At 64.1% G+C, this 57,671-nt stretch carries 48 protein-coding genes (2 of these 48 only partly in view); 20 read left to right on the top strand and 28 right to left on the bottom strand.

The annotated features are described in order from the left end of the window. On the top strand, window positions 1-1,449 hold the 3' portion of the coding sequence (locus LZC95_24750) for a protein kinase (protein ID WXB00012.1). It extends 519 nt beyond the left edge of the window; 1,449 of the gene's 1,968 nt are visible here — the last part of the coding sequence; the start codon falls outside the window, past its left edge; it ends in the stop codon at window positions 1,447-1,449. Window positions 1,450-1,499: 50 nt separating this feature from the next. Next, the gene (locus tag LZC95_24755; protein WXB00013.1) at window positions 1,500-1,922 is read left to right on the top strand and encodes a hypothetical protein; all 423 of its coding nucleotides are present in this window, start codon (window positions 1,500-1,502) and stop codon (window positions 1,920-1,922) included. 7 nt (window positions 1,923-1,929) lie between these two features. On the opposite strand, the gene LZC95_24760 is transcribed toward LZC95_24755, so the two are convergent. Continuing rightward, the gene (locus LZC95_24760) at window positions 1,930-2,751 is read right to left on the bottom strand and encodes a hypothetical protein (GenBank protein ID WXB00014.1); all 822 of its coding nucleotides are present in this window, start codon (window positions 2,749-2,751) and stop codon (window positions 1,930-1,932) included. A gap of 368 nt (window positions 2,752-3,119) precedes the next feature. Between LZC95_24760 and LZC95_24765 the strand changes: the two genes are divergently transcribed. The 4 genes from LZC95_24765 (at window position 3,120) to ilvA (ending at window position 9,881) form a co-directional block, all read left to right on the top strand. Beyond that, on the top strand, window positions 3,120-4,103 hold the full coding sequence (locus LZC95_24765; protein WXB00015.1) for an outer membrane protein assembly factor BamD: 984 nt from the start codon (window positions 3,120-3,122) through the stop codon (window positions 4,101-4,103). Between the two features lie 8 nt (window positions 4,104-4,111). Then, the gene (locus tag LZC95_24770) at window positions 4,112-5,593 is read left to right on the top strand and encodes a protein kinase (protein ID WXB00016.1); all 1,482 of its coding nucleotides are present in this window, start codon (window positions 4,112-4,114) and stop codon (window positions 5,591-5,593) included. 43 nt (window positions 5,594-5,636) lie between these two features. Beyond that, on the top strand, window positions 5,637-8,117 hold the full coding sequence (locus tag LZC95_24775; protein WXB00017.1) for a GH92 family glycosyl hydrolase: 2,481 nt from the start codon (window positions 5,637-5,639) through the stop codon (window positions 8,115-8,117). 222 nt (window positions 8,118-8,339) lie between these two features. Beyond that, on the top strand, window positions 8,340-9,881 hold the full coding sequence (gene ilvA / locus LZC95_24780) for a threonine ammonia-lyase, biosynthetic (GenBank protein ID WXB00018.1): 1,542 nt from the start codon (window positions 8,340-8,342) through the stop codon (window positions 9,879-9,881). Window positions 9,882-9,914: 33 nt separating this feature from the next. Here the strand turns inward: ilvA and LZC95_24785 are convergent, their stop codons facing one another. The 12 genes from LZC95_24785 to LZC95_24840 form a co-directional block, all read right to left on the bottom strand. Next, on the bottom strand, window positions 9,915-10,703 hold the full coding sequence (locus tag LZC95_24785; GenBank protein WXB00019.1) for a hypothetical protein: 789 nt from the start codon (window positions 10,701-10,703) through the stop codon (window positions 9,915-9,917). Window positions 10,704-10,722: 19 nt separating this feature from the next. Next, entirely contained in the window at window positions 10,723-11,529 is an 807-nt protein-coding gene (locus LZC95_24790; GenBank protein WXB00020.1) for a hypothetical protein, read from the bottom strand. Continuing rightward, entirely contained in the window at window positions 11,526-12,326 is an 801-nt protein-coding gene (locus LZC95_24795; GenBank protein WXB00021.1) for a hypothetical protein, read from the bottom strand. Before LZC95_24795 ends, LZC95_24790 begins: the two co-directional genes overlap by 4 nt. 41 nt (window positions 12,327-12,367) lie before the next feature. After that, complete coding sequence (gene leuB / locus LZC95_24800; protein ID WXB00022.1) at window positions 12,368-13,444, bottom strand: 3-isopropylmalate dehydrogenase; 1,077 nt, start codon at window positions 13,442-13,444, stop codon at window positions 12,368-12,370. Window positions 13,445-13,456: 12 nt separating this feature from the next. Then, window positions 13,457-14,029 (bottom strand): 3-isopropylmalate dehydratase small subunit, encoded by a 573-nt coding sequence (gene leuD, locus LZC95_24805; GenBank protein ID WXB00023.1) that lies wholly within the window; start codon window positions 14,027-14,029, stop codon window positions 13,457-13,459. Beyond that, window positions 14,026-15,435 carry a 3-isopropylmalate dehydratase large subunit gene (leuC, locus tag LZC95_24810; GenBank protein WXB00024.1) on the bottom strand — a complete coding sequence of 470 codons (1,410 nt, stop codon included), beginning with the start codon at window positions 15,433-15,435 and terminating at the stop codon, window positions 14,026-14,028. Before leuC ends, leuD begins: the two co-directional genes overlap by 4 nt. Before the next feature lie 18 nt (window positions 15,436-15,453). Continuing rightward, window positions 15,454-17,127 carry a 2-isopropylmalate synthase gene (locus tag LZC95_24815; protein ID WXB00025.1) on the bottom strand — a complete coding sequence of 558 codons (1,674 nt, stop codon included), beginning with the start codon at window positions 17,125-17,127 and terminating at the stop codon, window positions 15,454-15,456. A gap of 18 nt (window positions 17,128-17,145) precedes the next feature. Beyond that, on the bottom strand, window positions 17,146-18,159 hold the full coding sequence (gene ilvC / locus LZC95_24820) for a ketol-acid reductoisomerase (GenBank protein WXB00026.1): 1,014 nt from the start codon (window positions 18,157-18,159) through the stop codon (window positions 17,146-17,148). 105 nt (window positions 18,160-18,264) lie between these two features. Next, window positions 18,265-18,816, bottom strand: coding sequence for an acetolactate synthase small subunit (ilvN, locus tag LZC95_24825; protein ID WXB00027.1), 552 nt, complete (start codon window positions 18,814-18,816; stop codon window positions 18,265-18,267). 68 nt (window positions 18,817-18,884) lie between these two features. Next, a complete protein-coding gene (gene ilvB, locus LZC95_24830; protein ID WXB00028.1) occupies window positions 18,885-20,624 on the bottom strand; it encodes a biosynthetic-type acetolactate synthase large subunit in 1,740 nt (579 codons plus the stop codon). Continuing rightward, a complete protein-coding gene (locus LZC95_24835) occupies window positions 20,621-21,427 on the bottom strand; it encodes a hypothetical protein (protein WXB00029.1) in 807 nt (268 codons plus the stop codon). The genes ilvB and LZC95_24835 overlap by 4 nt, the downstream gene beginning before the upstream one ends. Then, the gene (locus LZC95_24840) at window positions 21,424-21,876 is read right to left on the bottom strand and encodes a dihydroxy-acid dehydratase (GenBank protein ID WXB00030.1); all 453 of its coding nucleotides are present in this window, start codon (window positions 21,874-21,876) and stop codon (window positions 21,424-21,426) included. Before LZC95_24840 ends, LZC95_24835 begins: the two co-directional genes overlap by 4 nt. Window positions 21,877-22,508: 632 nt before the next feature. On the opposite strand from LZC95_24840, the gene LZC95_24845 reads away from it, so the two are divergent. Beyond that, on the top strand, window positions 22,509-23,369 hold the full coding sequence (locus LZC95_24845) for a hypothetical protein (protein WXB00031.1): 861 nt from the start codon (window positions 22,509-22,511) through the stop codon (window positions 23,367-23,369). On the opposite strand, the gene LZC95_24850 is transcribed toward LZC95_24845, so the two are convergent. From LZC95_24850 to LZC95_24860, 3 genes are all read right to left on the bottom strand, one after another. Continuing rightward, window positions 23,356-24,126: a phytanoyl-CoA dioxygenase family protein gene (locus LZC95_24850; protein ID WXB00032.1), complete on the bottom strand. Its 771-nt coding sequence runs from the start codon at window positions 24,124-24,126 to the stop codon at window positions 23,356-23,358. The two genes, LZC95_24845 and LZC95_24850, sit on opposite strands and share 14 nt — an antisense overlap. After that, complete coding sequence (locus tag LZC95_24855) at window positions 24,116-25,018, bottom strand: aldo/keto reductase (protein ID WXB00033.1); 903 nt, start codon at window positions 25,016-25,018, stop codon at window positions 24,116-24,118. Before LZC95_24855 ends, LZC95_24850 begins: the two co-directional genes overlap by 11 nt. Window positions 25,019-25,207: 189 nt before the next feature. Next, complete coding sequence (locus LZC95_24860; protein WXB00034.1) at window positions 25,208-26,152, bottom strand: dihydrodipicolinate synthase family protein; 945 nt, start codon at window positions 26,150-26,152, stop codon at window positions 25,208-25,210. A gap of 479 nt (window positions 26,153-26,631) precedes the next feature. On the opposite strand from LZC95_24860, the gene LZC95_24865 reads away from it, so the two are divergent. The 4 genes from LZC95_24865 to LZC95_24880 all read left to right on the top strand — a co-directional run bounded on the left by LZC95_24865 (window position 26,632) and on the right by LZC95_24880 (window position 31,172). Further along, the gene (locus tag LZC95_24865) at window positions 26,632-27,726 is read left to right on the top strand and encodes a M35 family metallo-endopeptidase (protein ID WXB00035.1); all 1,095 of its coding nucleotides are present in this window, start codon (window positions 26,632-26,634) and stop codon (window positions 27,724-27,726) included. A 268-nt stretch (window positions 27,727-27,994) separates the two neighbouring features. Further along, a complete protein-coding gene (locus LZC95_24870) occupies window positions 27,995-29,602 on the top strand; it encodes a right-handed parallel beta-helix repeat-containing protein (GenBank protein WXB00036.1) in 1,608 nt (535 codons plus the stop codon). A gap of 57 nt (window positions 29,603-29,659) precedes the next feature. After that, window positions 29,660-30,697: a right-handed parallel beta-helix repeat-containing protein gene (locus LZC95_24875; protein WXB00037.1), complete on the top strand. Its 1,038-nt coding sequence runs from the start codon at window positions 29,660-29,662 to the stop codon at window positions 30,695-30,697. Between the two features lie 100 nt (window positions 30,698-30,797). Further along, window positions 30,798-31,172 (top strand): hypothetical protein, encoded by a 375-nt coding sequence (locus LZC95_24880; protein ID WXB00038.1) that lies wholly within the window; start codon window positions 30,798-30,800, stop codon window positions 31,170-31,172. A 9-nt stretch (window positions 31,173-31,181) separates the two neighbouring features. Here LZC95_24880 and LZC95_24885 read toward each other — a convergent pair whose 3' ends face one another. Both LZC95_24885 and LZC95_24890 read right to left on the bottom strand, forming a co-directional pair. Further along, window positions 31,182-32,936, bottom strand: a complete 1,755-nt coding sequence (locus tag LZC95_24885) for a hypothetical protein (GenBank protein ID WXB00039.1) — start codon at window positions 32,934-32,936, stop codon at window positions 31,182-31,184. Between the two features lie 41 nt (window positions 32,937-32,977). Next, the gene (locus tag LZC95_24890) at window positions 32,978-33,469 is read right to left on the bottom strand and encodes a GreA/GreB family elongation factor (protein WXB00040.1); all 492 of its coding nucleotides are present in this window, start codon (window positions 33,467-33,469) and stop codon (window positions 32,978-32,980) included. Window positions 33,470-34,009: 540 nt separating this feature from the next. Here LZC95_24890 and LZC95_24895 point away from each other — a divergent pair. Continuing rightward, complete coding sequence (locus LZC95_24895) at window positions 34,010-34,498, top strand: hypothetical protein (GenBank protein WXB00041.1); 489 nt, start codon at window positions 34,010-34,012, stop codon at window positions 34,496-34,498. A 16-nt stretch (window positions 34,499-34,514) separates the two neighbouring features. Here LZC95_24895 and LZC95_24900 read toward each other — a convergent pair whose 3' ends face one another. Next, window positions 34,515-36,599, bottom strand: a complete 2,085-nt coding sequence (locus LZC95_24900; GenBank protein ID WXB00042.1) for a bifunctional serine/threonine-protein kinase/formylglycine-generating enzyme family protein — start codon at window positions 36,597-36,599, stop codon at window positions 34,515-34,517. Between the two features lie 182 nt (window positions 36,600-36,781). On the opposite strand from LZC95_24900, the gene LZC95_24905 reads away from it, so the two are divergent. From LZC95_24905 to LZC95_24920, 4 genes are all read left to right on the top strand, one after another. Beyond that, the gene (locus LZC95_24905; GenBank protein ID WXB00043.1) at window positions 36,782-39,337 is read left to right on the top strand and encodes an MFS transporter; all 2,556 of its coding nucleotides are present in this window, start codon (window positions 36,782-36,784) and stop codon (window positions 39,335-39,337) included. 9 nt (window positions 39,338-39,346) lie between these two features. Then, a complete protein-coding gene (locus LZC95_24910) occupies window positions 39,347-40,399 on the top strand; it encodes a hypothetical protein (GenBank protein ID WXB00044.1) in 1,053 nt (350 codons plus the stop codon). Between the two features lie 178 nt (window positions 40,400-40,577). Next, a complete protein-coding gene (locus LZC95_24915; GenBank protein ID WXB00045.1) occupies window positions 40,578-41,576 on the top strand; it encodes a hypothetical protein in 999 nt (332 codons plus the stop codon). Between the two features lie 39 nt (window positions 41,577-41,615). Next, complete coding sequence (locus LZC95_24920; GenBank protein WXB00046.1) at window positions 41,616-42,659, top strand: hypothetical protein; 1,044 nt, start codon at window positions 41,616-41,618, stop codon at window positions 42,657-42,659. Here the strand turns inward: LZC95_24920 and tmk are convergent, their stop codons facing one another. Together tmk and panC are read right to left on the bottom strand one after the other, a co-directional pair. Beyond that, window positions 42,660-43,325 carry a dTMP kinase gene (gene tmk, locus LZC95_24925; GenBank protein ID WXB00047.1) on the bottom strand — a complete coding sequence of 222 codons (666 nt, stop codon included), beginning with the start codon at window positions 43,323-43,325 and terminating at the stop codon, window positions 42,660-42,662. It abuts the gene before it with no gap. Continuing rightward, complete coding sequence (gene panC / locus LZC95_24930) at window positions 43,322-44,293, bottom strand: pantoate--beta-alanine ligase (GenBank protein ID WXB00048.1); 972 nt, start codon at window positions 44,291-44,293, stop codon at window positions 43,322-43,324. Before panC ends, tmk begins: the two co-directional genes overlap by 4 nt. A gap of 114 nt (window positions 44,294-44,407) precedes the next feature. On the opposite strand from panC, the gene LZC95_24935 reads away from it, so the two are divergent. Continuing rightward, window positions 44,408-45,466 (top strand): hypothetical protein, encoded by a 1,059-nt coding sequence (locus LZC95_24935; protein ID WXB00049.1) that lies wholly within the window; start codon window positions 44,408-44,410, stop codon window positions 45,464-45,466. 2 nt (window positions 45,467-45,468) lie between these two features. Next, entirely contained in the window at window positions 45,469-46,596 is a 1,128-nt protein-coding gene (locus LZC95_24940) for a hypothetical protein (protein ID WXB00050.1), read from the top strand. A 9-nt stretch (window positions 46,597-46,605) separates the two neighbouring features. Here LZC95_24940 and LZC95_24945 read toward each other — a convergent pair whose 3' ends face one another. The 3 genes from LZC95_24945 to ggt all read right to left on the bottom strand — a co-directional run bounded on the left by LZC95_24945 (window position 46,606) and on the right by ggt (window position 52,033). Next, window positions 46,606-48,111 carry a hypothetical protein gene (locus tag LZC95_24945; GenBank protein WXB00051.1) on the bottom strand — a complete coding sequence of 502 codons (1,506 nt, stop codon included), beginning with the start codon at window positions 48,109-48,111 and terminating at the stop codon, window positions 46,606-46,608. 197 nt (window positions 48,112-48,308) lie between these two features. Beyond that, on the bottom strand, window positions 48,309-50,168 hold the full coding sequence (locus LZC95_24950) for an OPT/YSL family transporter (protein ID WXB00052.1): 1,860 nt from the start codon (window positions 50,166-50,168) through the stop codon (window positions 48,309-48,311). Then, window positions 50,168-52,033, bottom strand: a complete 1,866-nt coding sequence (gene ggt / locus LZC95_24955; protein WXB00053.1) for a gamma-glutamyltransferase — start codon at window positions 52,031-52,033, stop codon at window positions 50,168-50,170. The genes LZC95_24950 and ggt overlap by 1 nt, the downstream gene beginning before the upstream one ends. A gap of 251 nt (window positions 52,034-52,284) precedes the next feature. Between ggt and LZC95_24960 the strand changes: the two genes are divergently transcribed. Next, window positions 52,285-52,812: a hypothetical protein gene (locus LZC95_24960; GenBank protein WXB00054.1), complete on the top strand. Its 528-nt coding sequence runs from the start codon at window positions 52,285-52,287 to the stop codon at window positions 52,810-52,812. Here the strand turns inward: LZC95_24960 and LZC95_24965 are convergent, their stop codons facing one another. Then, window positions 52,813-53,916, bottom strand: a complete 1,104-nt coding sequence (locus tag LZC95_24965; GenBank protein WXB00055.1) for a M15 family metallopeptidase — start codon at window positions 53,914-53,916, stop codon at window positions 52,813-52,815. It abuts the gene before it with no gap. Next, window positions 53,913-54,893 (bottom strand): hypothetical protein, encoded by a 981-nt coding sequence (locus LZC95_24970; GenBank protein ID WXB00056.1) that lies wholly within the window; start codon window positions 54,891-54,893, stop codon window positions 53,913-53,915. Before LZC95_24970 ends, LZC95_24965 begins: the two co-directional genes overlap by 4 nt. A 184-nt stretch (window positions 54,894-55,077) precedes the next feature. Here LZC95_24970 and LZC95_24975 point away from each other — a divergent pair, with 184 nt between their 5' ends. After that, complete coding sequence (locus LZC95_24975; GenBank protein WXB00057.1) at window positions 55,078-55,701, top strand: DUF4347 domain-containing protein; 624 nt, start codon at window positions 55,078-55,080, stop codon at window positions 55,699-55,701. A 3-nt stretch (window positions 55,702-55,704) separates the two neighbouring features. On the opposite strand, the gene LZC95_24980 is transcribed toward LZC95_24975, so the two are convergent. Together LZC95_24980 and LZC95_24985 are read right to left on the bottom strand one after the other, a co-directional pair. Continuing rightward, window positions 55,705-56,628: a hypothetical protein gene (locus LZC95_24980; protein WXB00058.1), complete on the bottom strand. Its 924-nt coding sequence runs from the start codon at window positions 56,626-56,628 to the stop codon at window positions 55,705-55,707. Between the two features lie 219 nt (window positions 56,629-56,847). After that, window positions 56,848-57,671: the 3' portion of a hypothetical protein gene (locus LZC95_24985; protein WXB00059.1), read on the bottom strand. The gene runs 811 nt beyond the window's last position; the window shows 824 of its 1,635 coding nt (coding positions 812-1,635); its start codon lies beyond the right edge, outside the window; its stop codon occupies window positions 56,848-56,850.

Below are 57,671 nucleotides of genomic sequence, written 5' to 3' on the forward strand. Positions count from 1 at the left end.
CGCACCCTGCAAGGCATCCCGCCCGACGCGGCCGAACGCCTGCCCGCGCTGCGCCTGCTCGTGCGCGCGCTCGAGCAGCTCGGACTCGAGCAGGCTGCCGCGGAGGCCAGACGCGAGCTCGCCGCGATGGGCGAAGTGCCCGCGCCCGAGGAGCCCGCGGCGCCGCTCCGTCCATCGCGCCCGCCCGCGACGCGGATCTACGGACGTTACGAAGTGGTGCGCGAGATCGCCTCGACGCCGAGCTCGCGCGTGCTCGAGTGCATCGACACGGTGCGAGGCGAGCGCGTGGCCATCAAGATTTACGCAGGCTACAGCGCACGCGGCGCAGGGCGCGACGTGCTCGCGCGCTTCGAGCGCGAGCAGCGCGTTCTGGCGTCGATCGATCATCCCAACGTGGTGCCGCTTCGCGACTACTTTCCCGATGGCCCCGCGCTGGTGCTCGACTGGATGCCCGGCGGCACCTTGGAGGAGATGCTCGCCCGCGGGCCCATTGCACCGGCCCGCGCCGTCGAAATCGCGTGCGCCCTTCTCGGCGCCCTCGAGGAAGCGCACCGCGTGGGCGTTTTGCACCGCGACATCAAGCCGTCGAACGTGCTCTTCGACGGCGCCGGAACCGCCCGCCTCGCCGACTTCGGCGCCGCACACTTGGGCGATCTCTCCGCCACGGCCACGGCGGGCGTCATCGGCACCCTTTCGTACATGAGCCCCGAGCAGCGCGCCGGCGAGCCCGCCTCCCTCGCGAGCGATCTGTACGGCGTCGGGGCGGTGCTCTTGGAAATGCTCACCGGTGAGCTCGGGGATATCGCCCGGCTGCCCAGCGCGAACCACCGCGATCTCGACGCGCGCCATGACACGGTGGTGCACGCACTCGTCGCGCTCGATCCCGCGCGCCGCCCGAGCGATGCACGCTCGGCACGACGTGCCCTGACTGCCCTGCCCTGGCCTAGCTGGTTCGGTGCCCCTGCGCCGCGACCGAGCGCGCCCTCCGAAGCATCGCGGCGCCGCTCGAACGAGATGGCGGAAGAATCCGCCCGCGTCCGAGTCGGTGTGGCGGGGCAGCCCGATGTGGACGCATGGCTCGAGAGGCCCATTCTTCGCGTGCCACTCGATCCGCCGACGCTCGCGCGCGCCTCCGCCTTCGCGCGCGCCGAGCATCCCGGGTTGCAAATCGTCTATCGCGTGGACCGCCGCGCCGGCGAAATTTGGCTCGATGCGAACGACCGCCCGCTCGATCGCTGGCTCACCGATGAGGATCGCACACGGCTCGCCAGCGCACTCGACGCGCTTCACCGTGCTGGCATCGTTCACGGCAACGTCCACCGCTCGCACGTTCGCCTGGATCCCTCCGGCGCCGTGCTCTTGCGGTTCGCACCGCCGGCGCCGGATGCACGAGGCTCACACGTCGCGACAGCCGACCACGATCGCGAAGCCTTGTTGCGGCTGGTCTAACATCCTCCCGAAATGGCCAATGCGCATGGTAGGGACGTTGGAAGCCCACAATGATGATCCGCGCACGCGAAGTCGGTCGCCTGGTCGAACTTCGCCACATTCCCCCGCCCGACGTGAGCGAACTCGATGAAGGAGCCGCGGCCAGCTTGATCGAGTTCCTCGACACCATCCCGAACGCCGTGATGTGCGTCGATCTTCGCCGCGCCACCGTACTGCCGCCCCACCTCGCCGATCGCCTCGTTGCCTTGATGGAGGGCATCCGCGGTCACTTCGAACGATGCGCCGACGTCATGTCCCCCGCGCAGGCCACGGCCCATATGCAGATCGAACGCATCTCGCGTGCATCCGCCGATCCGGCACGACGCGTCTTTACCGATCCCCATGCGGCCATCCGCTGGCTCGACGAAGTACTGAATCCCGAGGAGCGGGCGCGCCTGCGCATCTTCCTCCTCGGGCCGGGGCAAGTTTTCTAAATTCGTATCAAAGGGCCCACTTGAACATGACCTGCGCCAGGTTCTCGTTCACGCCCTTTTGCAAATAGCGGTTGAGCGCAATTTGGTATTCGATGCCCGCGTAGAAGTGCCGATCGGTGATGCGCGCCAGCTTGCCCACGTCGAGCAAAAACTGCGGCTGCGACGTCACGAAGGGCGCACCTTTTTGCTGCACATGAACGCACTTGTCGACACCGTCGTCGCAGAACTCGATGGCGCCGCTGCCCTCGCCGAACATGCCCCACTGCACGAAGCCCGCGAAGACGAAGTCGGTGATGTTCCCGAGCGGAATCGTCATTTGCCATGCGCCGCCGATCTGCAGGTCGACGCCCTTCAAGGACCAGTCGTCACGGATGACGGTCGTCGCGGCCACGAAGTCGAAGCCCGGGATCTTCAGGTCCCACTGAAGTCCGTAGTACATGAGCATGCCGAACTTCGACACGTGCTCCATCTCGTAGCGGAGCGACACGTCGCCGAGCGCACCCCAGTCCCACTTCTCGCCCGAGATCTTCTCGCCGATGCGCTTCGCCGAAAGTGTGAAGGATTGGCCGCCGAAGAACCCTCCCTTTTCGTTCGGCAGTACCTTCGAGTCGGGCGGCGTGAAAGGCCCGGTGATGTCGTAGTAAAGAAAGAACGTCCCGTATTGCCAGGGCTGGAACGTCTTCACGGTGTAGATGGTGCGTTCCTTCGCGCCGTTGAAGTCGTTGTTGTAGTTCCAGCCGTGAAGGATCTCCAGCGAGGTATCCGCGGCGGCCGCCGACGCCCACGAGGTACACAGAACGAACGCGGAGATAAAGAGTCTGCCCTTCATCGCATTGACACCCTGTCGTTGATGGGCCGTCACATGACGGACCCGGACGTGAGAGGAGGGACTTGCGCGCACGATGGGGGTCGCACGGCCAAGCCAAGGTTGAGCCTGAAAGGGAGGACCCTACCATCCCACGACGATCGCCGGGGTCAGCAATTGTGAGCGGTGTCAACTATTCTGCGTTTCCTCCGGGTTTCTGCAGCCATGGCGCCGCCATCGTTCCGCTGTGGATAAAAAGATCGCCAAGCACCGAAACTCAGGCCATTAGGGGACAAGAATGCGTCAACGTGTAAAATCCCTGGAGGAATCGGTGGCTTCGGGCGCGCTGGCGGCGGGCGGCTGATGCGACGGATTCGAGGAGCGCGAGCGGCGTGAGCAATCGACAACGTATCGTCTTGGCGGGGGCCTTTACCGTTCTCTTCGCGAGCGCGTGGACGGCTTCCGCTCGGGCGGACGATGCGTCCAAGCAAGCGCGAGCCGAGTACGACGCCGGCGCAGCCGCGTACGAAAAAAAGGACTACACGACGGCCGCGCAACACTTCGCGCGCGCCGACGAGCGGGTGCCCAACTCGCGCGCCTTGCAACTCGCGATGGCCGCATCGCTCTCCAGCACCGACGGCGTGCTGGCCATGGAGCTCGTCGAGCGCGCGGAGACTCGCGCGGTCGATGGCGCATTGGCGGAGTTGGCGCAAAGGCTGAAGAAGAAATTCGTCGGCTCGGCCGGAAAGATCCGCGTGGTGTGCCCGGTCGATGTGGCTTGCACCGCGACGGTGGACGACAACGCAGAGCGCACCATCGAAGGCGGCCGCGCCGTTTGGGTCGCGCCTGGAAAGCACATCGCGCACCTTCGCGCTCGAAATGGCAAGCCCGTGGATCGCGAGATCTCGGTGGCCGCAGGCGCGACGGCCGACGTGACGGCGTCGTCGTCGGAGCTCGCGCCGGCAGCGACGGGTGTGGCCGTGGCAGGCTCGCCGAAGACCGACGGGCACGAGGTGCAGCCTCCGCCGGAGATCCTCCCGGAGCGCCACACCTCGGGCATCGCACCGGTGTACTTCTGGACCGCGCTGGGCGTCACCGGAGCGGCCGTGGCGACGGCGACGGTCTTCACCGTGATGACGAAGAGCAAGCACGATGACTTCGTGTCGAACCCGTCGCAGCAAACCGCGGATGATGGCGAGTCGGCGCAAACACTCGCGCGCGTCGCATGGGGCGTCACGGGCGCCTTCGCTGCAACGACCATCGTGCTGGCCGCGCTGACCGATTTTCATCCTTCGAAGAACAGCGCCGCAGCCTCGAAGCCCGTGTCCGTTGCCGTGGGCCCCGGCTCGGTGCTCTTGGTCGGGCGATTCCAATGACGCCTCCAATGACAGCGACGCGCTACGAATCACTGGCGCGGCTGGGCACTGGGGGAATGGCCACCGTTTACGTGGGGCGCGTGCAGGGCGACGTCGGATTCTCGCACTTGGTCGCGCTCAAGCGGGCGCACGAGCACGTGCGGCTCGATCCGGATCTGGTCGATGGATTGAAACGGGAGGCACGCCTCGCGTCGCGCATTCACCACCCCAACGTGGTCGGCGTGATCGATGTCACGGAGGACGCGGGCGACGTCATCCTGGTCCTGGATTACATCGAGGGATGCACCCTCTCGGACTTGATGCGCCGGATCGATACGTCGCAGTGCCCGCGCGAGATGATGCGCATCCTGCTCGATACGGCCGCCGGCCTCGATGCCGCGCACCGCACCACCGACGACTCCGGGCAGCCGCTCCACCTCGTTCACCGCGACGTATCGCCGAGCAACGTGCTCATCGGCCGCGATGGCATGGCGCGCATCGCCGACTTTGGCGTGGCGAAGACGCTGGAGCGCACCGCCGAGGAGACGGCCACCGGTGTGCTCAAGGGCAAGCTCGCGTACATGGCCCCCGAGTACATCGAGCGGCACTACGTGGACGCGCGCAGCGATCTCTTTTCGCTGGGGATCATCGCCTGGGAGGTGATGACCGGCGAGCGGCTGTTCAAAGCCGCCACCGAGCTGGAGACGCTCAAGCGGGTCGCGGCGCAGAACATCCCGCCGCCCTCGGCGTACCACGCACATCTCGCGATGCTCGATCCGGCGATCTTGCGTGCGCTCGCGCGGCAGCCGGATTACCGCTTTCCCACGGCGGGTGACTTCGCGCGCGAGCTCGAGCTGCGGGCGCGCGCCTCGAATTTGGTTGGCTCGCACATCGAGGTGGCAAAGCTCGTGGAGAGCGCCTTCGGGGCGGAGCTCACCGAGCGCCGGCGTCGCTTCGTCAGCGAGAACTCGTCGCCGAAGCAGGAAACCGCGGTGCCGCCGGCAGCCATTTCGCAAGCGCATCCCGTCGTGGACGCGCCGAGCTTCACGCAGTCGGCCCCCGCCCAGAGCGTGACGCAGAGCGTCCTGCACACGGCACGCGCACGGTTTGGCACTGCGGTTCCGCTCTCGGTGCTCGCAGGCGTGCTTCTCGTGGCCACCGCCGTCTCCACGGGCGCGTGGATCGCACATCGCGTGAAGGGAAATGCGCGTACCGCCTCCAGCGTGCATACGGTGGCCTCGGCACCACCTACTCCGGCAACGGCACAACCTGCGGCGGAGATGTATCCGTCGACCGCTCAGGAGACAGAGTCCACCCTTGGCTCTACTTTCAAGGACGTGCCGACGACTCCAAGCGCGTCGGCTTCGGCCTCCCCCTCTGCAAAACCCGCAGCAAAGACAGCTCCGCCACGGCGCACGGGAAAAACGGAATCGGCTCCGCCTTCTCCACCTTCTCCTCCTACTCCACGCATCATCCCAGCAAAGCCGCCGCCCAATCCTTACGGCCCGTGAGTCGCTCTTGACGGCGTAGTCGCCGGCGCGTGACAGTCGCGGCATGAAAAAGCTCGCCATCGTGGCCTTGGCCGCGGTTCTCGGTGGTTCGACGCTCATGTGCAGCGAGACCGAGCTCGTATCGGACATCCCTCCCGATGCCGATGCGTCGCCCGATGGAAATGCCCGCCGCGACCGGGATGCCCGCACCGAGGGGCCCCGGTCCGAGCAGTGGCCTTCTTTCGCAACCGATCCCACGGCGTTGGTCGACACCTCGATTGGCAACAACGAAAGTGGCACCACCTTCCCCGGGGCAGCGATGCCATTCGGCATGGTGCAATTGAGTCCCGACACGGGCGTAAACCGATATGCCTCGTATCAATACAAGGATACGAAGATATGGGGTTTCAGTCATACGCACCTCTCGGGCGTCGGCTGTCAGACCATGGGCAATTTCCGTTTCATGCCCACCACGGGTCTGCTCTCATCCGATCCGACGCAGTACGCGACGACGTTCTCCCATTCGAACGAAAGCGCTTCCCCGGGTTCCTACGACGTCGCGCTCGGTGATACGGGACAAGGCGTGAAGGTGTCGCTCACGGCCACCGAGCGCACGGGATGGCACCGATACGTCTACCCCGATTCGGCCACGGGGATGAACGTGCTGGTGGAGGTCGGCGAAAGCAACGGCAATGTCTACGATGCCGATGTCTCCGTCGTGGGCAACGACACCATCGAGGGTTCGCTCACCGGCGGCAACTTTTGCGGCGAAACCGGCAAAGAGCGTTACCGCATCTTCTTCAGCGCGAAGTTCGATCGCGCGGCGAGGCTGTTCGGCACCTGGGTGGGAAGCACGTTCACACCCAACAGCCGCACGGCGAAGCGTACCAACGGGCGCATGGGCGCGTGGCTCTCCTTCGACCCGGCGGCGGGAAGGACCGTGAACGCCGTGGTGGGGCTCTCCTACGTCTCCGTGGAAGGGGCGCGCACCAATCGGAACAAGGAGAGCCAAGGGCAGTCGTTCGAATCCGTGCGCGCTCGCGCCCATGGCACCTGGCAGAGCGAGTTGCTGCGCATGCCGGTGGCGGGTGGCTCGCCTGCCGACCAGCGCACCTATTACAGCGCGCTTTACCGCTCCCTGCTTCACCCCTCCATCGGCTCCGACGTGGATGGGCAATACCGCGATTTCAAAAACGGCATCCACACGAGCGACCGGCCCTATTATCAAATGCTCTCACTCTGGGATACGTACCGCTCCCAGAATCAATTGGTGGCATTGCTCCACCCCGAGCGCGCCGCAGACATGGCCCGTTCGGTGCTGCGCATTTACAACGATGCCGGGTGGGTGCCGCGTTGGGCGCTGGGCAACGGCGAGACCAACGTGATGAGCGGCGATCCCATCACGCCGTGGATCGTGACGATTTACCGCCGCGGCCTCCTCGATCGAGATACGGCGAAAAAGCTATTCGATGCGCTCTGGCGCAACGTCAACGAGGTGCCGGCGGATACTTCGATATTCCGCGGGCGCGATGGGAATCCCACGTACAAGGCGCGTGGACACGTCGATTACAGCACCACCTCGGGCTACACCTACGGCGATCGCCGGCAGGCGGGTTCGGCGACGTTGGAGTACGCATTCGCGGATTGCGCGCTCGCGGTGATGGCCCGCGGCCTGGGCGAGAAGGAGAAAGCCAAACAACTCGATGCGCGGTGCCGCAACTTCGAAAAGCAGTGGGACGCGAACGCGCAGTCGAAGGGCTATACGGGCTTTCCGCGCGCACGCAACGCCGACGACACCAACGCGGAGCCCGACCCGTACGATCCCATGAAGGGGCACGGCTTCCACGAGGGCACGGCGTGGCAGTACCAATGGCTCGTGCAGCAGGATGCGCCTGCCCTCTTTGCCAAGATGGGCGGCGAGGCAGAGGCGGAGAAGCGCTTGGATACCTTCTTCGATATGCCCACCGTGCTCGCCGATCCGGCCAAGGCGGCCAAGGAGAAGTGGGTGCGCGGCGCGTACACGTATTACAACGCGTTTGCCTTCAATCCGAACAACGAGTCGGATCTGCACGCGCCCTGGATGTACGCGTGGACGGGCTCGCCGTGGAAGACGTCGGCCGTGCTCCGCGCAGCGCGCACGCTCTTCGTCGACCGTGAGGATGGCATGCCGGGCAATGACGACTTGGGCACCATCTCGTCGTGGCTGCTATTCGGCATGGTGGGCCTCTTCGAGGCCGCGCCCGGCTCGGGCGCCTACGTGCTGAGCGCCCCCATGTTCGAGGTCGTGGAGATCCGCCCGGAAAACGGCCAGACCGTGCGCATCGAGGCGCGGGGGGCGGATGCCTCGAAGCTCCAATACGTTGCGAGTGTTCGCGTGGGAGATCCCGAGCGCGGCTGGATTCGAAGCTGGATATCCCACGAGGATCTGCTGCGCGCCCAGACGATTCGCGTATGGCTCACCGACAATCCCAATTCGACCATTTGGGCCACGGCGCCCGAGGCTCGGCCGCCGCGCATGAGCGAGGTCACCGGCCCTTCGCCGTAGTCACGTTTTCTCATTGCACTGCTTGACACGTCGCGCCAAGCCGGTCATTGTAACTGCGATATGCGAATCGCCCGCCCCACCGGCCTGATTATTATTATCGGAGGCAAGGTGCGGGCTTAGACTCCCAGGAGTCCTGATACGAGCCCCGCACCTCCTTAGAGGTCGCGGGGCTTTTTCGTTCCCGCGGCAGAAGGAGGTTCGAGGCGTTCCCGGAGGCCGTGAATGACTCGAATGACAAGTCCACCTCGTGAATTGATGGAATCGATCCTCACCGCGCCCGTCTACGACGTCGCGATTGAGAGCCCGCTCGATCCCGCGCCGAATCTTTCACGCCGCCTCGGCCACCAGGTGCTCCTCAAGCGCGAGGACCTGCAGCCGGTCTTCTCCTTCAAGCTGCGCGGTGCCTACGCCAAGATGGCGCGCCTCTCGCGAGAGGAGCTCGACCGCGGCGTGGTGGCGGCGTCGGCGGGAAATCATGCGCAGGGCGTGGCGCTGGCCGCGCAGCGCTTGTCGTGCCGCGCGAGCATCGTGATGCCCGCGACCACGCCGGAGATCAAGGTGCGGGCGGTGGCCGATCGCGGGGCGAAGGTGGAGCTTTTCGGCGACTCGTACGGCGAGGCGTACGAGCGCGCGCACGAGCTTTCGCGCGAGCAGGGCCTGACCTTCGTGCACGCGTACGACGACATGGACGTCATCGCCGGCCAGGGCACCATCGGGATGGAGCTTCTGCGGCAGCGTCCGCGGGATCTGCACGCGGTGTTCGTGCCGGTCGGCGGAGGCGGGCTCATTGCGGGCATTGCGGCGTACATCAAATGGCTCAAGCCCGACGTCAAGGTCATCGGCGTCGAGCCCGTGGACGCCGATGCGATGTGGCGTTCGCTGCAAGCCGGCAAGCGCGTGGTCCTGAACGAGGTGGGATTGTTTGCCGACGGCGTGGCCGTGCGGCAGGTCGGCGAAAAGACGTTCGATCTCTGCCGAAACTACGTCGATGAGGTACTCCGCGTGGACGGCGATGCGATTTGCGCAGCCATCCAGGACGTCTTCGAGGACACGCGCTCCATTCTGGAGCCCGCGGGCGCGCTGGCCGTGGCCGGGTTGAAAGCGTGGGCGGATCGCGAGGGAGACTACGGTCGCAGCTTGGTGGCCGTGACCTCCGGCGCGAACATGAATTTCGACCGACTGCGCCACGTCGCCGAACGCGCCGCCTTGGGCGAAAAGCGAGAGGCGCTGCTGGCGGTGACCATCCCCGAGCGGCCGGGCAGCTTTCGTGAGTTCTGCGCGCTCATCGGCCGCCGCTCGGTGACGGAGTTCAACTACCGCTATGCCGACGCGAAGCGCGCGCACGTCTTCGTGGGCCTGGAGGTACGCAGCGCCAGCGAGGTCGATCTTCTGTTGGCCACGCTGGAAGACGCCGGTCTGCCGGCGCTCGACTTGAGCGGCAACGAGCTGGCCAAGCTTCACCTGCGGCACCTGGTCGGCGGCCACGCCCCCGCGAACCACGAGAAGCTTTACCGCTTCGAATTCCCGGAGCGCCCGGGTGCGCTGCTCAACTTCCTCGAGCGGCTGCGCAGCGATTGGAACATCAGCTTGTTCCACTACCGCAACCACGGCGCCGATTATGGTCGCGCCCTGGTGGGTTTTCAGGTGCCTCCGGACACGGAAGCGCAGCTGAATGCATTGCTCGACGACGTCGGCTACCGGCGCTGGCACGAGACGGACAATCCCGTTTATCGACTCTTTTTGGGGCCGTCCAACGGGAGTTGAGCCTCGAGGTCGGCGCGGCGAGATGCGGTAGCGTTAGGCAACGGGCGGAGCCGGCTTCAATCGCCGGTTCCGTGATCGCACGACGAGGAAGAGGCCGATGCTGAACGCCACGACGGCCCCGAAAGCTTCCGCCGCGTAAAGGGCCGCATCGGACTCGGCCACGTGCGACGAAGCCGCCCCGGGCGGCGCACGCAACGTGGCCATCGCGCGCTGCGCGAGCACGTTCACCGTGTTCACGTCCTCGGGCGATGCGAAGAAGCCAATGGAGTAGTTTCCCCTGCCGGTCGCCGCGAAATATTGAAGCTGGTAGCTCATGATCCGACGCGGATCGTCGGCGTTGAGGCGGGGCGCCAGCTCGTAGCGGATGACTTGCACGCCGTTGATGCGCATCTCGGTCGGGTCGACGTCGTCTTCCGCGGGGAACGCCGCTTCGCCGTAGGTGACCCGCCGCGCGGCGCGCCCGGAACGTGCCAGGGCGCGTGCCGCTTCCTTGCTGAACTCCTCGTGCGTCTTGCCATTGTGCATCACCAGCACGACGTAGAAGCTCTTGCCGGCGCGCACGACCATCGCAGAGACGGGCTTCAACTCGCCCGAGCCACCCTGGATGGTGCTCAACCGCGCATTCACCGATTCGACGTCGACCCCTGCGCAGGCTTTGGGATCTTGCTGCTCCTTGGGAAAGGAGACGCAGACTGTGGCGTCATCCGGCGCGAGCTCGAAGCCGAAGTCTTTGTCGGCGACTTGCACCGCCCCTGCGTGGGACGACCACGCCAGCCCAAACACGAGAGAAGCGACGCACCCGACGAACTTGACCCACGCCATCGAGCCTAGGATACCGCGATTAGGCCGCCGGTGGTGGCGGAGGTGGTGCGTTGTATCCGTAATACGTTTTGGGCGCCTGCGTGCGCCGCGTCAACGCGCGAACCAGGAAATAGAGCCCCACGACGAGGCCCACGAGGACACCGACGAGCAACACCGCCGCAAACACGATACCGCCCACCATGTTGTACGGTCGAGAGCCGGGCGTAGCGTGCAGCGTCGTAAGTGAGCGCTCCGCCAGGGCTCGCGCATGGGGGAGCCCTTCGGGCGACGACGCGAACGTCAGGGCGTATCGACCATGGCCCGTCACGGCTATCCAGTGAGCCATCGAACTTCCCACCCGACGCGCGTCATCCGGAGGAAGTGCCAACGCGATCTCATAGCCCGTGAGTTGCACGCCGTTGCTCCGCAACTTCATCGGCGTCGGCTCCCCCGCGGGCAGCGCGTTCGCCCCGTACTTCCGCCGCAATCCTTCGATCCCCTCCTTGACGAAGGCCTTCGTCGTGAGCTCGTCGTACTCCCACGGGATATTGTCGACGCGCCGAACGACCACGTATTCCTGGTGATCCTCTCCTCGTACAATCACCGACCCGATAATCGGCGGAGTGCCCGGATTGAGGGCTCGAAGCCGTTGATTGTAGTCGGCGACATCCAGCCCCTCGCATTCGATTGGGTCCGAGAACGTCTCGGGAATGGTCACACACTCGTGGTCTTCGTCGTTGGATACGATATCGACACGGAAGTCGCGATCTACGAATTGCACGGCCCACGCGGACCATGTCCCGAGAAAAAGGCTCGAGAAGATGCTGCACGCGAGGATGGCCCTCATGGCCGCGCCTCCGGCTCGTAATGGGATTTCGCCTTCGACTTATTCAATAGGACACGCACGAGAACGAACGCGAACAAGCCGAATACCGCGAGTACTCCGACGGCGCGCCCCAATTGGTATGCGAGGCTCGGGGCCTTTTGGGGCGGCGGGGGTGCAGGCTTTGCTCGCAAGGTGGCCAGCGACCGACTCGCCAATGCGGATACGGCGGCCGCGTTTTCGGGCGCGCCGGCGAAGAAAAACGCATAGACGCCCTGGTCCGTGGCTGCAGCGAAAACCAAGGTGTAGCTCCAGCCGCGGCGCGGATCGTCGGCGGCGAGCGCCGGCGTCACCTCGAAACTCGTGATCTGCACGCCTTGAATGCGAGCCTCCGTTGGATCGAGCTGGGAGTCGGGCGTGAGAGCGGCGACCTTCCATTCGACCGTACGAGCATTCTCGCGCATGACACGCGCAAGCTCACGTGCCGAGTCCTTGTCGAACTCGGGCTTCCGATCATGGTAATGCAGCACGAGCACGTGGTGACGGCTGTCGCCGTCCGACACGTGCATGAGAGCGACGGGTTGCGATCCTTGCCACGTCGCGAATTTCTTCCGCTCTCCGGCGACGTTGATGCCCGCACAATTCTCGGCATCGTAGCGCACGGCCGGCAGGACGACGCACACGCCGCTGCCGCCCGGATCGATATCGATCGACAGCCCGCCGCTGGTGATCCGCTCCGCCCGTACGAACGAAGGCCAGGTCACCAGTGCCGCGAGCACCAGACCTGGCCCTATCCACTTCGATATCCTGGCGCACTCCATGCGAGCCCCTCCAAAGGGAGCCAGGATAGATTTGGAACGTCTTATTTACGAATTGCAGCGATCACGCGTTGGCCGAAGGCGCTGGTGGAGAGAGCTTCCCCACCTGCACCTGCCATGTCGGCGGTGCGGGCACCCGAGTTGATCACGTCGTCCACCGCGCGTTCGACGGCCTCGGCTTCCGCCGTGAGCCCAAGCGAGTGACGCAGCAACATGGCGGCGCTCAGAATGGTGCCGGTGGGGTTCGCGATGTCTTTGCCGGCGATGTCCGGTGCGGAGCCGTGGATTGGCTCGTAGACACCGTTGGTCCCGTCACCGAGCGAGGCGCTGGGCAAAAGGCCGAGTGAGCCGGCGAGCACCGCGGCTTCGTCGGTGAGGATGTCGCCGAACATGTTCTCGGTGACGATGACGTCGAACGAGCGCGCCGCCGTAATGAGGCGCATCGCGCAGGAGTCGACCAATTGATGCTCCAGGGCGATGTCGGCGAATTCCTTGTGCACTTCCGTTGCCGTTTCACGCCACAAGCGCGACGACTCGAGCACGTTGGCCTTGTCGACCGACGTCACGCGCTTGCGCCGCGGCCCCGCAAGGCGGAATGCCAGGCGAACGACGCGGCGGACTTCCTCGTCCGTGTACTCGAGCGTGTCGACCGCGCGCACCTTGCCATCGCGCTGCTCGCGCAGACGCGGCTGGCCGAAGTACAAGCCGCCCGTGAGCTCGCGCACGAAGAGGATATCGACGCCCTCCACCTTGTCGGCCTTGAGGGGCGACGCCGAGGCGAGCTTCGGGTGCACGCGCACCGGACGCAGGTTCGCATAGAGCCCGAGCCCGCGGCGCAAGGCGAGAAGCCCCTGCTCCGGGCGCACCTTGCGCTTCGGATCGTCCCACTTGGGACCGCCCACGGCCCCGAGCAGCACCGCGTCCGCCGCTTGGCACGCATCCAAGGTGGACTTGGGCAGCGGGTCGTCGTGCGAATCGATGGCGGCCCCGCCGATGGCGTGCTCCGAGAACTCGAACGTGTGCCCGAACGTGCGCCCCACCTGCTCGAGCACGGCGCGCGATTCGCGAACCACTTCCGGCCCGACGCCGTCGCCGGGCAAAAGAACGATTTTCTTGGTCACGCCATCACTCCTTCAAAAGGACTTCTCTGCTTCATAGGCCGCAATGCGATCCGAAAGCGAGAGGATATATCCCAGTTCGTCCAATCCGTTTTCGAGGCAATGCTTCGAGAACGGCTCGATGACGAATGGGAACGACGCGCCATCCGGAAGGGAGACGCGGAGGTTCGGCAGGTCGACCGTGATGCGAAGCTTGGGATCCGCCGCGCTGGCCGCGACGACTCGAGCATGCGCATCGTCGCTCAGCGCCACCGGCACGAGGCCGTTCTTCAGCGAGTTCTGGCGGAAGATGTCCGCGAAGGAGCGCGCGATGACCGCGCGGATGCCCCAATCGGTGAGCGCCCACGGCGCGTGCTCGCGCGACGAGCCGCAGCCGAAGTTGTTGCCCGCCAGCAAAATCTCGGAGCCCTGCACCTCGGGGCGGTTCAAGACGAAGTCGGGACGCGTGCGCCAATCGGCAAACAGACTCGCCCCGAGTCCCTTCTTGTCCGTCACCTTGAGGAAGCGCGCGGGGATGATCTGGTCGGTGTCGACGTCGTCCGCCAAGAGCGGGACGACCGTGGAGGTTACGGTCTGGAAGGCTCTCACGATGCACCTCGCTCGTTCGACAGCAGCGTACGCACATCGGTGATGCACCCCGTGACCGCGGCCGCGGCCGCAGTGAGCGGCGACGCGAGGAAGGTGCGCGAGCCCGGTCCCTGACGGCCTTCGAAGTTGCGATTGCTCGTGCTCACGGCGTATTCGCCGCGTTCGAGTTGGTCGCCGTTCATGGCGATGCACATCGAGCAGCCGGCCTCGCGCCATTCGGCGCCCGCCTCACGGAAGACGCGATCGAGTCCCTCGGCCTCGGCCTCGCGCTTGATGGCCTTCGACCCGGGGACGATGAGCGCGCGCACGCCTTTGGCCACGTGCCGCCCGCGAAGCACCGATGCGGCCGCGCGTAGATCGCCGAGGCGCGAGTTGGTGCACGAGCCGACGAACACCGTGTTGATCTTCTTGCCCAGGAGCGGCGCCCCCGGCGCGATATCCATGTAGCGAAGCGCCTTCTCCAGCGCAGCGCGCGCCGTGGCATCGGGCGCGTCGTCCGGCGATGGAACCTTGCCCGTGATGGGCATACCCATGCCGGGGTTCGTCCCGTACGTGATCATCGGCTCGAGCGACGACGCATCGATGTCCACGTACCGATCGAACTTCGCGCCCTCGTCCGTATGGAGCGTGCGCCAACGCGTGAGTGCCGCTTCCCACGCCTCACCTTTGGGCGCGTGGTCGCGTCCCTTTAGGTAGGCGAACGTCACCTCGTCGGGGGCGACCATACCGGCGCGGGCTCCCGCCTCGATGGACATGTTGCAGACGGTCATCCGCCCCTCCATGTCCAACGCGCGAATCGCCTCGCCGCTGTACTCGATGACGTGGCCGGTCGCACCGCCCACGCCAATCTTCGCGCACATCGCCAAAATGATGTCCTTGGCCGACGTCCCCTCGCGCAGCTTCCCCGAGACGCGCACTTCGAGCGTCTTCGGCTTTCGCTGCAGGAGGCACTGCGTGGCCAGCACGTGCTCGACTTCGCTGGTGCCGATGCCGAAGGCGAGTGCGCCGAAAGCGCCGTGCGTCGAGGTGTGGCTATCGCCGCAAACGATGGTGCGGCCCGGCTGCGTGTGCCCCAGCTCCGGGCCGATGACGTGCACGATGCCCTGCTTGTCCGAATCGAGCCCGTGAAGCGCGATGCCGAACTCGGCGCAATTGTCTTCCAGCGTCTTCAATTGCGCCTGCGCCTGCGCGTCCACGATCGCAAGCGTGGGCGTCGAGTGGTCCATCGTCGCCACCGTGCGATCGGGCCGGCGCACGCGGATACCCCGCGCGCGCAAACCGGCAAAGGCTTGGGGCGAGGTCACCTCGTGGATCAGATGCAGGTCGATGTACACGAGCGCCGGGCGGCCTTCTTCTTCGGCCACCACGTGCGCATTCCAAATTTTCTCGAAGAGCGTTTGCGGCATCTTGTCTCTTACCTAGGGTCAGGAGGCGCGCGAGGACGCGACCGCCGCCTGGACGGCCTCGGAATGTACCACCACGTCACGCGAGGAGGGTGCATCCCATTCTCCGCCCGTCGCCTGGACGAGCTTGTTCTGCGCGCGCAGGTACGCCTTCACGCTGGCCACGATGATGTCCGTATCGGCACCGGTGCCGTGGAAAACGCGCTTCTCCGGCCCCTCGTGCTGAGCCCGCACGCCCTCGTGCACGTCGCGCTCTCGAATGCGCACCGCGACCTCACCGAGCGCATCGATGCCCTCCGTCACGGAGCGGATGGTGAACTCGAGAAGATCGGCGTTGGTCGAGACGATGGCGTCGACCGCCTTGTACGCCGCGTCCACCGGCCCCGTGCCGACGGCCGCGTGCACGCGCACTTTCCCGTCCGGGCAACGCAGACGCACCGTCGCGGTGGGCATGCCCATCGTGCCGCAACCCACGAGAAGCCCCTCGAGCTGGAAGGACTCCACATCCGGCTCCACCTCGTCGTGGATGAGCGCCTCGAGGTCGGCATCGTGCACTTGCTTGCGACGATCGGCGAGCGCCTTGAAGCGGGCGAACACGCGGTCGAGCGCCGGGCCATCGAACGAGTACCCCATCGAATTCAACCGCGCCGACAGCGCCGCGCGGCCCGAGTGCTTACCCAAAACGAGGTTCGTCTGGGTGACGCCCACCGATTCGGGGCGCATGATCTCGTACGTCGCCTCGTGCTTCAGCATTCCATCCTGGTGAATGCCCGACTCGTGCGCGAAGGCGTTGGCGCCGACGACGGCCTTGTTCGGCTGGACGACGATGCCCGTCGCCGTGCTCACCATGCGGCTGACGCGGGCGAGCTGCGTCGTATCGATGCCCGTCGTCAAATTGAACTTGGGCGCGCGCGTGGCGAGGGTCATCACCACTTCTTCGAGCGAGGTATTGCCCGCGCGCTCGCCGATACCATTGATGGTCACTTCCGCCTGCCGCGCACCGGCGCGGATGCCCGCCAAGGTGTTCGCCGTGGCCAGGCCCAGGTCGTTGTGGCAATGCACCGACACAATCACACTGTCGATGTTCGGCACGTTGGCGAAAATGCCCGAGATGATGCCGCCGAACTCGTCCGGCGTGGTGTATCCCACGGTGTCGGGAATGTTGAGCACCGTCGCACCGGCGCGGATGGCCGTGTCGAGAACCTGATAGAGGAACTCCGGATCCGTGCGGCCCGCATCCTCGGGGCTGAACTCGATTTCCTTGCAGAGCGACTTCGCGTAGGCCACCTGCTCCGCGATCTTCGCGAGGACCTGTTCGCGCGACATCCGCAATTTGTGCTTCATGTGCAAATCGGACGTCGAAAGGAAGGTGTGCAGGCACGGGTGCTTCGCCCGCTTGATGCCTTCCCACGCGGCGTCGATGTCGCCTTTGGTGGCGCGCGCCAGTCCGACGATCGAGGGCGGCTCGGAGGAAGGCCGGCCCTCGATCGATTCTCTACCCACGTGCTCGGCGATTGCGCGTACGGCCGCAAGATCGTCGGGCGACGCTGCGGGAAAGCCCGCCTCGATCACATCCACGCCGAGGCGTGAAAGCGCTTTGGCGATCTCGAGCTTCTCGCTCGATGTCATCGTCGCCCCAGGCGACTGTTCCCCATCACGCAGCGTCGTATCGAAAATGCGTACGTAGTTGCCCATCGCTAGTTCCCTCCTCCGTCAGTCGCCAGGTTTAATCGTTACCGGATCCAAAAACGGCATCATGCTGCGCAATTCAGCCCCCACCACTTCGAGCTTCTGATCGCGTTCCTTCTGTCGCGTGCCCTCGAAAGACTTGCGACCGGTCGCGTTCTCCTCGATCCAATTCTTGGCGAAGGTGCCATCTTGAATCTCGGCGAGAATCTTCTTCATCGTGGCGCGCGTCTCGGGATTGATGACACGCGGCCCTGACACGTAATCGCCATATTCGGCGGTGTCGCTCACGGAGTAGCGCATGTAATTGAGGCCGCCTCGGTACATCAGGTCGACGATCAACTTCAGCTCGTGCAAGCACTCGAAGTAGGCAATCTCCGGCTGGTAGCCCGCGTCGACCAAGGTCTGGAAGCCGGCCTTCACCAGTTCGCTCGCACCACCACACAACACCGCCTGCTCACCGAACAGGTCGGTCTCCGTCTCCTCCGCAAACGTCGTCTCGAGAACGCCCGCGCGGGTGGCTCCGAGTCCCGCCGCGTACGACAGGGCCAGCTCCTTGGCCTTGCCGCTCGCATTCTGGTGCACGGCAATCAGGGCCGGCACGCCGCCGTTCGCTTCGAACGTCTCGCGCACTCGGTGGCCGGGGCCTTTGGGGGCCACCATGCTCACGTCGACGTCGGCGCGCGGCTCGATCGTCTTGAATCGAATGTTGAAGCCGTGGGCGAACATCAGTGTCTTGCCCGCGGAGAGATTGCTGGCAATCGCCTCGTTGTAAATCTTCGCCTGCGACGTATCGGGGATGAGAACCATGATGACGTCGGCCCACGCGGAGGCCTCTGCGACGGGCGAAACCTCGAGACCGGCAGCCTTCGCCTTGGCGATGCTCTTGCTCGAGGAGTGCAGACCCACCCGCACGTCGACGCCGCTGTCTTTCAGGTTCAGCGCGTGCGCGTGACCCTGCGACCCGTAGCCGACGATGGCGACCTTCTTCTTGCGGATGATCCCGAGGTCTGCATCTTTATCGTAATAGATCTTAGCCATTTGTCTCTCCACTTTCGAAATCTTTTCTAGCCGTTCGTCTCGCCGACCTGTTCTAATTTCGGCGTTATTTTTTGCGATTGGCTAGCCCCTCGAGCCGACACTCCATTAGGCGGCATCACGCGGGAGTTCGTGTACGCCCGACGGATCCACGTCCGAATCCTCGAGTGCGTCGGCGCCGCGCATCATGGCGACTGCACCCGTTCTTACCATTTCGAGAATCCCAAAGGGGCGAAGCACTTCCACGAGACCGTCGATCTTGTCGCCCGTCCCGGTGATCTCACAGATCAAAGCGGACACACCCACGTCGATGACACGGGCGCGAAACACTTCGCAAACCTGCATGATGTGCGGCCGCGTCTCTTTGCCGGCGTGCACTTTGATCATGGCGAGCTCGCGGCTCACCGTCGCCGTGTGCGTGGTGTCCTCGACGCGGAGAACGTTGACGAGCTTGTAAAGATTCGCCTCGATGCGGCGGGCAGCGTCGTCGTCGGCCTCCATGACGATGGTCATGCGCGAAACGTGTTCCTTTTGCGTACGTCCTACCGTCAGCGACTCGATGTTGTAGCCACGGCGTCGAAACAGCGACGTCACGCGGTTCAACACGCCCGGCAGGTCTTCCACATATGCAATGAAGGTTCGCAAACTTGGTTTAGCCATGACTCTTCCCGTCCTCTCCCAAAGACTCTCCCCACTCAATCTTTTGCTGCTCGTGATGCTCGCGATGCTCATTCATCATCCGCCGTCTCTACGATCGGGCTCGGCCGGCGGATCATGTCGTGCAAATCCGCGCCTGCTGCGACCATCGGGTAGACGCTGTCTTCTTGCTCCACCCGAAAATCGATGAGAACGGTTCCGGGGGTCGACCGCGCCCGCGCCACCGTTTCCTCGACCTCTTCCCGCTTGGTCACCCGCAATCCCGTATGGCCGTGAGCTTCGGCAAGCTTCACGAAATCGGGGCTGCGCAGAGGCGTCGCGGAATATCGACCATCATAGAAAAATTCCTGCCATTGCCGCACCATCCCCAAATATCCATTGTTGATGATCGCAATGTTGATCTTGATTCCTTCCTGCGCGGCTGTCGACAGTTCGCAGGCGGTCATCTGGAATCCGCCGTCTCCGGCGATGACCCAAATTTCTTCTTCCTTCTTTGCGAACCGCGCGCCGATGGCGGCGGGAAGTGCAAAGCCCATCGTCCCCAGACCTCCGGAGGTGATGAGTTTCCGCGGGTGGTCGTGCTTGTAATATTGCGCTTCCCACATTTGGTGCTGGCCGACATCGGTCACCACGATGGCTTTGCCCTCGGTGATGCGCCAAAGATCGTGCATCACGTGCGCGGCGAACAAGCGACCGTCGTGCGGCATTTTTTGAATGTCGCGCACCGCCGAATCGCCTTTCATCGAGTTGATGCGTTCCATCCACGGCTTGCAGTTGCGCGACGAGAGCTTGGGAAGCAGCGCGCGCAAGGTGTCTTTCACATCGCCGACGAGGCGCAGATCGACGCGGACGTTTTTGTTTATCTCCGCCGGATCCAGCTCGAAGTGAATCTTCTTGGCGTGGACTGCATAGTTTTTCAGATTACCGGTTACGCGATCGTCGAATCGCATTCCCAGCGCCAAGAGCAGGTCGGCTTCCTGGATAGCTTGATTGACCCACGCTTCGCCGTGCATGCCCATCATGCCCAAACTGGCCGGATGGGTGGCAGGAAAGCCGCCAAGGCCCAACAAGGTGGTCGCAACGGGAATACCCGTTTTCTCCACGAACTCGAGCAGCAGGCGGGTCGCCTCGGCGCGCACGATGCCGTGTCCCGCAAAGATGATCGGCCGCTTTGCCGAGGCAATCATCTCGGCGGCGCGCTCGAGATCTTCCACGCTGGTTCGGTGATCGGGGCGATAGCCCGGTAGCCGCACCGGCTCGTCGCTCCAAACGGGGACCGTAGTGGCCTGTTGTGCGTCCTTGGTGATATCGACCAACACGGGGCCCGGACGGCCCGATCGCGCGATGTAGAAAGCTTCGCGAATGGTCGAAGCAATCTTGTTTACGTCACTGACGACGTAATTATGTTTCGTAATTGGAAGCGTCACACCGGTGATATCCGTCTCCTGGAAGGCGTCGCTCCCAATGAGTTTCGAATTCACCTGCCCGGTGATGCACACCATGGGCACGGAATCGAGCATGGCGGTGGCGATTCCGGTCACCAGGTTCGTGGCACCCGGTCCCGACGTCGCAATCGCAACGCCCACTTCTCCCGATGCACGCGCGTATCCGTCGGCCATGTGAGCTGCGCCCTGCTCGTGGCGCACCAACACGTGATGGATGGGATACTGAAGGATCGAGTCGTACGCCGGCATGATGGCGCCGCCGGGGTAGCCGAATACGACTTTGACCTCTTCGCGGATCAATGCTTCCCAAATGATTTGTGCACCCGTGCGCCGGGCATCGGCGCCCACACGACCGTCTGCGCTCATGCCACTCCTCGCATTTGTGTCCAATATCGCACTGCAACGTCCGTCGCCGAGGTCGGGGCGGAGGTGATGGCGCGACGTGAGTCCGCCGTGGGCTGTCGCGTCGCGACGCAGGCGCGCAGGCGCTCGTAGTACGAGAGCTTCGCTTCGTCGGGTTCGTGCGCCCCACCGCGAACGAGGATTTGATCCAATTCCGCGACGAACGCCTCGTGACCGCCGGCGCGTGCTTCGCGGGCAGCCAGATCGGCCTCCACTTCGTCGGAGACGGTGGTCGTGCCCAAGCTCACCTTCGCCTCGGGGAAGGCGGCGCGCGCATAGGCGATGGCCCGCTCCAGTGCGCGGCCGGTGGCATCGCGGTAGACGGCGACGCGACAGCCCGGGCGCTCGCTGGTGCCGGATGCACCGGCGGTGACCAACACGACATCGACGTCGGCCTTCGGCTCCAGCATGCCGAGGTACAGGGCGTGTCCGCGCTCGACGACGAGCAGCGCGCCCGGTGTGATGTGCGGCGCAACGTTGCGCCAATAGACCGCGGGTTGTTCCTCGTCGGGGACGAGCAAGACGACCACTTCCGCCGAAGCCACCGCTTCATCGGCAGGTGCGGGGGCGAACTTGTCGGCGTTCGCACGTACCCAGCTCAATCCGCCGGGTCGCATGCTCACCGAGACGTCGCAGCCCGCGTGGCGGAGACGAACAGCTCGATCGCGCGCTTCCGTTCCGTAGCCGAGAACGGCAATGCGCGTGGCTCCTGGGTTTTGTTTTTGCTGCTGATTCGCTCCGCTCTTCTTGCCATCTGGATCGGTCATGACTCCCCTGCTCCTTTTCCCTTTTGCATCCCTTGGTCTTGCGACGGAGGGGTCACGGCCCCTTCCGACACAGACGAAACCCGTGCTGCGGACTGCGCGACGACGCCACGCGAACAACGAGGCGAGCGCGTTCGTATTCCTTGGACGTCGATCCTTCGCATGGCCGCGTTCTTCGGCACTTCGCGATAGAGATCCGGCTCTTCCCGCTGGGTGCGCCCAGTGCTCGCATCGAGCATCCACTTGGTCAGACGGCGCACGCCGCTGCGCTGGGACATGAAGCCGGGCGCTTTAAAGGCGACGGGGGTGCCGCCTGCAGCGTACACCCCCTGATTCACCTTCTCCGCAAAGCGGCGCTGGTGAGCATTGCAAGGCTTGGCTTCGGTCCACGTGTAGGCGGTGCCAGCCTGCGGTTTTTCTTGGTCTTCATCGGTATACCTAGACCCTCGCATGGCGCGCGCGGGTGCCCTGGCACTCCCTTTTTTCAATGTATCGCTGCGCATGCTCCGAATCTCCGACGACGACCAAACCAAAAAAAAACCCCCGCGACCTTCTCTGGGTGCGGGGGCCGAATCAGGATTTTTTCTCCTTATATCGGCGGCCCGCACCCGATGGTAATGAGCCGAAGGGCACCAAGAAGGAGCCCAAGAAGAATGAGGCCCGAAATGAGGAGTTCCGATACGAGGACGCAGGCTACCAACGCGAACAACGAGGGTACGCGCCCGCCGACGGCTACGTTTGCTACGGCAGTCGACTCCGCCGCGGGCGCGCTGCTCTCGAAAGAGCGCGTCTCCAGACCGGCTGCGGGGACGATTGCAAACGTCACAGTCTGATTGTTACCTCGATTAGCGCTTCGCGTCAAACGAAGCGTGAAACAAAAGCGAAAAAAGAATTGGTGAAAGGGACATCGACTAAACCGCAATTGGCTGACCCACACGCGCCAACGACGCACCTACACGGGCCAACCGGTCGTAACTCCCGCAAAAAACCGCCTCTCTCCTCTTATAGGCAACCCCGGCTGAGGCTCTTCACCGCCCCGGTAAAATCTTGCCGTGGTCGAGATGAACCTGCTTAAGTCGCCGCCATGAAACGACGACACATCCTGGGGGCTCTGTTTGGCTCGGTCTTTTCGCTCACGATGTTCACGAAGAGCGCTCACGCCGTCGAACCCTGGCTCGATCGTCCCTTAACGCTTCCATCACTTCACGCCTCGGCGGACGTAGGCCTCGGCTTCGGGCAGCACGTAGATATCGCGGAATCCGCCGCCGCACGCGAGACCAAGCACAGTTGGGGCTCGGGCGCGAGCATGGAGGCCGCCGTCGGTGTCCCGATCTTGGGCGAGGTGGGCGTACGCACCGCCCTGCGCTTCGGCGACGGAGGCAAATCCGAGCCGGCGGCGGATCGCTTTGGCCGCCTCTTCGACAAGCAGACGTTCAACGGACGCGCCACGGGACACGACACCTTCGCCAACCCGGAGATTTTCCTCCGCGGCACCTTGGTCGACGTGAACATCGTCGCCGTCGGCCTCGAAACCCGTTTCAGCCTGCCCGCAGCGGACGACACGAAATTCGGTTGGGCGCCCGGCATTCCGGTGCGCGTCCGCATTCCCAACCTCGCCCGTCTCGATACGGGCATCTACGTTCCGTTCGTCTTCGACGACAAGACCATCTACTCCTTCGACATTCCCGCGCACCTCTGGTTCCAGTCGGACCAGCTCTTCTTCGGTCCGTTGGTCGGCTTCCGCTTCAATCACTTCCCCGTCGGAAACGATCAGAGCGAGAACGAGGGTACCCTTCGCATCGGCGGTGGCGTGGGCTACACGGTATTGAGCTTCATCGACTTGAAGGCGCAGGCGTATTTCGACCGCGTCAACAAGATCCCCGAAGGCTCCAACCTGGGCAACATGCTCGGTTTCGGCCTCGGGGCCGGTATCAACGTTCCTTGACGAACACGCGCGGGAAGGTGCGGGGGGCGCGCTTCTTTCGAAGACAACGCGTTGCTGCATCCATGTAGCAAACGCTAAACGCTCGCCGGGGCCGACCCGTGCTGTTGCGCCCCGAGCGATGCCAGATCTGATTGTGCAGAAGAATCACGTCGCCCGCGGACGCCGGCAGAGGAACCGCCGATTCGTTGGCGTGCTGCTCTTCGACGAAGTTCGCGCCCACGACGCCTCCGAGCGGCGTCACCAGGCCGCGGCGGTGGCTTCCGGGTAAAACCTCGACGCAGCCCGACTCGAGCGGCGCGTCATCGAGTGCGGTCCATATTTGCAGCGTGGGCTCGCGATCGAGGCCCCAAAAGCGCCCGCCGTCTTGGTGCCATGGCAACGGTGTGCCGCCCGTGGCGCTCTTGTTCATCACGATCGCGCGGTAGATCACCACGGCGTCCCCCACGACCGCGCGTGCGATGCGCTCGAAGACCGGATTCTCGATCCATGCGAGGTAAAGAGGATCGCGCTCGAGCTTCTCCAGCTTGCGGTAATCGAGGCTTGGCCCTTGGTAGCCGAGCCCGTAGGTCAGATCGTCGTAGTTGCCCGTATCGGAATCGAGCTGGAAGAAGAGCCCGGGGATCTGGATTTCCCCGAGCATCAACGCATTCGCGCGCTGCCGCAACCCATCCAGCGTCGCATCGTCCGCGATTTTTCCCAGCCGCGCGTAACCGTGCTCGTGAAAGTGCGCGATCGCGGTGTCTACGTCAGCGAGCATACGTAACGTCGGTACCCGTGAAGGCCAGGTGGAGCGCTTCCACCTGCTCCAAGGCCTCGGGCGAGGGCGTACGTTCGACAGCGTCGAGCGCGAAGTCGAGTTGCTCCACCGTCGCGGGGCCAAGCAAAATGGAATCGACCCCCGGCCGGTGCGCGAGCCACGAATACGCGAACGCGGCGAGCGACTGCCCTTGAGAGTCCGCAATTTTCCGCAGTTCCGCCACGTAGGAGAACATGGCCTCCGTCCAATAGCGGCGCTGGTAAATCGCATTCTTGTCGAATCGCGAGCCGGCGGTCACCTGCTCCTTCTGGTGATCGCGCGCGAGCAAACCGCCTGCCAACGCATTGTATACGGTGGTGTGAATCGGGTATTTGCGCGTGTACTTGAAATATTCGATATCCAGCTGGCGAATGAGCATGTTGTAGATCTGCTGCGCCATCACAGGATGTGCGATACCCAAATGGTCGCACGCGCGCTTGACCTCCATGATTTGCCAGGAGGCGAAGTTGGATATGCCGAAGTGCCGAATCTTGTTCGCCTCGAGCAACTCCTGGATGCCCTCCAGGGTGGACTCGATGGGGGTTTTCCAATCGGGGGCGTGGAGATAGTAGACGTCGATGCAGTCGGTCCCCAGTCGATCGAGGCTTTCGTCGCAGGCTTGCACGACGCTTTCGCGCTTGAGCCCTTCCGGCCTGCCGTCCCGTCGATCGAGACCGACCTTCGAGGCGATGAGGCACGCGTGCCTGCGGTGGCCGAGGGCGCGTCCCAAAATGCGCTCCGACTCGCCGCCCTCGTACATGTTTGCCGTGTCGAAGAAGGTGCAGCCACGCTCGATGGCGCGCAGAACGATGCGCTCCGCTTCGTCGGCCGACGTTCGCTTGCCAAAGTTCATCGTGCCAATGGCACAAGCTGCAGGCTTCTCAGCCAGCACACGAGGAGACGCCCATACGGAGGGGAGCATGGCGCCGGATGCTACATCGAAAGAAGAAAGGGGCAAGTGCCAAAGGCCCTTGCCCCTCCCTCACGGTCAGACGCTATCGAGCGCTGACAGGCGGGATGTGATCATCGCGCTTCGAAAACGTCACATGCGGATACCGACGGCCTCGCCTTTGTAGTGGTGGCCGATGGTGAGTGTCTGGAAGCGCGCACCTTCTTCTACGTGCGGACGCGTGGCGATCGCGTGATCGATCACGGCGAGCGCGTCGCGCAAGGACTCGGCCTCGAGCTGCAGCCGCGGCGGCCGCACGCGCGCGTTTCCGCGGCCAACTCTTTCGAGCATCAACTTGGTGAGCTGGATGACCTTCGTCCCTTGGGCGAGCTGCATAAGAGGACGGAACCACTCGTGCAACGTTTCAAATTCGCGCGACGCTTCACGCCCCGCGATGGCGTAACGGTGCAGGGCCACGCACTCCGTCGGGAACACGTTGATCAACCCGGAGATCCATCCGACCGCTCCGGCGCGGATCGAATCGACCACCGTTTCGTCATGCCCCGCGAGCACCTCGAGGCGGTGACCCAGCAGGTCGCGCAGGGTCGGGATGCGCGTGACGTCGGAGTGGGATTCCCGAACGGCCTCCAAGTTGGGAAAGGCATGGGCGAGCACCGTGATCTGCTCGGGCAGCAGGTCGGTGCGGTAGGCGGTGGGATTGTTGTAATAGACGCAGCGAAGGTCCGTCGCCGAGAGGACGGCGGCGATATGCGTCTGAATCTCCCGCGCGTCGACGCCGTAGACGAAGGGCGGCAAGATCATCAAACCGCGGCAACCCACGGCGCGGGCATGCTTGGCGAGAGCCACCGCTTCGGGGGTGCTGACGGCAAAGATGCCCGGAAGCACGGCCACGCGGTCGCTCACAGCGCGAACGCACGTTTCCAGGATTTGCCGCTTCTCGGAGTGCGTCAGGGTAGCGCCCTCCCCTAGCGAGCCCAAGGGGACGACACCGGCCACCCCCTGATCGGCGAGCCACCGGCACTGTTCCGCCAGGGCGCCATGGTCGACGGTCAGGTCGGCGTTGAAGGGCGTGGTCATAGCAGGAATCACGCCATTCCAGCGAACTCGCGCCTTTCGGCTCGATTTTGGGCTCGACTCCCGGGAGGAAGGAGCGCTCGGGATGCTCGGAAGGGATGCGCGGCTTTCGTCGGATCGGAGCTTCTCCACAGTGTTACGTGTGTGACGCTTGCCCGACTCAATTATGAGAAATTCTATCGCTTTGGCTTCATGACGCGCCGCGCAATACTTGCGGGTACATGTGGCACGATGAACGACGTCTCCCCGAGTACTGTGGCAATATCCGTGTATGGACTGCCTATTACGCTCAATTCGATGATTTCGTCATCGACGAATTGGGAATTGTGATAATGCCGTAGGGTCGTTCCTCGGACGAGTGGGTTTGCAGTCGGCCGCGAGATGAACCGCGCGCCTGTGTTCACTGCGAACGCCCTTGCGGGAGTCGAAGGCGGCCTACGGGCCACATTGGCTACTCACGCATGCCTCACATGGAGGTCTCGATGAATACGAATTTCGGGCGTCGACTCGGCAGGGTTATCGCACTGGCCGCGCTTCCCATCGTGGTGGTGCTCGCAGGTTGTTCCGGGGCATCGGAGGAGGAAGGCGCTGCGCCGGCCGGCGAAGAAGCGCAAACGGGACCGGTCCGCGCGACTCTTTCCGCGGATAAATTGAGCGTCGGCGGCAAAGAAGGCGTCAATGTGAAGGTCACCCTGACGAATGAGTCGGCGGAGACAGTGCGTCTATTGAAATGGGAGACGATTGCCGACGGGTTGAAAGAGCCTTTATTTGTTTTGACCCATGACGGCCAACCGGTGAAGTACCAGGGCGCTCATTACAAACGTGCCGAACCGACCGAAAGCGATTACCTGACGCTCGGACCGGGCGAGGCCCTCACCGGCAGCGTGGATTTGGCGCAATATTACGATATGTCCGCATCGGGCAACTACGATGTTCAATTCCGCCGCGACGATATTGTCTCCAACCATGTGACACTGCAAGCGGAGAGCCATATTTCACCCCAGTCGGCCCGGGCGGCCTTGCGCGGTGCAGAGCTGAGCACGCAGGCCGTCGACCTGGCAGCCGGCACCAAGTTCGTGTCATGCAGTTCGAGCCGCCAAAGCGGTATTAACACTGCATATTCGTCGGCTCAGACCTACGCGACCAACGCATCGAATTACGTCAATGATCACACCTCGGCGACCCTCCGCTACACCACGTGGTTTGGCTCGTACACGTCAGCGAGACACAGCACGGTCCAGAGCCATTTTTCCAAGATTAAGAACGCTTACTCTAGCCAGACCTTTACCTTCGACTGCACGTGCACGGACTCGAATACATATGCTTACGTCTATCCGGACCAAAGTTATTACATCTATCTCTGCGGCGCCTTCTGGAGCGCCCCGAACACGGGAACCGACTCCAGGGCCGGCACGATCATCCATGAGTCGAGCCATTTCACCGTACTGGGCGGCACGGACGATTACGTTTACGGCCAGAGCGGAGCCAAGAACCTAGCCAAGAGCAACCCCGGTCAGGCAGTCATGAACGCCGACAGCCATGAGTACTTTGCGGAGAACAATCCCGCCCAGCCGTGACGGCTCGCAATAAACGATAGACGCGATGGAACCCGCCTCGGCCAAGCCGAGGCGGGTTTTGCTTTATCGGAATAACTCACCGCAAACCGTCTCTCGATTGCGACGGATCGACAGCACCAAGCCTGAACGGCAACGCATGCGTAGACTCCAGAGTCTGCGAGTCGCGACGCGACTGTAGCCCTTTGATTTTCCATGGAACTCGGGTGCTCCGGTCGCGGACGAAGTCTACCCACGCGAGGCGTGCTATTTCGGAAGCCGTCAAGCTCCCATGCGCGCCAGCACCATCTCCTCCTTGTTCGGTCTAGGATTCTTCACCCTACTCGCCCTCGGTTTGGGAGGATGTCCACAGTCCACTTCGGAACCTTGCCAAGGTTCCCAGTGTCAGTTGCTCCAAGACGATGGTGGCGTCGAGGAGCGGACCAAACGCCCCGCTTCGCTCACAATCTCAAACGTGACGGTCGACGGGAATCCATCGCGAAAGGTCCGGCAAGGCTTTGGTGGCGCGCCAAGCAACGGCACGACGACCGTCCATCTCTTCGGAGCACATTTGGAATCGGCGACGAACGTGACGGTAGGAGATGGCCCGGATGCCTTGCCAGGCACAATTACGTCGAAGACTTCTACGGAACTTACCTTCACGGTAGGCATTCGCCACGGCGCCCCCATCGGCTCGCAGCAGGTGAAAGTAACAGCGCCCGACGCCTCTGCGACATTTGCTGACGCGATAGTGATCACAGCGATTACAGCCGCACCATCGGGGAGCGACGACCTGGATGTTGGGTTAGATTCGGCCGGAACCGACGAGGATCCGGTACGATCCATGGCCAAAGGCATCATGCTTGCCGCGGCAGGCGACACGGTGTTTTTGAAGAATGGCACTTACGACATGGATCACGGTGAGACGTTCGCAATCGCGACGAAGCACCAGCTGATTCCGAATGTACCACCGGACATCACCATTAAAGGGGAGAGCCGCAATGGCACCCTACTCCAGGGCCCTATCGTAACGGACTGCAGCATCTCCGATAACCATTTTGTCGGCTTGGCGACGGCGGGAATTGCTCGTATCGAGACACTGGGAATTTTCGGATTTTGCACGAGCGGCATTTCCGCAAAAAGTGGCGTTGCAATCAGAGAAGTCACGATACGTGGCGTAGGGACAGGCATTAGCGCAGGACCGAATGTCACGATCGACTCGGTCGACATCTCTGAAGCCGACGAGGGGGTCCTTCTTAGCAATCGAACCGGTGCGGTCACGATATCCAATAGCCATGTGCACCATAGCTCCACGGCTATTTACGGCGTTGCCGAGGGACATCTCGTCCTGATAGCGTCGGAAATCGATCACAGTGGTCCGCGCAATGACGTTCCCTCCCGTGGTGGGATTGTCGTCAGTGGCCCGACCACGATCGCGGACGTCAAGATTCACGAAAACGAATCTTTCGGTGTGACAACCTCGGAGTTTGGGTCGACGGTTCCGCTCGACATCACGAGAAGCCAGTTCTGGGGCAATCGGTCCGCGGCGATTTTCGTCAGCGCGCCGGGAACACTGAAAGTTCGCAGGTCGACTTTCAACCATGACTCGAAAGCGATCCATGTCACGAGTGATTCAACCGTAATCGATCTCGGAACACCCGATAGCCCTGGAGAAAACAGCTTCACCATCTGCTCAACATGTGATGGCGTCTTTGACGCGCGTCCTGCAGCAGTTGAACAACTTCGACCTATTACCTTGACGGGAAATATTTGGTCGGGCGGGGAACCTCCCAGAGGATGCTCGGACGTCGACCACCCGAGGAGAACGGATCCGCCTCGCCTGTGGCACATGGAGAATCCAGGCACCTGCGGGTCCAAAGGAAATGTGATCGTGAACTGAGCTGAGACATGCGGGCCGTCACAGTTTCTTCCTTGTTCATTGCGCTCTCTCACCCAGGTGGCCAAACTTGCGGCGGCGGGCGATACCGTGCTCCTCAAGGCTGGCACTTATGACATCGCCAATGGTGAGACGTTTCCGCGAACCCCATACGACTGGAACGTCCCCGATGATGTCACCATCCAGGGAGAGGGTTGGGACGCCACACTGCTCCGAGGTCCGGATGACGCAAATTGCGAAACCAATAGTGCACTCGTTCTGCAGGGAAGCGCGCGCATCCGAGCACTCGGCGTGGTCGCGTTCTGCAACGGTATCAGGAGCTCCACGAAAGGTGTTGTCGAGATCCAGGCCGTGAAAATACGAGGCACTCAAACAGCTGTGGAGCTTTCAACGAACGCGACCCTGGATTTAATGGATATCTCCAGCTCGAAAACCGCAATCAATTCGTCTCATGGCCCCCTTACAATCATCAATAGTCGTGTGCACGAAAATCGTTCGGGCATCCATGTGGACGACAGCATGCCCCTCGTGGTGACGGCATCGGAAATCGATCACAATTGTCGCGGAGAAAGTCCGGACGAAAGTCAGGCAATCCTTCTGAAGAATGAGGCGACACTCACGGACGTCCGAGTGCATGACAACGAGTGTCCCGGAATAAGAGTTTCGGCTGGCGGACTGACCGGTCCAATCGTTATTGCGAAAAGCTATTTCGATGAGAATAAGCCGGCGGCGATCACCGTTGATGCTGCCGTAAGAACGACGATTCGCGAATCGCACTTCTTCGAGCATAAGCAGGCCATTAGACTTAATGGAGAATCGAACCTCGATCTCGGCACCCCCGAGGAGCCGGGCAACAACAGTTTCACCGTCTGCGACACCTGCGATGCGATTTTCGATGCGCGACCGGCCCCGGCGCAAGGCTCGAATCCCATCACCGTGAAGGGAATTTCGTGGACGCGCGGAGGTGATGCGCTCCCCGTGCCGATGGGCTGCTTCGACACCGACTACCCCAAAGGCAGCACCTCCCCGCCCCGCCTTTGGCACATCGAACACCCCGGCCGCTGCGCCACCGCCACCGGGAACATCATCCTCAACTAACGCCCGCGCCCGTCGAGTCCGCCACACACCCGAGCTCGCTACCCGTGTAAAGACGTGCAAACCCGGGCGTGGAACCCCCGACCCCGTGCGTCTATTGGGCATGGCACTCAGTACGAACCACAAATCGATTGCAACCGTAGTTCTCTCTCTCCTCCTCACCGGCGCCATGGCCGTGCCCGCGTTTGCGGACGACAAGGGGCCGGCGGAGGTCTTCCCCATGAAGGCGGACGTCTTTCAGCAGAAGGTCGAGGCGCGCATTGCGAAGCACAAGGCGCACCTCGAGGAGCGCATTACCAATGACAAAGTAGACGCCACCAAGGCCAAGGAGATGCGCGATCGCTTCGATGCGCATACGGCGCAGATTCGCGCGGCCGTCGCGACCGCGGTGCAGGACGGCGTCGTTACGAAAGAAGAGGCGCAGGCCGTGCGCGCGGCGGGTGGCGGGCATCATCGCCACCCGGACGCGCAGAAGTAAGCCCGAGGATTACTCTCCCGCCAGCGGGTAGCTCGGGGTTACGTCCACGGGAATTCCCGTGAGGCCCGAGGTGGCCTTGGCGATGGGCGCGCTCTCGACGCCGTACTTTGCCAGCGCGGCGTCGACGCCGGCCTTGTCGCCGGTGGCTTGCAGCATGCACAAGTCGTGGACGAGCTTTCCAATCGACGCTTCCAACTTGGGAAGGTCGATGGAAAAGCGGCCGCTCGCATCGTCGAAGGAGACGGCGCCCTCCTCGAGGTAGCGGTTGATCTGGAGCGCGTTCCCCTGCCCGTGGGCCTCGGCCACGCCGAAGCGAACACCGCGCAGCAGGCCCGCGAAGTACGACACGAGCAACTTGTCGTGCAGCTCCTTGGGAAGCTCGCCGCGTTCGATCATGTAGAGAATGTTGTACGCGCCCATGACGTCGGCCTTGGCCTCTTCGACGGCCGAGTAGCTCGCCCCCAGCACGACGCGCACCTCGGTCTTTTTGCCGTTCGCATTGACGAAGGCGGGGCCCAACGAGTGCGAAAGCTCGTGGAAGAGCACCTCGTCGAAGAAGGCCTCCGCCGAGAGGTTCTCGAGTTGCGCAGGCACGAGAACGCGCTCGGCGATGGGGCGCAAAATGACGTCGAACTTCTTCTCGATGAGGTTGCGCAGCATGACCTTCTTGGCGCCCTTCTCTTTGCGAACGCGCTCGTCGTTCGGCAGGTTGAAGGCGATGGTCTGCACCGACTTGCGCGCGTCGCCCGCGGTAAACACCAGGTCGACCACGCGGATCGGGCTGGCCGCACCGCGCTTGGTCTGCACCTCCTTCGGGATGGGCAGGTGCGCTTCCATCGCGGGCAGCAGCTTCTTGTACCGCGCGAGCTTGGCCGATGCAGCCGGATCGGCCACCGTCACGAATGCCTCGTAGGAGGCCTTGCGCCCGAGCAGATCGTCCTCGTACGTCTCGTACGGGCCAATGGTGATTTCCACGAGACCGTCGAGATCCATCCAGGCCTTGTCCGAGGCGTAGTAGTCGTTGGACGAAAACGCGGCCGCGCGCGTCGTGAGGAACGTCTTCAGCGTCTTGTCCGACGTGAGCTTCGCCGCCTCCAGAAGAAGCCCGGCTGCAGGCTTCAACCATTCCGCGTAGGCCTCCGAGTACGGCGTCGCCACGAGCTTGTCACCTTCACGCGAGATGACCGTGCGCTCGGCCTCGAGCTTCGCCTTTTCGGCGGGGTGCGCAGCCACGTACGCGCGGAAGTCATCCGCGGTCAGATCCTCGGGGTAGAAGCCCGCGCCCTTCGGCCGCTCGCGATCGATGGCGAACGGTTTGAAGTGATCTTGCCGGTCCCAAGGCCCGCGCATGATATCGAAATACTCGAGCTTCGCCTTTCCCTCGGGCGACGTGTCGGTCACCAGCTTGGCGCGCACGTTGACGTTGTCGCGGTAGGCCTGGCGCGCGAAAAGCGGGTCGATCAGCTTGGCGGCCGCGATCAACTTGTCCAGCGCGGCCTTCTCCGAGGGCGGCAACTTCGAGACATCCGCCGTGAGCTTCACCGGTGCGAACTGCTTCACGCGCTCCGCGACCGAGGGCGCCCCCTTTTTCGGGGTCGAGCCCGACGCTCCCGATGTGTCGCCTGCGCCCGAGACCAGCGACGCCGGCGGCGTGGGCAGCGAGGCGCTGGGGACGGGCGGCGTCTCGGATGGCGCCGAGGAGGAGGAACCACACGCGGAGGCGAGAAACACCAAAGAGGAAGTCGCAACGAGGTGACGCAGCATGATCCGCCCGTCTTATCCCTTTGGTCGGCGGAGCGAAAGAGCTAGCTCACATGCAAAATCTCGAACGTGCGCGTCTGCTGCGGCGTCACGACTTCGGCCTCGTCCCCCTCGGAAAGGCCGAGAATGGCCGCGCCGAGAGGACTCGTCGTGGCCAGGGTGTGCACCTCGATCTTGCCCTCGTGAAGGCGCATGCCACCCGCCGCGGGCACCACGAAATAGAGCGTCTCCGTGGCATCGTGGCGGATTTTTACGATGGCCGAGACGACGATGGCGTCGCCGGGAGCCAAATCGCGAACCGGCATGCTGGCCAGGCGCGCGAGCGCCTGTTCGATTTCGCGCAGCCGCTCGACCTGTCCGCGCGCCACGTACGAATCCACGGTGGAGCGCATGTCCTTGTCGTTCTCGGGGCGATTCTCCTCGTGGGTGGCTGCCACGGCCGCATCGTGCGCCCGTTGCCGGGTGGCCTCGAGTTCCTTCGTGAGCTCCGCGCGGAGAGATTCGAGCAACTTTGCTTTGCGTTTGCTGGCAGCCATGTCACGAGCGAGCTTACACGTTGGCATGCCCCTCGAATGGTACAAACCGGTACCACCTGCGCTCGCTGGGAAGCCCATCAGTGCGTCACGCGCGCAACGGTGATGTTCAATCTTGCACGTATCGGCCATTACGTTCTTGATGGAGCGATCGTGCCGGTGGCTCTGGCTTTTCTCGGAATGGTGGTCACCTTTTTACGATGGAGACCGCCAGCCCATATGCACGCGCCATCGACCGCGGTAAGAATGCGCTGGAGATTTGCACCCACCTCATCTTTCGATACGCGCTTCTGTAGGAATGAAGTTCACGTTCGACTTGCCTGTCACCTTTCACCTGTCACTTACGGCGCGCTCCCATGAGGGGAGCCTCGGTGCGGACTGCATGACACGAGAAATTCAGCGGACACCACGATTGTGGTTGGGCTTGTGCTGGTGCGGTTGTGGTACTCTTGAAGGCTCCGCCTCTTCCGCTTCTAGGCTGGGGGGGAGATTGTGATGGAGTTTCACTGCAGCGATCCGAGCGCGATGGTACGAGCCGCAAACGTGCGAGCCACCTTGGATGCGTTCAAGCTCGTGCCAGGTCTCGGCCGTCGCATCGTCGAGAAACACGATCTTCGTATTTCGGATATGCGTCCGGACAATTTCATTCGTGTTCAGAATTGGTTGAACGCGCTGGAGGACATTCAAAATGTCGTCGGCCCCGCCAAGCTTCGCGATGTCGGGCGGAATGTGGTGGCGGCGGCGGACATTCCTCTAGGCCAGGACACGGAAGTGATCCTGATGAATCTGGACGGCATTTATTATCAGAATCACCGCGGCGACGTTGGCCACTACCTTTCGACGCGGCTGGAGGATGGCACCATCGAAGTTCGATGTGAGACGCCCTACCCGCGCAATTTCGAATGGGGTCTTATCGAGGGCTTCTGCCGTCACCGCGCCGCCGATAAAAAGCGCTACTCCGTCGAGTACATCGACGGCCCGTCCAAGGCGGCGCACACGTGCACCTTGGTGGTTCGCCTCCTTCAGATCTGACTCGAAAGAACTCGGTCTACAGAGCCTTCGCGCAGCGGAAGCCGATGCCGTGGCTCTGGGCCTTGGGGTCTTGCGCGTAGCGGAAAGAGGGAATGAGCCAGCTGGCGAAACTGCCATTGAAGGCGCCGCCTCGGATCACCTTCTTTTCGCCGGATGCGGGACCCGTCGGGTTTTCGAGATCGTCCGCTTTGTAGTCGCCGTACCAGTCGGCGGTCCATTCCCAGACGTTGCCCACCACGTCGAAGGGACCGAATCGCGAATTGCCGGCGGGGAATTTCCCAACGGGGGCCGTGGTGGCGTAGCCGTCGTCGGCGCGGTAAAGCGGCTCCAAGGCAACGCCGTGGGACTTGCCCCACGCCACGCATTCCGATCCGCACGCGTTCAAGTGCCCGGCGGTGGGCTCTTCGTCGCCCCACGGGTACATGCGTCCATCGGGGCCGCGCGCCATGTATTCCCACTCGGCCTCGGTGGGTAGGCGCTTGTCCTGCGCCTTGCAATAGGTCGCCGCCATCTCCCAGCCGATGCAGTTGATCGGGTGATCGCCCTTCGCGGGATCGGCGATGGTGCACAACGACGCGTAGAGCTTTTTGTCCGCGCGGGTGATGTCCGGCCAATCGACCTCGGCGGAGGCCCGGCGGCATTTGCCAACATCCGAACAGGCTTTGTAATCCTTCGCCGTCACCTCGTAGAGATCCATGCAGAATGCACCGAGTTTGACGTTGTGCGATGGCTTTTCGTTCGCTTGCGCATCCTTGCGGTCCGAGCCCATGAAGAACTGGCCCGCAGGGATCTTCGCCATGTTGGCCGGACACACGGGTTCGGGCGCCGGTGCCGGCGCAGGAACGGCGGGCACCGAAGCACTCGACACGGGCGGCTCGGAGCGCGCGGGCTTTTGCCCCAGGGTGAAAAACGCCGTGAGCGCACCGGCACCGACGACGGCCGCGCCCGCACCGAGCAGGAGCCCCAACTTGCTCTTCGACGCGGGCGTCGGTGCGGGGATCGGCCCCGGGGTCTGCGAGACGAGCACCGCGCCCGATCCCGTCGAGACGTGCGGCAGAGGAGGCAACGGAGGCAGAGGAGCCACGGGCAGCGGCGTCGGTACGGACGCGACCGTCGCGCGAAGGCTCGGATCATCGGGCAACGCGTACGCCGACGGCCCGCGTGTCGCCATCACGAGCGCGTCGAGGAACTCGCCCGCGCGGGCGTAACGCTCCGTCGGCTGAACGGCCAGCGCCTTCGAGAACACCTGCTCGACGGCATCCGACACGGGAATGCCCAAGGTGCGCGGCGTCGGACGCCGCTTCACGTCGGAGGAGGTCATGGCGAGCTGCACGAGATCGTCGCCCTCGAGAACGGGCGCCCCGCGCAGCATTTCGAGGCCCACCAACGCGAGCGCGAACACGTCGGTCCAGGGGCCCGTAGCACCGTAGGTTCGGCTGAATTGCTCGGGCGCTCCGTATGCGGGGCTGAACGACTTGACGCTCGCCCCCGTCTTGGCCAACGCAGCCTGCAGCTGCGTGTTGTCGGCCATCATCTTGGCGACGCCGAAGTCGAGCACCTTGATGGTCGCGCGACCGCTGCGTGGCTCGGCCCCCACCACGAACAGGTTGGCCGGCTTGATGTCGCGGTGCGCGATGCCGCGCATGTGCGCGATGTCCAGGGCGTTGGCCACGGGCGTGAGCACGCCCATCATCTCCGCGATCGTCCACGGAGGCATGCCCACCTCGCGCTCGCGCAGCAGCACATCGTCGAGCGACAGTCCGTCGAGCCATTCGAGCACCATGAACGGCACCCAGTGGCCCTGCGGCGAAATGTACGTTCCGATATCGCGCGCTTGCACGATGCTCGCGGTTTGGCTGCTCAGCTCCGTGAGGAGCGCGCCCTCTTGCACGAAGGCCTGCATGAACAGCTCGCGCTGGTCGAGCCGGGAGGCGGCAAGGCCGTGGAAGAACTTGATGGCAACCGGCTTGTTCCAAATCGTGTGGATCGCCCGGTAGACGATGGCAAAGCCGCCCTCGCCGACGGCTTCTTCGATCCGATATTTCTCCGCCACCACTTGTCCCGTGAGGTGGAGCGGGTCGCTGGGCCGGGTCATCGTCATCGCCATGCTCCCAGATGCGCGCCACATAACGCAACATCTCGCGTTAGATTGCGATGTCCTTCATGGGTTCCGGCCTCGGCGATAGTCAATCCACGAAATCTCGGCATTCTGGCCCGGCTCCATTTTGGGGTCTGGTCAATCGATCGGCCATCACCCTCGGGGCGATTCTCGCCGCGCATACCATGCTGGAAACGGCGCGCGACACGCTCTTTCTCGAAAAAGTTCCGCTTCGGCATTTGCCGTGGATGTACATGGCCATCGCTGCGCTCTCGGTGGTCCTGGTGGTGTTTCCCCGGAGCGGCGGCAGGTCGGAGAGCAAGTCGGAGGCCAAGCGGGCGTGGCTCGGGGCAGGCCTTGGTGCGGCGGCGCTCGGCACCGCGGTCTTCGGGGTTTTCGCCTCCGGATCGGTGCGTGGATTCTATTACGCGCTGTACCTGTGGTCGGGGCTCGTAGGGGCCACCGCGGTCACCCAATTTTGGTCGACGATGGCGCGCCTTTTCACCATGGGCGAGGCCAAGCGCGTGTACGCCCGTATCAATCTGGGCGGAATTCTCGGCGGGGTCTCCGGCGCAGCGCTCGCGCGGGGGCTCTTTTTGGTCGCGCCCGCCCGCGCGCTGCTTTTTCTCTCGGCGGCGACGTTCGCGGGGGCGGGCATTCTCTCGGTCCTTTCGGCAACGCGCGCGGCGGCTGCCGTGGCGCCCGAGCCGGAGACGCAGACCAGCCAAAAGGCCGTGCAGCCGGCGCTGTTTCGCGACGTGTTCGACAACATGTACCTGCGGCGCATCGGGGCGATGGCGCTCACCGCGACCATCACGCTCACCCTGCTCGACTACGTCTTCAAGCGGGGCCTCGTCGCGCGCGTGCCCCCGGAAAATTTGGGCGGGACGCTGGCCAGCGTGGCGTTGGCCACGAATGTGTGCAGTGCGATCGGTCAGAGCTTTCTCGTTCCCCGCATCATCCGCACGCACGGTGCGGTGGGCTCGCTCACCGTGTTTCCCGTGCTTTTGCTCGCCGGCGCGGTGGGCGGCACGCTCGGGCCTGCGGTGGCCCTGTCGGTGGCCATGCGCCTCGTGGACGGCACCTTGCGATTTTCGCTGCACCGCACGGCCGTGGAGCTGCTCTTCGTGCCGGTGAAAGAGTCGATTCGCACCCGCGCGAAAACCCTGATGGACGTGGTCACCCAACGCGGAGGGCAGGCCTTGGCCTCGGTGGCGATCTTGCTCCTGCCCACGCAAATCCCGCTCCGCGTCCTGACCGCGGTGCTTGCGGTGGGGTCGGCCATCTGGATCTACCTCGTGCAGCGACTGCGCGCACCCCACGTGGAGCTTTTTCGCGCCATGGTGGAAGAGGGCTCCATCACGACGCGCGTGAAGCTGCCTCCCCTCGATCTGACGAGCGTCGAGGTTCTCGTGGGTGCGTTGAGCAGCGCCGACGACAACGAGGTCATCACGGCGATGGAAGTCCTTGCCGACCGGAACAAGGTGCCGCTCATACCTACGCTCATTTTGTACCATCCGAGCGCGCGCGTGGTGATCCGCGCGTTCGAGATCTTCATCGCGGCCAACCGGCGCGATGCGGGCACCTTTGCCTGGCGCTTGGTCAACCACGAGAACCCCGACATCCGGGTGCGCGCGGTGCATGCGGCGGCGGCGCTCGCTTTCGATGCCGAGCGAGTGCGCGCGCAATTGCGCGATCCCGATACCGGAGTGCGCGCAACGGCCATGGTGGAGCTCTGGGGGCGCGGACTGCAGAACGAAGAGGACATCGCGTGGGTGAAGACCATCTTCGCGGAAGGCGGTGATGTGCGCGCGCAGGGGGCCATTCTGACGGCGCTGTCCACGACCCGCGCGCGTCCGCTGCTGCTCGCCGCCCTGCCGCTTGCTCAATGCGGCGATCTCGAAATCAAGGCGGCCATCGCCCGCGCGCTGGAGACCGATCCGGCACCGGAGGCGATGCCCGCGCTCATCTCCATGCTGGAGCACCACCGCACGCGGGAGCCGGCGCGGCGGGCGCTGGTTGCCGCGAAGACGCAGGCGCTCGAGGCGCTCCAGGCCGCGCTCGAGAACCCGAACATGGCGCGCGAGGTGCTCGTGCACGTGCCGCGATCCATCAGCCGGTTCGAGCCCGATCGGGCGATGCCCATTCTGCTGCGCGTCCTCGAAACGCACCCCGATGGGACCGTTCGCTACAAAGCGCTTCGCGGCCTCGGTCGCCTGGTCGCCAATGGCGCCAAAGTCGACGTCGACATTCCGCGGCTGATGCCGCTGTTCGAGCGCAACCTGGGGCAGGCCCACCTGACGCTGGCGTGGTACGAGAGCCTCATGGACGCGACCACGTCCGACGACGGATTGAAGGCCGAGCACGAGCTGCTCGCCACCTTGCTCATCGAGCAGGTGGTGCACGCGCTCGAGCGCATTTTCCGCCTGATCGGGCTCACCAATCCAGGAGAAGACTGGGAGCAAGTCGTCGCGGCGCTCAAGAGCAAGAACGCGCGCATGCACGACAGCGCGCGCGAGCTCGTGGAAAATGTCGTGGACGAGCCACTCCGCGGGAGCCTCGTGCCCTTGCTCGATGCGATGCGCGCTTCGGTCGAGTCGCGGCGTTCCCTCGTCCGCGTGCCCATCGGCGACAGCGGCCTCGCCGCCCTGCTGGACGAAATGGTCCGCGGCAGCGATCGCACCGTGCGGTCCATCGCCGCCCACTATGCCGCACGCTTGCAGGCAGCCCAGGCCAGCTGACACGGGACCATGCACTTCGTCGACCGCATCGATCGCCTTCTCTTCCTTCGTACGGTGCCGCTCTTTGGCGACTTGCCCCAGGAGCGCCTGGCGTTGCTCTCCGAGCACATGCAGGAAATCTTCGTGCCGGCCGACACCGTCTTTCAGCGCGAGGGCGACACCATCGGTCAGCTTCGCATCGTGGTGGAGGGCAACGTGCAGGGCTTTCTGCAGAGCGGCGAGTCATGGACCATGCCGATGCACGCCGTACTCGGTGTGTTCGAGTTCTTCGCCGGCCGCTCGCACCAGTCGCTGCGCACCACCTCCGACAGCGTGATGCTGGAGATATCGACGTTGGCGCTACGAGGTATTCTGGAAGACTATTTCGATGTCGTCGTTCATACGTTTCGCGGCCTCACGCGCATTCTCATGCATTTTCTCAGCGAGTACTGGCTCGAGATACCTCTGCGCGATCTGACAACGCCACCCAATCCGCCGCCCATTCCCACGAACCCCGATGTGGTGGACCAGATTCTCATTTTGCGGCACGTTGCACTTTTCGAGCGTGCCAGCGTGGACGGGCTGGCCGCGCTTTGCCGGACTACGAGAATCGTGCACTTCGCGGCGGGTGAGCGCATCTGGACGGCCGGGGACGCGGAGACCTGGGGCGGCGTCATCCTCGCTGGGTCGATCCTCACCCGGAACAACACGCTCTTGAAACGGAGCGGTGAGATCACGTTCGGTCCTCTTTCGCCGCCCGGTCTTCTCGAGTTGCTCGCACATCGCCCTCGCTTCTACGACGCCTATGCGGAAAAGGAGCTGGTGATCCTGAGGATCGATTTGGACGACTTTTACGATGCGCTCGAAGATCACTTCGACATGACCATGGAATGCCTCGGGGCCTTCGCCTCGGCGGCGATGAACGTGTTCGAACGCCTCGGGCGCGCGCGGCTGGAGCAGATGCGGCAGGCAGGCGCCGCCCCGACGATTTCCTTCGTCGTCGACGGAGCCCCCATCTCGGTGCCCCACGCGTCCTCCTCGCTCTTCGAGGCACCTCCCGAATCGGTGCGCAGCGCTCGATGACGCACACAAGGTGCGGAGCGTCCTCCAATGGATCGCTCGACCTCCATGGCTTCCCGTGCGTGCAATGAGTGGACGCTTCCCCATGAACGGAATAGCTATCGGGCAAAGCACTATTTGGTTGTTGCAAACGTAACTTTTCGATTGGAGCGATTGGCTCGGTCACTGCACGGAGGGAACTGTGATTTCCGCACCCGATAGTCGTGCCAGCATCCTGACAGAAGAAGACGATCCCATCGAACATCGCCCTCGAGCGCCCTATCCGAAGCGCTCGTGTGACTCTTCCGCGTTGATCTTCCACGATCCCGATCGGCCGGACGCGGATTGGACCGAAGAGGCCGAAACTTTACCCATGCGGCCGCGGCTGCTGTCTTTTCATGCCGTGGAGGCGCTGCTCGATGCGGCGTTTCCGCAGGTTCGACAGCTGCGAAGGAAACGCGCCGCGCGGCGGAGCGAGATCGATATCCCCACGCGCGTGCGTCCCGATCTCACCGCGTCGGCGGCGCTATCCAAACTGAACCACGCTTTGACGACGAACGCGCCGACCATTCGCGAGAAGCCACCGGATCGATCGGGGGTCGTTCGCGCCGTGTCGAAAAAGAACGCAACGTGGCTCGCGTGGGTGGTGCGAATTCCCGCCGCGGTGGCATTGGGCATTCTATTTGGAACGCTGATCGCCATTTTCATTTATGGCGAGGACATCGTGTTTCGCGACTTGGAAAGCGCCGTCGATGCGCCGCCACGCGCTTCCGTGGAGCCGGCGTCGATGGGTCCCCCTGCCCCGCTGCCGTTGACCGTGTCCATTGCGCCGGTGGCTTCGTCGGCCCCGCCCGCGGCCTCGTCCTCCGCGCCGGCGAGCGTGCCGCCACCGGTGAAGAAGATCGAGAAGACCAAAAAGCCGGCGGCCACCCCGGCTACCAGCAAAGAGAAAACGAAGGACACCAAAGTGACCACGCCGCCGAAGGCCGCGCGCCCGGAGGTGTCACGCCCGGAGACTTCGCGCCCCGAGGCGCCGCGTACCGAGGCGCGTGTCCCGCAAGCGGCTCCCCCCGTTGCCGACAAGACACCGGCGCCCATCAATCCGGCAGCCGACGACAAGGCGATGAAGCGGGAGAAGGCGCTGGCGGAGGCCGCACGCAAGCTCGCCGAAGGGCAGCTTTCGCAATCATTGGCTCGTTGAGCCGTCGAAAATTCCGTTCGCCTCGCCTAGCATGGCGCCATGAAATGCTGTGCGACCTTCGTCGTCGCGGCCGCGCTGCTGGCGGCAAGACCGGCCGCCGCGCAAGGCTCGTCGGGCTCGTCGGGCTCGTCGGGCTCGTCTGCCATGGCCGAAGCGCTCTTCTTGGAAGCGAAGCGCCTGTTGAATGCGAAGCGCGTATCGGAAGCGTGCATCAAGTTCGCAGAAAGCCAGCGCCTCGAACCTGCAACGGGCACCTTGCTCAATTTGGCCAATTGCCATCAGCTCGAAGGCAAAAAGGCGACCGCCTGGGCGGAGTTCATCCAAGCCGCCGAGCAGGCCGAGCAAAAAGGCCAAACCGATCGTGCGAAGTTTGCCCACCAACAGGCCGACCAGTTGAAGGACAAGCTTCACATGGTGGTCTTCGTCGTCAAAAAGCCATCCGCCCAAATGGAGGTGAAGCTCGATAAGCAAACATTGGGCAATGCGGCTTTGGGCACACCCCTTCCCATCGATCCGGGCGAACATCGCGTGACCGTGTCGACGCCCACGCGGACGTGGGAGCACGTGATGACGACGCCCCCGGATGCAGGGACGTCGCACGTGGAGATCCCCTCGCTCGAGGACGCGCCGCTGGTCGTGGTGAACGAGCCCCGACCCATCGCGTCCGTCGCGTCCGTGCCGCATGACCGCGGCGCCGCCCATGGCCGGCGCAACGCAGGTCTCATCGTGGGAGGCGCCGGCGTCCTTGCATTGGGGACCGGCATCGTCTTGGGCGTGCGGTCGGTGCTGCTGGAAAATCAGGCCGACGACGAGGAGGCCACCGCAAAGAGGTTTCCGCCGGGCAACATCAACGAGCAGCGCCAGCGGGAGGCGAGCCTCCGCGATCGCGACGACGCCTCGACGAATCGAACCATCGGCTTCATTGCCGGCGGCGCGGGCATCGCCGCACTCGGCGTGGGGATCTACCTCCTCGCGACGGCGAAAAGTGAGCCTTCCACGAAGACGGAGGGCATTCGCGACGTGCGCATCACGCCGCTGGCCGGGCAGCACGGCAGCGGCGTGAGTGCGTCGTTCGCCTTTTGATTACGACGCGAACGCGGCTCGGTACGCGTCGAGAACGCGGGCGTGCACGGTCTCCAGATCGGCCTCGGCATCGACGGTGGCAACGCGGTCGTTGGGCAGATAGCGCGTGATGTTCTTGTAAAATGCCGCCAAGGCGCGCTGCACTTCGTTTTGCTCGTAGAGCTGGGCCGCCTCACCGCGGTGGGCCCGGCGCTCGGCAGCGCTGTCCGGAGCAATGTCGAGCACGATGGTCAGGTCCGGGCGACGCGCGTAGCGGTTCAACGAACGGATCCACGAGAGAGGATCGTCCGTGGCATGGCCACTGGTCACGCTCTGGTACGCGAGGCTCGAGGCATCGTAGCGATCCGAGATGACGATGCCTCCCTGGGCGATGAACGGCAGAATTTCCGACTGGACGTGATCCATGCGGTCGGCCGCGAATAGAAGGGCCATCGTCTCCCACCCCGGGGCGGACGGCGGCTCGCCGGGGGCGGTGGGCGGCGCCACGATGCGTCCGGTGAGCACTTGGCGGATGAAGGCTCCGATGGGCCCGTCGCTCGGCTCACGGGTTGCGCGCACACGACGGCCCTCCCGGCGCAGCGCCTCGGCGAGCTTCGCCGTTTGCGTGGTGGTGCCGGCACCGTCGATGCCCTCGAGAACGACGAAATGACCTGCGATGGCGCTCATGATGTTGCCCCCGGAAGCGGGTCCTCGCCCAGCACGACGTTGTCGATGAGACGCGTCCTTCCAACGTGACAGGCAATGGCCAGCAGCGCCCTCCCCTTTCGTGCGATGGGCGACTCGAAGGCCGACAGCTCGTCGGGGTCGACCACCTCGACGTAGTCGATGCGATCGGCCACCGCCTGCACCTCGCGGTGGGCATGCTCGCGCAGCACCGCCGCGTTGCGCTCACCGCCTTCGAAGGCGTTCCACGCGGCGCGGAGCCCTCGGGACAGGCCGAGCGCTCGCTCGCGTTCGGTGCTCGACAGGTACGCGTTGCGGGAGCTCAGGGCCAGACCGTCGACCTCGCGCACGATGGGGTGGCCCACGAGCTCGATGGGAAGAAAGAGATCGCGCACCATTTTTTTCAGGACGGCGAGCTGCTGGTAGTCCTTCTTGCCGAACACCGCGACGCATGGGCCGGAGAGCGCGAACAGCTTCGCAACGACGGTGGTCACACCCTCGAAGTGCCCCGGACGGAAGGCCCCGCAAAGCGGTTCGGTCAAGCGCTGCACGCGAACGCGGGTCTGCTCGCCCTCCGGATACATCGCCGTGGCCTCGGGGGCGAACACGAGATCGACGCCCAAACCGGACAATTTTTCGACGTCGCTCAGAAAATCACGCGGATAGGCAACGAAGTCTTCGTTTGGGCCGAACTGTGTTGGGTTGACGAAAATGGACACGACGATGAAGGGAGGCGCTGCCCCCTGGCCTTCAATATGGCCTTCAGTATGCCCTTCGGTGTGCTTGGAGCCGACGAGCTCACGAGCCTTTGCCACCAGGGCCAGGTGCCCTGCGTGGAGAGCACCCATGGTAGGCACAAACCCTACATTGGCGCCGGACCGACGGGCAGCCTCGCAGGCCGCTCGAAATTCGGCGGGGGTTTTTGCAATGACCGGGGAAACGCGGGAAACGCGAGGGAGTGGCGATGCCATTGGACGTGAGACCGTAGTACGGTTCGCCGCCCGCCGCCCGTATCACGTGTGTTCGCCCAGGCTTTCTGACTGTAATTTTCCCTTTCCGACGAATTTCGAGGAGGCGTTTTCCACATGATTCGAGCTCGATGGCTCGTCGCCGTTGCTGCAGCGTCCTCGCTCGCGCTGCAGCTCGCGACCCCGACCTGCGCCTTCGCGCAACGATCGAACGGCCCCTCGCAGGCTGACATCCGCACCGCGCGGGATCTGTTTGCCAAGGCGGAGAAGGACCAAGAAGCGGGCCAGTGGGCCCAAGCCTTGGACAAGTACCAGCGTGTCAGCGCCATCAAGATGACGGCCGGCGTGCGTTTTCGCATCGCACTTTGCGAGGAGAACCTCGGGCGGCTGCTCGATGCACAGGCCGACTACACGGGGGCGCAGGAGCAGGCACGCGCCGACAGCATGAAGGACGTGCTGGATGCCTCCACGGAGGCACTCGCCCAGTTGAAACAGCGCATTCCCACGCTGAGGGTGGTGATCCCCGCGGGGGTCAACGACGCAGAGGTGCTCGTCGACAAGAAGCCCATTGCCTCGAGCGAGACGGGCTACGTGACCAGCCTGGAGCCGGGCGCGCACGCGTTGGAGGTCCACGCACCGGGCCGGCAGCCCTACGCGAAGACCATCAAGGTCGTGGAGCGCGAGATCACGACGGTGGAGCCTCCGCTGCTGCCGGTGACTCAGCAGCCGCCGGCCGCGGTAGCCGTTCCGCCACCGGCCGCAACGACCACGCCGCCGCAGGCACCGAAGGAGACGCCCCCGCAACAAGCCGCCCCCGAAGGGCGCAATCTCGCCCTACCCATCGCGACCACGGTCGGTGCCGTGGCGCTCGTGGGCCTCGGGTTCGGCTCGTACATCTTGGCCGGCAACAAGGCCGACGATGCGCGAAGCAAGTGTGAGGCGCGTGGCGGCGATCCGTGCACCGATTCGCGCAGCACGATTCGCACGTTCGATGCGCTGGCCATCACGGGATGGGCGGCGGGCGCCGCCCTCGGTGGCTTGGCGATTTATCTGTGGACCCGCCCCGCGCCGGCGTCGAGTGGTACGGGGACCGCACTCACCGCGCCCGCAAACGGCGCGCGCTACGTGCGACTCGTTCCGTGGGGGCAAGGCATGCGACTCGAAGGGAGCTTTTGATCGTGCGTCGTTCTTCCGTGATTTTCTCCACCGCATTGACCACGGTCTTCATTGGCGCCATCTGGGGCTGCGGCGATCTGTTTCACAGCACGGACTTCAGCGAGGTGTCGAAACGCGACGACAAACCGATCAATTTCTGCGAGTGGGATCAAGGAACGGCCGCCTTGCGCGCCGAGCACGCCTGCACGATGCTCCTGTCCTGCCAGAAAGGCTTCGCGGCCGACGCCCCCAATGCGCTCGGCGAGTGCATGCGGCGCGCGATCATGGCGTACGACTGCCAGGTCGCCCCGAACCGCCCGGTGAAGGGGAAGACGCGGGCGTTTTGGGATTGCCTCTGGCGCGCCAAGACGTGTGTCGCGCAAGACCCGACGAAGGAAAACGATGTCGCAGAGTGCTTCAAGCTCGACGACGGTTCGTCGCCGCCGACGGGATGCCAACAGCGGGACACGGACTACGTCACCTGCGAGGGTCCCTTGCGCGCCCAATGCCGCGCACACAGCCCGCAAGCGGAGTTCGATCCGTGCGTGGCCACGGGACAGACCTGCGCAGTCCTTCCCGGGAACAAGGTGGTCTGCGCCGGCTCGAGCAACGGCGCCTGTGCCAGCCCCGGATGCGACACCACGCGACTGCACACGTGCTCGGACGGCGGCATGCCGCAAGATCACGGGGTCGATTGCGCGAACTTCGGTGGTGAAGCCTGCATGGTCGCTTCGGATGCGGGGCCCGCGTGCAAGCTCAGCGCCCCCCCACTTCCCGATGGCGGCGCTCCGGAACCGGATGCAAGCGCTGGCGAGGCGTGCCCCCCCTCGGGGCAAGTCGTGTGCGCGGGGGGCACCGCCCGAGGTTGCCCGACGGGCATCTGGGAGACCGTCCAATGCGAGCACATGGGCCTGGCCTGCACGACGACACCCGCCGATGTTGGCGACGCGTTCGATGTTTCGCGCGCCTGCGGAAATCGCACCGCGGCGTGCCCCGACGACTGCGATGGAGAAAAGTTGGTCGCGTGCATCCGAGGCGCCAAGTTGGGGGCCATCGATTGCGCCAACCACGGCTTGGGCAAGTGCACCAAGCAGCAGACCGCAGACGGGAAAACGCAGGCCACGTGTGGACCTCCGCTTCCCCGTCCGTGATTGCACGATTCAGAACTGGACGCTGAGGTTCACCCGAGTATCGGCGACGGTGACGTCCTTCTCCCAGGTCGTCTTCCCCGGTGCGGCCACGCTCACGTGGTACGTGCCGGGGAGGACCAAGACGTGGAACGATCCGTCAGGATTGACGGGGCGGCTCTGCGTGGCCGTGCCGGAGCGCGTCACGGTGACCGTGGCGCCCGAGACACCGGCGGGGACGACGCCGCGCAAACCGCTGCCGTCGAGGCGTGCGAGGGCAACCTGCCAGGCGCCGCGCAGCTTGGTGACCGTGCGATCGCGCCAGGTGGCGTACGACGGCTGGAAGCCCTGGGCGGAGCGATTGACCTCGATGACGTAGGCCGCCACCGAGTACTTGTTGTGCATCCAGTCGATGTCCCCGCCGTCGACGGCATAGAGCGTCTCCCACGAGGTGCCGTATCGGTAATTGCCACTTCCACTGTCGGACGGCAGCTTGGCCGCCATGGACTGGGCCAGGCCGCGCAGAATGTCCCGCGTGGGCGACTGCACGCCGTCGCACCCGTACGGATAGATGATCAATTCGCTGTACGAGTGGTACGAGATGTCAATCACGGGACGCGTCGCCGCCACGTGGTTCATGAGCACATTGGTCTCGGGCTCGGAACCGGCGCTCGGCCCGCGGTAGGTCTCGGAGCTCGCGCTTCCCGACGAGCCATTGCACGAGCCCCACGCGTACGGATAATTGCGATTGATGTCGACACCGGTGCCCGACGGACACGAGCCGCTCGAGGGGCAGCCGCGCGTGTTCTTGCGCCAGTAATTGTCGGTGTTCCACACCTTGTTGTTGCCGTCGACGTTGAGCATGGGAACGACCCAAATCTCGTTCGCGTCGACCCAATGGGTGATGTTCGCGTCCGTCCCATACTTGTTGAGAAGCTGCTCGATGGTGTCGAGGGCCACCTCGGGCGACATCACCTCGCGTGCATGGTGCATCCCATTGAAGAGGATGACCGGCTTGTTCGGCGAATGCTGCGCCACGTCTTTGGTGATCTTGATGGCCCAGATGTCGCGCCCCTCGCGGGATTTGCCAATCGACTTGACCGAGGCAATGGCGGGATGCGCCGACGCGAATTGGTGAATCAACGTATCGATTTCCGCCGGCGTCTTGTAGGCGGCGTCCGGCGCCAACTCCTCTTCTGCAGCGAGCTTGTGACGCACGACGCTCATGCCCTGTTGCGTCAGTTCTTCGACTTCATAATCAGTCAAAATGACATCTGCTTGCGATGCTGGCAAATCCACACCCGCGATGTCCAATCCGCGTGATTGCAAAAATTGCATCTGACGCGGATAGTCGGTCAGCTGGAATGTCACGAGGCGGCGGGCGCCGTGCGCGCGGGCGATCAATTCGTCCGCGCTCGTCGACCATTCCGTGTCGGGTGTCGACGCCGAAGAACAACTTGCCAGCAAAATAGCTGCAGGAACCACGGCCGCGACGCGCACTACGGCCTTCATCGTCTTCAACGAGAATCGGCTGCTCATGGTGATGCCTCCCCTGAGGGTAACGATCGACTGAACGTACCTTCTCGGATCTCAGCTATGCGAGGAGCACCGCGGCGGCGGGCTTCGCCGGGATTGTTCCGCTGCCGCTGTTCGATGGCGATGCAGGTCCGAGACTGGACGACTCAATCGGGTGTTGGGTTGGAGTTCGAGAGTCGGGCGTGTGGGCGAGCGGGAGGCTATTTGGAAAGGACGCCGGTGGCAATCAATATAGCGATGGCAATGCCCATCAAGCTTTCACCTGCAATGAACCCCGAGCTGATGGGCACGACCGTCTGTTCGGCGACCCGCGGATGCCGCCGGCGCATGAACTCCGCAATGGACGCGCCAATGAACATGGCGATCGAATTGGAGCCCGGAACGACCATGGCCATGCCCACGCCGGACGCCGACGGGATGTACGGCTTGAGGCTCTTCGGCGCCCAGCGCTCGAGCAAGGTGATGGCAATGCCGAGGGCGAAGGCCACGCCAATCGCCGTTCGCGCCATTGGATGAAGCCCGCCAATGCCCAGCGAGAGCGCCCGTGACACGCCGGCCCATACGAGGACGCTGGGCGCGGGGAACTGCGTCGAGCCAATGACTTCGGCCGTGGGCACCAGCAGGTTGTACGCGGGAACGACCACCGCAGCGCCGGCGACCACGCCGAACAATTGCGCGAAAAGCTGCTTGCGCGGATTGGCGCCAAGCAAATAACCGCTTTTCAAATCGGTGAGCAGATCGGCGCTGTGCAGCCCCACGCCCGCGGTCACGTTCGCCGTCATGACGTTCGCCACCACGTTGCCTGGCAAGAGCGCACCGAAAATGAGCTGCGTCATCGGCCCCATGGCTTTGGTCGGCGTAATGTCCGTTTCACCCGTGACGCGCGATCCGACGATGCCCACGACGAACGTCAGCGGCAAGGCGATGAGCGCGGCCCAAAGCGGCACCTGAAAGAGCCACATCATGAGAACGACCGCGAGGGGCGCCAGCGCGAGGAACCCGACGGGGAACCACCACGTGGGGCACTCGACATCGGCGAGCGGGTCGACTTCTCCTTCTTTGCGCTTGCGAAACAGGGCGACCACGCTGCCGAAGGAGCGCGCGATGCTTCGCCACTGGAATGCAAAGGAAAGCATGTTGCTCGAGACCAACAGCGCCGCCGCCGGCCACAAGGTGAATTGCACGATGTTCCTGTAGACGACGCTCTCGATGGCCCCCCGCGAGTACATGGCCGGGCCCAGCACGCCGTAATTCAAAATAGCGCCAAGCAGCAGCGACCAACCCGTCTTGAAGCTCATGAGCGCGCCGGCGCCAAAGAGGATCAAGCTGCCGTCGAGGGAGAGCGTCCATTTCTCCGCGGGGACGCCGCCTATCTTGAAGGGCAATCCAAAGTGCGCCGGCAGATTGAAGGGGAGCCAGCGCGTTTTTGCATCGCGAAAGAACGCGATGACCGCGCCAATCATGCCTGCGCGAATGAGGTAACGCGCTTTGTTGGTCGCACCGCCGTGGTGGTGCAACGACTTCAACGTCTCGGCGGTCGCCGTCCCCGTCGGGAAGGCCAATTTGTCGATGTTGATGAGTTGTCGCTTGAGCGGAATGGCCACGAAGACGCCCATGGCCGCGATGACCGCGAACCAGACCATCAGCGGGATGCTGTCCGGGCGAATGCCCGTGAGCAGAAGAAGAGCAGGCACGGCGGACATGTTCCCGCCGCCGGTCATGAAGCCCGCGGCCGAGGCCACCGACCCCATGGCGTTGTTCTCGAGCACGGAGAACTCACGCTTGGTGATGCGCATGGCCGCGAGAAGGCGATAAATCGCAAACGCGAGGATGCACGCGGTGACGGTGACGGCGAGGCTCCAGCCCGTCTTCAAGAAGACGTACAGGTTCGACAGGCACATCACGCCACCGAGGAACATCCCCGTGATGACCGCGCGCACGGTGAGCTGCACCGCGCCCGGCTGATAGACCTCACGAAGCCAACGCAGCTCCGGGTCCTGCGCTTCCTTCTGCGCTTCCTTCTGCTCTTCCTTCTGCGCTTCCTGCTTCGGTGACGGCATCAGGGTGAGACTACCATCGCGCTGCCACCACCCCGGCGGACGGGTTCGGCCACCGCGGTGACCGTGCCGTCGTCGTTGAATTGGATGCCGGTGGCCGCGCCGATCTCCGCCGTTTCGACGAATTGGTGACCGCGCGCTTTGAGCGCTGCACCGATGTCCGAGTTGATGAAGGCAGGCTCGGCGGTGCTCTTGGTGTCCGTGCCCGGCGTCACCACGATGTTGCGCTCGGAGACGCGCGGCTCCGCGAGAGCTTGCGCAAGGGGCATGTTGAAATCGAAATAGTTGATCAATGTCTGCCCCACCGTGGTGATGATCGTGCTGCCGCCCGGGCTGCCCACCGCGATGCGCGGCTTGCCGTCCTTGAAGATCAAGGTGGGGGTCATGCTGCTGCGGGGGCGCTTGCCCGGTTCGAGGATGTTCGCAGCCTTGGCGTTGGGATCCGTCGGGATGTCGAAGTCGGTGAGCTCGTTGTTCAGGAGGAAGCCGAGGCCCGGCACGACGATGCTGCTGCCGCCCTCGAATTCGATGGTGAACGTGTACGAGACGATGTTGCCCTCGGAATCGGTCACCGTGATGTGCGTCGTCTCGCGCGTGGCGCCGCCCGGCGAGGTATCGAGCGCGGGCGTCTGCGCCGGCGGGCCGCTGGGGCTGGGATCGCTCTGGAAGGCGTAGGGATTTCCCGCCTTGGCGCTGCCGGTACCTGCCTTGTCGGTGATGACCGCGCGACGACTATCGGCAAAGCCCATCGAGAGCATGCCTTGCATCGGCACGTCCACGTACTCGGGATCGCCGTCGTAGGCATTGCGATCGGCGAAGGCGAGGCGCGATGCCTCGATGTACCGATGCAGGTGCAGCTCGCGATCGCCGTTCGCGCTGAACGGCGTCAGGATATTCAGTGTCTCCGCGAGGGTCATGCCGCCGCTGCTCGGTGCGGGCATGCCAATGACCGTGTGCCCGCGGTACGTGCTCTCCACGGGAAGTCGGACGCGCGCATCGTAATTCGCGAGGTCCTCCATGGTCATGACGCCGGCGCGCAGCGGCGGGTTGGCCTCGGGCGGCTGCCGCACCGCGTCCACGATCTTCTGCCCCACCTCCCCTTCGTAGAAAACGCGCGTGCCACCCTCGGCGATTTTGCGGTACGTGGCGCCCAATTCGGGATTCTTGAACAGGTCGCCCACGGCATGGGGCTCGCCCGCGTCGGTCAGGTACAGTTTGCGCGCGCTGGAGACGCGTTGAAACCGGGCCTGGTTGCGTTTCGTCTGGTCGACGAAGGTGGAGTCGACGACGAAGCCGTGTTCCGCCACGAAAATGCCGGGCTGCATCACCTCCCCGAGCGTCTTCTTTCCATAGCGCCGCAAGGCCTCTTCCCAACCGCGCAGGGTGCCGGGCACGCCCACGGAGAGGCCGCTGGCAATGATCTCGTTCGTATCGAGACGCTGGCCGCCTGGATAAAAGAGCGACGGCGTCTGCGCCTTGGGCGCCTTTTCGCGATGATCGATGGTGACGAATCGGTTTTCCTTGGCCAAGTAGATGACCATGAAGCCGCCCCCGCCGATGCCGCACGAAAACGGATCGGTGACGCCGAGAACCGCGGCGGCGGCCACGCTTGCGTCAATGGCATTTCCACCGCGCTTCAGAATTTCAATGGCAGCCAAGGTCGCGCGCACGTCGACCGTGGCGGCCGCGCCACCTCGCCCCACGGCCGTTGCCGCCGGCGTGGGCGGGTTGGCCAACACGTCGAACGACGCCGCCGCATCGGGCGCGCCGCCATCGGGCGGGGCGGAGACCTGCGTGGAGTCGTCGCACGCGACGAACCCAGTGAGCGCCACCAGCGGGATCAGCGAGAGGGTAAGCCATTTCGTCATTGCGCGAAGTTAGGCATACCGGCGCCCGCTGGGCAATGCCCCTTTCAGGGCCGATCCGCGAATGCGTGCTTACGGGAAAGACGAGAAAGGCGGAAAAGGGAAACTGTGGATCCCAAGATCCAGTGGACCGTCGATTTTGTTCACGTGTCCACGTGGAGATACTACGACGCCCTGCTCACGGTGATCCAAGGCGTAGGACGGGATCGCGGGAGGTCGAACTGGCCTGACACGTGCAAAGTTTGACGATTCACATGAAAACCGTTTTGAAATCCCTCTTTTCGATTCCCGTTCTCGCACTTACGGCGACAAGTCTCATGGTGGTCATGGTCGCCTGCAGTGGTTCGAGCAATTCGGGGGAGAACCCGGACGACAAGAAGACGGACAGCGGAAACGACGACGACGACAGCGGCACCAAGACCGATGCCGGGGACGACGAAGAAGACGCGGGAAATGACGCAAACGGCAATCCCGGCGCCGCGTGCAGCGGTGAGGCGAAGCAGGAGGCCTGCCTATCCTGTTGCGATAAACAAGCGGGCGGTGGCCGCGCGCTGCTCAACAAAGCGTTTCTGGATTGCAACTGCAAAGACGGTGCAGACTGCAAAGCCGAATGCGGTGACAATTACTGCTCGGGCAAAGCCGAATCCGAAGATTGCGCACAATGCCTGAAATCGGCCGACGATTGCGAGAACACGGCCGCCCAAGCCTGCGCCAATGATGCCAAATGCGTCGCGTACATCACCTGCTCCTCGGATTCGGAATGCGCCGACAAGGATCCGTGATCAGTTGCAGGACGATCCCTTCTCGAAGCCGTTCGCGGGCGATGCCTTGAGTTTCTTCTCCGTATCGGGACCGTAATCGCCATCTTCCCCGGTCGGATCGTCCGGGTGATTGCGGTTCCAGAGCCTCTGGAAGGCAAGAACGTCCTTGCCGCGCAGTTCGACGGCGTCGGCCCCGATGTATGTAAAGTGCATGCGGTCGCCGGGACCGAACCATTGGAAGTTCACCCCCTCCAGGGCGTCCTTCCACGCGGTGTTGTCGCCAATGTCGATGGCCAGGCCCTGCTCGTGGTTCGAGGCTCCGGGTGTGGCCGCGGCGGTGATGCTGCAACGCCCCGCCAAATGCCACTGGCGAAGGAGGTACTGCTGCGGAAGGCCGCGAAGCATCGAATTGATGCGCATCGTCATCGTCGGATTGGCCGCGAGGGCATCGCCCAGGGCCTTGGCGGCGGGCGGCTGCAGGTAGGCGAAGACGGCCTCGCCGCGCGTCTGGTTCGAGGTCGAATCGACGGGGGTCAGGGCGTTGGGCACGAGGCAATTCACCTCGTTGACGATTTGGCGGCTCAATCCGAGCACGGTGACGGTGGAACAGCCCTGGTCGACGGCTTGCTCGACGGTGAGGGCCGGCGCGAGCAAGCTTTCGGTGCTGCTGTTGAGGAAGGTCTGGCCGTCCAAGGCGAAGCCACCGAGCACCGGACCCTTGGCCTGAACGAGGCCGCCCCCGTCGGGGTCGAAAAGGCCGCCCTTCGTCTGGAGGACGCCGTCGCGCGATTGGAAGGGAAGCTGCGTGGTCTTGCCCGATGCGCTGGTGAGGGTGAGCACGTCGCGCGCGGCATTGATGGTGAATGTGCCGCTCTCGAGGCAGGCGTCGGGTCCAATCTGCGCGACTTCTTCGGCGAGCTCGCACTGGCTCTTCCAGGACAGGTAGTGCGTCGCATCGACGAAGGCGATCTCGGAGATGGGCCCCGCGCTCGTGGCCTTGTAGGAGCCACGAAGCACCGGGGCCTTGGACTCGTCCGCGGGCGGCGGCGGCGGCGAGGACGACGAGGAGCAGCCCCCCGCGATGGCGCAGCCCACGGCGAATCCGAGGCAAAGAAGCGTTCTCAATACGTCACCGTGACGTTGCCGCCGCCGTAGCCCGAGCAGCTACCCGCGGTGCGATTGGTGACGCCGTGGCTCAATCCGAGCGCGGACATGACCGCGTTGCCACCTTCCCAATCGCGGCTGACGGAGGTGTCGCGGATGTTCGCCACGACGCACTTGCCGCTTCCATTGCAGAGCGTCGCGGTCTTCTTCGAGCAGTACGACTTGGTGGGCGCGGCGACCCAGGGATCGCTGTCGGAGCAGGCCCCCTGCCCCGTGCAACCCCAAGACACCTGGCCTTCGGGCATGTTCTGCGAGAACGTGGAGCACGATCGGAGGAAGTCGCAGTCTCCTTCGTATTTCAGGCTCACGCGCTGGCTCGTCTTTTTGCCGCCGTTGTCGTCTCCGCCTCCGTTGTTGCCGCCTCCGTTGTTTCCGCCGCCGTTGTTTCCGCCGCCGTTGCTATTTCCCGACCCACCGTCGCCGTTGTCGCCGTTCGAGAAGGATTGATCGCCTGCGGTGAAGGCTTCGATGAGCGCTTTGATCAATTCGATGAGGCTCCCGCCATCCCCGACGAGGGATCCGCCGTCGTTCGGGACGAGCGGCCCGGCGTCGTCGCCCACGAGCGGCCCGCCCAACGTGTTGACGCTTTCCGCGCGCAGGCCGGTGAGGTTCGCGTCGCGGTTCACGTTCATCGCATGGAACGGCATGCGCTTCGTCTCGCCGGTGTCGACGTTGGTCAACGCGAGCTCGGTTTGCGCGTCGTTGATCGCATACGAGCCGCTCTCCAGGCATTTTTCCTGCTGTTCGCAGGGACTGCGCCACAAGAAGTAGTGCGCCGAATCGTAAAACGTGATCTCCGTGATGGCTCCGGCGCTCGTCGCTTGGTACGTGCCACTGAGCTTCGGAGCGGCGGGAGGTTCGTCCGACGTCGACGAGCATCCCACCATCAACGATCCAACGACCGCGCACCCGACGAAGACTGCATTCCAAGTTTTCATACGAGCTCCCCTGCTTAGACCTGTTCGGATAGGTGGCCGCAAAAGATTGCAACGTACGAACCACGCAAAATTGCCGTAATTTGTCGCTATTTCCGCATCTGCGCCGGAACGATCCGTTCCATCGGCGGATCTCCTCCTTCCTCTGTTCTTCTTTTGTCTTCTTTTGTTCCTCTAGACTGGAGTCATGGGTCTTCGGCTCCTCGTCTTCGATGGAACACCCAAGAAGGGTGAACGCCTTCTGCGTGCGGCATGGTCCACCGGTGCGCCTTTGTACCGCGCGCTGGGGCGCGTCGATGCGCATCACGGGGCGACGAGTTGGGCCGATGCGCTTGCGTGGCTCACGCAGTTCCGGCGAGGTGAGCCCATTTCCGAGATTCAATATTGGGGACATGGGAAGTGGGGCACCGTGTTCATCGCCAACGATGTCTTCACGGCACGGGCCCTCGAGGCGGGGCACACGCACTTCGAGGCCCTCGCCGCGCTGCGCGCGCGCATGCTGCCAGGCGGGCAATCGCTGATGTGGTTTCGCACGTGCGAGACGTTCGGGGCGCGTGCGGGGCATGCGTTCGCATCGCGGCTGGCGAATTTTCTCGGCGCCCGCGTGGCCGGGCACACGCACGTCATCGGCGCGCTGCAGAGCGGACTTCACGGGCTGCACCCGGGCGAGACTCCACGATGGTCCGATGCCGAAGGGCTCGCGGCCGGCAGCCCCGATGCACCGGTGTCGGCCAAGGGCTCGTCACCCGACGCGCCGCACACGATTCACTTCATGAACAACGTCGTGCCCGAGGCGTGGTTCTCGAGCTAGCGATTACAACGATTGCTGAAGCTGCGCACGGGCGAGTGCGTCGGCCGCGGCGGCGTTGGCAACGTCTTCGTCGCTCGCGCCACCCCGACCTTTCGCGGGCTGCTTCGAGGTAGCCGGCGCGCGGGGAGGCTTGACCACCGGCTTGGGCGCAGCGGAATGCCGTGGCTCGGGCGCGGGCGCTGCGCGTGGGGCCGTTTCTGCCGGCGGCGCGGACGCGGCGACAGGGGGCGGAGGCGCCGGCGGTAGATCCATCACGGAGATGGGCTGCGTCGAAGGGGTCGCGGGCCTCGGTTGAGGCTCCTCGGTGCGGGCCATCGATGGATCGACGAATGCGGCGCCGGTGCGAAGGAGCTCGTCCCCGCTGCCCTCGACGATGGCCACCGTGGCGACGGATCCAATGATGGCCATGGCGGCCAGGGCGAATGCCCACGACACCGTCGGTTGCGGCGCCGCGTGCATGCTGCGCGCCACCGGCGGCGCCGCAAAGACGCCCTCCGGCTCGTGCACGCGATTCATTCGCCGCGCCTCGCGGGCCGCGTCGAGCTGCGCCTGGATGCGCTCGGGCGTGAGCGGGGCAAAGGCGGTGAGGCTCGCTCTCCGCGTTTGCGCCATGTGCGCGGGCGCGCCCGCGGCCGGCGCATGCAGCGGAATGCGCGTCTCGGCCTCGTCGGGTTCGGGCTCCCCTCGCGCACCGGCATTTTGAAAGGGGCGAAAGTTCGTGCGCTCCTCGTCCACCGGACCGCGTCCCAGGTTCTTCGGATGCAGGCGGGTGAACTCGTCACCGCTCATCGAATCGTCGGCGATCAGCTTGCGGGTGTCATCCTCGGACGGGTCGGGCAACGAGCGGCGATTCAGGACGATGGTTTCGTTCTCATCCTCCTCGACCGCGGCAGTCGGCCGCGGCGGGGGCGTTTTAGGTGGCAACATTCAGCAGGCCCTCGCAAGCATCGTTGCAGAGGGCGATCCAACCACAAAGGGTGTCCCTATGTCCTGCGTTCACGCAGACGGCAGCGTAAAAACACGCTTGTAGGTGGGCTTCCTACGCTCGCGTCGCCTCCCATTTCCTGACGTGCGAGCACTTCGTGCGTTCCAACGGAGGTCCGTCGATCCAATGGCCCCCGCCGGGGCCACTGGACGACGCGTGAATCAGAGCGACTGCTCCAGCTGCTGCTCGGCGAGCTTTTTCGCCTCCTCGGCCAGGCTCTTCTCCTTCTCTTTGTCGCCCGAGCTCTTCTCGTCCTTCTTCTTGCCTTTGCCGTCCTTCTCGGGCTTCTCCGCCTTTGCTTCGGTCTTCGTCGGCTCTTTCTCTTTGGCCTCGGTATCGGCCTTCGCCTCGGTATCGGCCTTCGCGGATTTTTCCGGCGAGCGCGCGGGGCGGGGACGCGGTGTTGCGCGCGGCGGCGGGGGCGCGGCCGGCTTGACCACACCGGTCGCGGCGGGGCCCTGCGCCACCATGACACCTTGAGGCCCGGCCGGATACGCGGCGGCGGGATAGCCCGATTGCGGGTACATTGCACCCGTCGTTCCCGACGCGCCGGGATAGCTTGCCGGCGGTGTCGAGCCACGCGGGGATTGTGCGCTGGTGAGCGCTCCTTGCGGGGCCGACGGCTGTGCGGCCGCTTGCTGCATGCCATTGGTCGAGGGCATCGCGTTCGGTGCGGACTGCGCGGCTTGCGCATTCGGCGTGTCGATGAACTTGGCCATCTCGTCGAGCGCCACGTCGCTGTCTCCGCGAACGACCAGCGCGATGATCAAGCCACCGAGCACGCCGAGCGCCACGAACACCGCGACCCACGAGATCGTCGGCCGGCCGTCCTTGTCGCGCGAGAAGAACACCGTCGCCGGCTTGTCCATGCGAACCGCGGCGCGCTGCTCCGTCGGATCCTGGCGGCCCGTCGACATGCCCATCGGGCCCGAGTTGGGCGGCGGCGGCGGCGAAGAACGGTAAAACGGCGCGGCCGCGTCGTTTG

The organism is Sorangiineae bacterium MSr12523, from assembly GCA_037157775.1.
Classification (GTDB): Bacteria; Myxococcota_A; Polyangia; order Polyangiales; family Polyangiaceae; genus Pendulispora; species Pendulispora brunnea.

Coding starts and splice junctions, on each gene's coding strand:
- LZC95_24755 (WXB00013.1), top strand. CDS start 1,500: ATGATGATCCGCGCACGCGAAGTCGGTCGCCTGGTCGAACTTCGCCAC.
- LZC95_24760 (WXB00014.1), bottom strand. CDS start 2,751: ATGAAGGGCAGACTCTTTATCTCCGCGTTCGTTCTGTGTACCTCGTGG.
- LZC95_24770 (WXB00016.1), top strand. CDS start 4,112: ATGACAGCGACGCGCTACGAATCACTGGCGCGGCTGGGCACTGGGGGA.
- LZC95_24775 (WXB00017.1), top strand. CDS start 5,637: ATGAAAAAGCTCGCCATCGTGGCCTTGGCCGCGGTTCTCGGTGGTTCG.
- ilvA (WXB00018.1), top strand. CDS start 8,340: ATGACTCGAATGACAAGTCCACCTCGTGAATTGATGGAATCGATCCTC.
- LZC95_24785 (WXB00019.1), bottom strand. CDS start 10,703: ATGGCGTGGGTCAAGTTCGTCGGGTGCGTCGCTTCTCTCGTGTTTGGG.
- LZC95_24790 (WXB00020.1), bottom strand. CDS start 11,529: ATGAGGGCCATCCTCGCGTGCAGCATCTTCTCGAGCCTTTTTCTCGGG.
- LZC95_24795 (WXB00021.1), bottom strand. CDS start 12,326: ATGGAGTGCGCCAGGATATCGAAGTGGATAGGGCCAGGTCTGGTGCTC.
- leuC (WXB00024.1), bottom strand. CDS start 15,435: ATGCCGCAAACGCTCTTCGAGAAAATTTGGAATGCGCACGTGGTGGCC.
- LZC95_24815 (WXB00025.1), bottom strand. CDS start 17,127: ATGGGCAACTACGTACGCATTTTCGATACGACGCTGCGTGATGGGGAA.
- ilvC (WXB00026.1), bottom strand. CDS start 18,159: ATGGCTAAGATCTATTACGATAAAGATGCAGACCTCGGGATCATCCGC.
- ilvN (WXB00027.1), bottom strand. CDS start 18,816: ATGGCTAAACCAAGTTTGCGAACCTTCATTGCATATGTGGAAGACCTG.
- ilvB (WXB00028.1), bottom strand. CDS start 20,624: ATGAGCGCAGACGGTCGTGTGGGCGCCGATGCCCGGCGCACGGGTGCA.
- LZC95_24835 (WXB00029.1), bottom strand. CDS start 21,427: ATGACCGATCCAGATGGCAAGAAGAGCGGAGCGAATCAGCAGCAAAAA.
- LZC95_24840 (WXB00030.1), bottom strand. CDS start 21,876: ATGCGAGGGTCTAGGTATACCGATGAAGACCAAGAAAAACCGCAGGCT.
- LZC95_24845 (WXB00031.1), top strand. CDS start 22,509: ATGAAACGACGACACATCCTGGGGGCTCTGTTTGGCTCGGTCTTTTCG.
- LZC95_24850 (WXB00032.1), bottom strand. CDS start 24,126: ATGCTCGCTGACGTAGACACCGCGATCGCGCACTTTCACGAGCACGGT.
- LZC95_24855 (WXB00033.1), bottom strand. CDS start 25,018: ATGAACTTTGGCAAGCGAACGTCGGCCGACGAAGCGGAGCGCATCGTT.
- LZC95_24860 (WXB00034.1), bottom strand. CDS start 26,152: ATGACCACGCCCTTCAACGCCGACCTGACCGTCGACCATGGCGCCCTG.
- LZC95_24865 (WXB00035.1), top strand. CDS start 26,632: ATGAATACGAATTTCGGGCGTCGACTCGGCAGGGTTATCGCACTGGCC.
- LZC95_24870 (WXB00036.1), top strand. CDS start 27,995: ATGCGCGCCAGCACCATCTCCTCCTTGTTCGGTCTAGGATTCTTCACC.
- LZC95_24880 (WXB00038.1), top strand. CDS start 30,798: ATGGCACTCAGTACGAACCACAAATCGATTGCAACCGTAGTTCTCTCT.
- LZC95_24885 (WXB00039.1), bottom strand. CDS start 32,936: ATGCTGCGTCACCTCGTTGCGACTTCCTCTTTGGTGTTTCTCGCCTCC.
- LZC95_24890 (WXB00040.1), bottom strand. CDS start 33,469: ATGGCTGCCAGCAAACGCAAAGCAAAGTTGCTCGAATCTCTCCGCGCG.
- LZC95_24900 (WXB00042.1), bottom strand. CDS start 36,599: ATGACGATGACCCGGCCCAGCGACCCGCTCCACCTCACGGGACAAGTG.
- LZC95_24905 (WXB00043.1), top strand. CDS start 36,782: ATGCTGGAAACGGCGCGCGACACGCTCTTTCTCGAAAAAGTTCCGCTT.
- LZC95_24910 (WXB00044.1), top strand. CDS start 39,347: ATGCACTTCGTCGACCGCATCGATCGCCTTCTCTTCCTTCGTACGGTG.
- LZC95_24920 (WXB00046.1), top strand. CDS start 41,616: ATGAAATGCTGTGCGACCTTCGTCGTCGCGGCCGCGCTGCTGGCGGCA.
- tmk (WXB00047.1), bottom strand. CDS start 43,325: ATGAGCGCCATCGCAGGTCATTTCGTCGTTCTCGAGGGCATCGACGGT.
- panC (WXB00048.1), bottom strand. CDS start 44,293: ATGGCATCGCCACTCCCTCGCGTTTCCCGCGTTTCCCCGGTCATTGCA.
- LZC95_24935 (WXB00049.1), top strand. CDS start 44,408: ATGATTCGAGCTCGATGGCTCGTCGCCGTTGCTGCAGCGTCCTCGCTC.
- LZC95_24945 (WXB00051.1), bottom strand. CDS start 48,111: ATGAGCAGCCGATTCTCGTTGAAGACGATGAAGGCCGTAGTGCGCGTC.
- LZC95_24950 (WXB00052.1), bottom strand. CDS start 50,168: ATGCCGTCACCGAAGCAGGAAGCGCAGAAGGAAGAGCAGAAGGAAGCG.
- ggt (WXB00053.1), bottom strand. CDS start 52,033: ATGACGAAATGGCTTACCCTCTCGCTGATCCCGCTGGTGGCGCTCACT.
- LZC95_24960 (WXB00054.1), top strand. CDS start 52,285: ATGAAAACCGTTTTGAAATCCCTCTTTTCGATTCCCGTTCTCGCACTT.
- LZC95_24970 (WXB00056.1), bottom strand. CDS start 54,893: ATGAAAACTTGGAATGCAGTCTTCGTCGGGTGCGCGGTCGTTGGATCG.
- LZC95_24975 (WXB00057.1), top strand. CDS start 55,078: ATGGGTCTTCGGCTCCTCGTCTTCGATGGAACACCCAAGAAGGGTGAA.
- LZC95_24980 (WXB00058.1), bottom strand. CDS start 56,628: ATGTTGCCACCTAAAACGCCCCCGCCGCGGCCGACTGCCGCGGTCGAG.